We start from the raw sequence: 54,433 nt of genomic DNA, 5'->3' as shown, positions 1-54,433 counted from the left end.
AATTCGGGCTCACCGCGAGCACCGAATTCACCGATCGCGCGCCGACCCGCAATCCGTGGAATCCTGAGTACTCGGCGGGCGCCTCCTCGGGCGGTTCGGCGGCACTCGTGGCGGCCGGGGTGGTGCCGATCGCGCATGCCAACGACGGTGGCGGCTCAATCCGCATTCCCGCCGCGGCCAACGGTCTCGTCGGCCTGAAAACCACCCGCAACCGCCTGCTCGACCAGCCCGGCGCCCGCAAACTGCCGGTGCATCTGGTCGCCGAGGGCGTGGTCACCCGCTCGGTCCGCGATACCGCGCACTACCTGGCCGCCGTGGAACGATTCGGCGCGAATCCGGCGCTGCCGCCGGTGGGTCTGGTCGAGGGGCCGAGTGCGCGACGGCTGCGGATCGGCCTGATCACCGCCGATGTCCTCGGCCGGCCGGTGCACGCCGACAACGGCGCGGTCCTGGCCTCGGCGGCGAAGGTACTCGAGGGTCTCGGTCACGAGATCGTCGAGATGCGGCTGGATGTGGATCCGCGCTTCGTCGAGGACTTCAAGCAGTACTGGGCGGTGATGGCCGCGGCGATGGCGCTGTCGTTCCGGCTGGGCCACCGCGGATACTTCGATGCGCGCAAACTCGACCCGTTCACCACCGGTCTGATCGGGCTGGCCAAGCGCAATCCGCTCGCGGTGGCCGCGTCGACGTGGCGGTTGCGCGGGGGAGTCGCGGCCTATGACCGGCATTTCGCCGAGGTCGACGTGCTACTCACCCCGGTGCTCTCGCATCCCGCGCCGCGCATCGGCGAGCTCGCGCCCGGCCAGCCGTTCGACGCGCTGTTCGCCAAGCTCGCCGACTACGTCGGCTTCACTCCGCTCAACAACGTCGGTGGGGGACCCGGCATTTCGCTGCCGCACGGCCTGGTGCCCAGCGGTCTGCCCGGATCGATCCAGCTGGCCGCGCGCCGTGGTGACGAGCGGACGCTGCTCGACCTGGCCTACCAGCTGGAAGCGGCGAGCCCGTTCCCGCGGATCATCGATCGGGCTGCTGCCGCGGGTGCCGCCTGATCATGTGGTGCGCACCGCGCTGATCAGGCGCTCGTCACCGCGTTGATCAGTTGTTGCGCGCCGCGACATTGATCGGGCGCAGCCGGCCCGGGCTGTCGGTGCCCGCGTCGAACGCCCAGTGCTCGCCGTCCCAGCCGGGGTAGTCGGCGCGCCAGCGATCCACGAGGCGGGCGTCCTCGAGCGAGGCGACCACGCCGGCCGAACCGGTGTACTGCAGCCGCTCGTACTTGTGCCGAGTGACGGTGTCGACGGTGTGAACGGTGACCAGGGCTGACATTGACCCTCCGGGATCGAGACGAACGGTGACGTGACGAGTGCGCTACCCGGACCGTCGGCCCGGGTGCTGCGGTGGCGCGTCACCGCTCGATCCGAGAGTATGCCGCTCGCCGTGACACCGCGCAGGTTTTGAAAATCCAGTTCTTCGGATTGTTGGGTACCCGTTATGCACATCGTCGGTTTGCAAGATTTGGTTACGGCGGTGGTGGCGGTTCACCAGCTCGGGCGGACTCGCCCCGGGGTGACGACGCGACCCAGCGCCTTGCTGACCTGGGTGAGGGTGGTCGCGCCGAGGGTGTCCGACCAGGTCTGGGTGAACTCGGCCATGGCGGCGTCGGCGGCTCGCGTGCATGCCCAGCCGCGTTCGGTGAGGGTGATCAGGCGGGCGCGCGCATCGCGCGGGTGTGGATTGCGATCGGCATAGCCCTTGGTGACCAGCTCGTCGACCAGCTGACTGGCTGCCTGTTTGGTGACGCCGAGGTGGTCGGCGATCTCTCCGACCGTCGCGCCGTCGGGCGCCATGCGGACGAACGCGAAGCCGTGCGTCGGCCGGATGTCGGTGAATCCCGCCGCGGCGACCCTGGCGTGCACCGCCTCGGTCACCTCGGCCGCTGCCGCGAGCAACAGGAGGGGGAGGTCTGCGTTCACGGGCACGACAGTCATTCTGGCACTTGACACAATAGTCAATCTACTTGACTATATAGACAAGTTGCTTGACCTTATGGAGGTTTCGAATGCCGGTGATCCGTTCCGCAGACGCGCAGGTGCACGAGGTGCACAACGCCCGCTTCACGTCCCTCGTCCGACCCGGCACCGGCAGTGCCGAGCTGTGCGTCTGGCAGACCGAGGTTCGGGCCGATTCGGTCGGCGTGCCCCATCGCATCCTGGGCGAGGAGGCGTTCGTTGTGCTGTCGGGCGAGGTGACCATGACGATCGACGGCGAATCCGCGCCGATGAAACCCGGTGACGCGGCGGTCGCGCCCGCCGGTTCGATGATCGCCCTCGCGAACTCGGCCGACGAGATCGCCAGGCTGCTGGTGACTGTGCGGGTCGGCTTCGCGGCCGAGCTCCCCGACGGCTCTACCTTCACCCCGCCCTGGGCATCCTGAGCCGTCCTCGCGACTGTTTCTAGCCCTGAACTTGAAAGTTCGGCTACCCGAACAATATAATTCTGGAATGAGGGTTGGGTTCTACCGTTCGCCGGCGCGCCGCCGGGTGCTTGCGGCATGTGTTCTGAGTGTCATGGCGTTCGCGCTCACTGCCTGCGGTGGGATCACCTCCGATGACGACGGGAAGAAGGTGGTTCTCACCACCTTCACGGTCCTGGCCGACATGGCGCGGAATGTGGCAGGCGAGCATCTGCGGGTCGAATCGATTACCAAGGTGGGGGCAGAGATCCATGGGTACGAGCCGACGCCGGGCGATATCAAGAAGGCCGCCAAGGCTGATCTGATCCTGGACAACGGGCTGAACCTCGAGGCCTGGTTCACCCAGTTCGTCGCCGACCTCGATGTGCCGCACGCCGTGGTCAGCGAGGGGGTGGCGCCGATGGACATCAGCGAGGACGCCTACCGGGGCAAGCCCAATCCGCACGCCTGGATGTCGCCGGTGAACGCGCAGATCTACGTCGGCAACATGGTCCGCGCGTTCACCGATCTCGACCCCGAACACGCCGACGCCTACCGTGCCAACGGCGATGCCTACAAGACGCAGCTCGGCGCCGTGCGCGACGATCTCGTCGCCGCGGTGAACACCCTGCCCGCCGACCAGCGCGCCCTGGTCACCTGCGAGGGCGCGTTCTCCTACCTGGCTCGCGACGCGGGGCTGACCGAGAAGTACATCTGGCCGGTCAACGCCGAACAGCAGGCCACCCCGCAGCAGATCGGCTCGACCATCGACTTCGTTCGCCAGCGCGGCGTGCCCGCCGTGTTCTGTGAATCGACGGTGTCGGACGCGCCGATGCAACGCGTGGTCGAGGCGTCCGGTTCACGGTTCGGCGGCGTGCTCTATGTCGACTCGCTCTCCGAGGCCGACGGACCGGTCCCGACCTACTTGGACCTGATCCGCCACGACGCGAAGACCATCGCGACCGCACTCGCCGGAGTCTCGAAATGACCGCACCGGTAGTCGAAATCCAGGACGTGACAGTCCACTACGGCGATGTGCTCGCGCTCGACACTGTCGAACTGACCCTGAAATCGGGCCGGGTGTGCGGGCTGATCGGTATGAACGGCTCGGGCAAGTCGACGCTGTTCAAGACCGTGATGGGGCTGGTCACGCCCGATCGAGGCCGGGTGCTGATCAACGGCCGCCCCCCGGCCGCCGCGCGCAAGGCGGGCAGTCTCGGTTACGTGCCGCAGTCCGAGGACGTGGACTGGAGTTTCCCGCTGTCGGTGCGCGATGTGGTGATGACCGGGCGCTACGGGAAAATGGGTCTCACCCGCCGGGCGAGCAAGGCCGACCGTGCCGCCGTCGACGCCGCGCTGGCCCGCGTCGAACTCACCGACCTGGCCGACCGGCAGATCGGGCAGCTGTCGGGTGGTCAGAAGAAGCGCACGTTCGTGGCTCGGGGCATCGCCCAGGAGGCCACGATCCTGCTGCTCGACGAGCCGTTCGCCGGTGTCGACAAGCGCTCCGAGGCGACCATCACCGCGCTGTTGCGTGAGCTCGCCGCCGACGGGGCCACCATCCTGGTGTCCACCCATGATCTGCACGCGCTGCCCCAATTGGCCGACGAGGCAGTGCTGTTGAACCGCCGGGTGCTCGAGCACGGCGACCCCGATGTGGTGTTGCGCCCGGAGAACCTGGCCAAGGCCTTCGGCCTGGATGTGGACGGAGACCGATGAGCCTCGAGGAATTCTTCATCGACCCGCTGCGCTACGAATTCATGGTGCGCGCGCTGGCCACCACGGTCACGGCCGCCGTGGTCTGTGCGGTGCTGTCGTGCTGGCTGGTGCTGATCGGCTGGTCGCTGATGGGTGACGCGGTGTCGCACGCGGTGCTGCCCGGTGTGGTGCTGGCCTACATCGTCGGCTGGCCGTTCGCTGTCGGCGCGGTGATCTTCGGGTTCCTCGCGGTGGCGTTGATCGGCGTGGTCCGCGATACGAGCCGGGTGAAGGAAGACGCCGCCATCGGCATCGTGTTCACCACCCTGTTCGCGTTCGGCTTGGTGCTGGTGTCGGTGACGCCGAGCCAGACCGACCTGAACCACATCGTCTTCGGCAACCTGCTCGGCGTGAGCCGCGGCGAGATGATCCAGATCATGATCCTGGCCGCCATCGTCCTGGTCGCCCTGGTCCTCAAACGCCGCGACTTCACCCTCTACGCCTTCGACGCCACCCACGCCCACGCCATCGGCCTCAACCCCCGCGTGCTCGGCACCGCCCTGCTGGCCCTGCTGGCCCTGACCTCGGTGGTCGCGTTGCAAGCGGTCGGCGTGGTGCTGGTGGTGGCCATGCTGATCATCCCCGGCGCCACCGCCTATCTCCTGACCGACCGCTTCTCCCGCATGCTCGTCATCGCCCCCACCATCTCGGTGCTGTGCGCGGTGACCGGCCTCTACATCAGCTACCACCTCGACACCGCCGCCGGCGGCATGGTCGTGGTGACCCAGGGCGTCGCCTTCACCTTCGTCTACCTCTTCGCCCCCCGCCACGGCGTGATCGGCCGCCGGATCACCGCCTCCCGCGCCAGGAAAACCGTCGCCACCCTCGGTGCCGTCGACTAGCGGTCCCGGTCCCGCGGCGATGGATCCGATCGTGTCGGTGTGTGGTGTCAGGATGTGGGCATGAATGTCACCGGGGAGGACGTCCGCGCCTTCGTGCTGTCGCTGCCGCAGACGACAGAGCATTTCGCCTGGGGCATGCCGATTTTCAAGGTCGCGGGCAAGCTGTTCCTCACCCTGCCCGAGGACGAGACCTCGATGGCGGTCCGCTGCCCGATTCTCGATCGCGACGAACTGGTCCTCGCCGAACCCGGCAAATTCTGGATCGCCTCGCACGAGTCCGGTAACCCCTGGGTCCGCGTCCGCCTGGCGTCACTCGACGATCGCGAGGAACTGGAAGCCATCGTCACCGACTCGTGGTGTCAGGCCGCCCCGCGGGCCTTGCTGGATGCGGATCAGTGAGCGCGAGACAACTCGTCGGCCGCGAGGTCGTTACAGCACCGGCGTGATCGTGGCCTCGATCGTCTGGATGGAGTCCACCGGGATGACGAAGGTCTCGGTGATCTCCACGGTGGTCAGGCGGATGTCGGCCACTCCGGCGTCGAGGAGGTAGTGGGTGGTGACCGTGTCGCCGGATTCGGACATGGTGAGGTCGCGAATGCCCTGGATCACGCGGTACTGGAGGCCGTTCTCCAAGTCGGCGCTCAGCTGGGGGCCCGAGTAGCCGGTTCGGATGCCGACCTCGACGCGGGTGGCGTCGGGGGCGAAGGGGACCGCGCTCGCGTCGTGGGACACCAGGGCGTCGAGGTAGGCGCGGGCAATGGCCTGACGGGGTGAGTCGGCCGCATTCGGTGCTGCCGCAACGGTTGCCGTGCCGAGTGCGAGGAAAACGGCGGCCAGAGCCGAAACGTGAGTGATTCTCATGTACAGATGCTGGCGGTCCGGACCGGTCAGCGCAACCGGGAGTGCGCGAGTAGTCGACGTCGCGGCCCGGTAGGGTCGGAGCTCCTATGGCACTCAGCGCAACACTGCACAACTTCGCCGTTCAGCTCGCCGATGTGGATCGGGGGGTGTACGAGGATCTCGAGTTGCGGGTTGCCCGGCACCCGTCGGAGACGGCCGAGTACATGATCACCCGGATCCTCGCGTACTGCTTGCAGTACGAGGAGGGGATCGTGTTCAGCGACGGCGGGATCTCGGCCACCGATGAGCCCGCGGTGCAGGTTCGGGATATGACAGGCCGGACGACCGCGTGGATCGAGGTCGGCGCGCCCGACGCGGACCGTATTCACCGCGGGAGCAAACTCGCTGGTCGGGCCGTGGTCTATACCCACCGCGACCCGGCGAAGGTGCTCGCGCAGTACGCGGGCAAGAAGATTCACAACGCGGCGCAGATTCCGCTGATCAGTTTCGATCGCGCGTTCATCGATGAGGCCGCGGGACTGGTCGACCGTCGCAATACCGCCACCCTCTCGGTCACCGAGGGCGTGCTCTATCTGGACCTCAACGGCACCAGCTTGCGCACCGATATCACCGAGCAGCCCCTCGGCTGAGGCCGGCACGGAGTAGCTTGGCTGGCACCGGTGACGCTCGGCCCGAGCGCTGTGGACCGCACCGGTCTCGTCGTCGAGTGGAGGTCGCGGTGCCCGGTGTGATGAGTCGGTTCGTGATTCCGGGATTCCTGCGGGTCACCCGGCGCAACCGGAATTACGTCGATGCCGAGCTGGCCGCTGCGCACGTGCGCGAGCGCGCGCTGCGGCCCCTCGCCTACGGTCCGCCGCGCACACTCCGCGGTGTCGAGATCTCGGTGGAGCACGACCGTGGCTGGCCGATCTACACGCTGACCCCGTCGGACGGGATCTCCCGCGGTGGCCTCGTGTACGCGCACGGTGGCGGCTGGGTGGGCGAAATCGCTTCGCAACATTGGCAACTCGCGGCCAGGATCGCCGCTCGGACGCATCTCGTCGTGACGGTCCCGATCTATCCGCTGATTCCGTTCGGCACCGCGGCGGAGGTGATTCCCCGCGTCGCCGAACTGGTCACCGCGGCCGACGAGCGCTACGGTCCGACCTTCCTCGCCGGCGACTCCGCGGGCGGTCAGATCGCGCTGTCCACCGCGCTGCACCTGCGCGACGCGGGTCATATCGTTCCCCGCACGCTGCTGATCTCTCCTGCGCTCGACCTCACTCTCGAGAACCCCGAGATCGACGCGGTTCTGCTGCGTGACCCGTGGCTGGGTCGCGACGGTGGGCTGGTGTTCGGCCGGATGTGGAGCGGCGAACTCTCGATGAAGGATCCCCTGGTCAGCCCCCTGTTCGGCGACTTCGGCGGGCTGGGCCCGATCACCGTGTTCACCGGCACCGACGACATCCTGAACCCCGACGCCCGCCTGCTGGCGGCGAAGGCACGCGCGGCGGGCGTCGACCTCGACTATCAGGAAGAATCCGGACTCGTGCACGTCTACCCGTTGACGCCCAGCCCCGAAGGGGCGGCGGCCCGTCGCCGGATCATCGCCACCCTGCGCGCCGAACTCGATGCGGCACACAGCATCTCGTGAGACGGCTCACCGTTCGGTCAGGTGCACCTTGAACAGGATCGTCAGCTGAGTGACCGCCTGGTCGAACGGATGTGCGGACTTGAGCGCGCGGCTGTGCACGATCGTGCCCTCGATGGTGGTGAGCAGGAACCCGGCCAGCGACACCGCGGTCGATCGCTCGATCCCGGTGGCGACGATCCCGTCGGCGAGCCGGGCGGTCCATTCGGCGAACGCCTGGCCCGCGATGGACTGGACGGCGGGGTCGAGTTCGTCGAGAGCGGCCGCCATCATGAACGAGCCCGCGGTGTAGTCGGATTTCTCCAGCGGGGCGCGCCAGAAGGCGAGCAGGTCGGTGAGCCACTGCTGGGCCGACGGCGCGGTCTGCAGGGCGTCGGCCATGGCGCTCACATGTGAGTACACCAGGCGTGCCACGATCCGTGCCGCTGTCTGCACCAATTCGCCCTTTCCGGACGGGAAGTGCTGGTACAGCGAGTTGCGTGAGGTCCTGCTGCGCTCGAGTAGTTCGCTGAGGGAGGACGCGTGCACGCCGTGTTCCTGGACGGTGCTGATCGTGTGCTCGATGAGTCGGGCGCGTGGTCCGGCGGCCATCCGATCTTCTCCTACCCCTTGATTGAACCGATCGGTTCATGTTAGACCTATTCCTACGTGAACCGATCGGTTCATATGGAGAGGATGTCATGCCCACCCCCATTGCCACCGCGGTTCCGGTCACCCACGCGGGAATTCTCGGCCTCGGCGTGTACCGCCCGCGCCGTGTTGTGCCCAACTCCGAGATCGTCGACGCGATCGAGTCCTCGGACGAGTGGATCAAGACCCGTTCCGGGATCGCTGCCCGACACTGGGCCGAGCCCGACGAGACGATCGTCTCGATGAGTGTCGCGGCTGCTCGGGACGCGCTCACGGCGTCGGGGGTGAGCGCCGAGCAGATCGACGCGGTGGTGCTGGCGACGTCGTCGCAGATGGTGCTCGGTCCGTCGGCGGGCGCTGTGGTGGCGACCGAACTCGGCATGCACGACACCGCCGCGTTCGACATCTCCGCGGGCTGCGCGGGCTTCTGCTACGCGTTGGCCGATGCGGCGAATCTGGTGCGCTCGGGTCAGGCGCGGCAGGTGCTGGTGATCGGTGTGGAGCGATTGTCGGATCTGCTCGACACCACCGATCGCGGGTGCGCGTTCATCTTCGCCGACGGTGCCGGTGCGGTCGTCGTCGGGCCGGCCGAGCAGGAGGGGATCGGCCCGGTCGCGTGGGGGTCGGATGGCGCGCGCACCTCGGCGATCAAGCAGGACAAGGACTTTCTGGAGTACTTCGCCGAAGTCGCCGCGGCGGAGGCCAGCGGTGGCACGTCGCAACGTCCCTACATCCGGATGAACGGCACCGAGGTCTTCCGCTGGGCCGTCACGTTTCTGGAGAAGGCGTGTCGTGACGCGCTCGACCTCGCGGGCCTCACGGCTCACGACCTCGACGCGTTCGTTCCGCACCAGGCCAATATCCGCATCACCGACGCGCTGGTCCGCACCCTCGGCCTGCCCGAAACTGTCGCCGTCGCGCGCGACATCATCGAAACCGGCAACACCAGCGCCGCCTCCATTCCGATGGCCATGGAACAGCTGGTGCGCTCCGGCGCCGCCGACCCCGGCGACACCGCGCTGCTACTCGGCTTCGGCGCCGGTCTGGCCTACGCGGGCCAGGTCGTTCACCTGCCACCGATCGCCTAGTTCTTCAGCGCACGCAGATATTGGCGGTAGACGCGTTGTGCGACAAAGGAATTCTCTGCTCAGGTCGTCACGCGTTCGCCTTCTCGCGCAGCGACCGCTGGGTCACCGGTACCGCGTAGGCCGCGCCGTCGCGGATGCCGAATTCGAAGCGGCAGGGGAACAGCGAGGGTAGGCCGGTGGCGCGTAGGTCGAAGTTCGCGGCGAGGGTTTGCATGGCCCAGTTCTGCAGCGAATCCGGGAGCTGCAGGGTGGTGCCGTCGACGCAGCACACATAGGCGTGGGCCTGTTCGCCGTCGACGGGGAGGGGGTTGCGCAGACCGACCGCGCCGATTTCCAGAATTCGTCCGGCGTTGTGGGAAGTCGCGACGCTCGGCAAATCCAACTCGATGTCGTCCATGCGGAAAACCGTAGCGCAGCAACTATTCAGGGAACATCGAAATCGCGTGGTCTTGACGAACTTCGCCGATGTCGCAAAAGTGGGAAAGTGCGAGGTCTGTTCGCCGCGCCACGGCGGAGCTCGGCGCACTGCGCGCCGGGCCCTGCCGCCGCGACGTCAGCCGATCGCGAAGCGCAGCAACGCCTGGCGATCGCCCTGCTTGATCTTGCCCTTGCGGTCGAGGACCTCCAGCTGCCACACCGGACCGTTGCGGAAGGTCCGCGCGATCGCGTTGGCGTTCTCCGCGCCGAGCAGTGACGGCCAGATATCGGCGACAGGCTGGGTATCGCCCCCGGTCGCGTCGTAGATCTTGAACGAGACGTTGTTCGCCTTCTCGAAGGAACTGCCCTTCTTGAACGCGACGGCCACGAAGACGATGGAGTCGATCGCGGGGGGAACAGTGGCGAACGTGACGTGCACGGTCTCGTCGTCGCCCGCGGCCGCACCGGTCTGCTCGTCGCCGGTGTGCAGCACCGATCCGTTGCCGAGCGGATCGAGTGAATCCAGGCCGGCGAATCGCACCGGCTCAGCACCCTGGAACAGCACGGCGATCAGATCGAGGTCGACACCGCGCTTGCGCCGGGCCATTCCGAGAATTCCACCGCTGGAACCCGCCGACGGATCCCAGCTCACCCCCACGCTCATTTTGGTGATACCGGCGAGATCGGCCGCGCCGTCTTCCTTCTTGAGAGTAATCACGATTTTCAGGCTACGGACTTCGCTCGCCGCGTGCATGGCGACGGAATGCGCTCGTCAGCCGGAGTGGGTCGCGAGGTAGACGAGGGCCGTGACCGCCAGCGCGATCGCGCCGAGGATGCCGCCCGCGATCGTGTCGGCGCGGTTGGTGGCCACACCGTTCTCGATCCGATCCCAGCCGATGAACGCGGCGGCCACGGCACCGATACCGGCTGGGGCGGCGACGAACTCGCTGACGACGGGAATGAACGAGACCGCGCAGGCGATGATGCCGAGCACCAACGACGCGAGGCCGACACCGTTGCGTGGCGGCGGAAGGGTCTCTGGACCGGGCATCGCCTGAGCGTAGTCCCGCCGCGGGGTGGGTGCTGGTCGCGCCCGGTCACAAGCCCCTCGGTCACAGCTTCGTCATGGTTGATCGAGCAGGGGCCGGGTACTCCATGGAAATGGCAGCCCTGCAGGGATTCATTTCAGCGTCCCGGTTTCCGGGCTGTGGAGTTCGAGGAGGGATAAGGTTTGTCGATTTCAGCTGACGAATCGAAAAGTCGAAACCCGAACAAAGGTTATGTGGCCCTGCTGGGCTGGAGTCTGAATGCGGTCGAGGCGGTTGACCGGTTCGACCGCCGCTATATCGTAGTTGCGCCCGAATGGGCGGAAAGTTATTGCACGGAGCACGGCATACCCTATATCCCCTGGGATTTCGAGCGGCTCAACGATCGTTCGATGGAGATCGCCGAGACCCTGAAGAAAAAGGGAGTCGACGTCGCCATTCCGATCTTCGAGGAGACGGTGGAATGGGCCGGAGCGATCAACTCCGTCCTGCTCGACAATCCTCGCCTGCTCGGGCAGTCGATGCTCCTGCGTGACAAGTCGTTGATGAAGCGGCGCGCGCAGCTCGGCGGTATCCGGGTCGGAATCTTCGAAGAGGCGCACGAACGCGACGACGTGATCCGATTCCTGAAGCGGGTCAATCAAACCCTGCTGAAACTCGACGGTGATCCCAACGATCCGATTCACCTCAAGGCGTTCGACAAGGCGGGCTGCCTCGGTCACCGGATCATCCGGACCCCCGACGAGGTGGACTTCATCCCCGACGACGAGTTCCCGATGCTGATGGAATCGCACCTGGACGGCTGGGAGTTCGCGGTCGAGGCCTGGGTCCACAACGGCCGCATCTGCTTCCTGAACATCTCGGAGTACGTGACGCTCGGATACTCGGTGTTCGTGCCCGCGACGCCGGAACTCGAGAAATATCGGCCAGAGATCACCCGGCAGGTCGAAAAACTGATCAAGACCTTCGACATCGAATTCGGCTTCATCCATCCCGAGTACTTCGTCACCAGCGACGGGGAAATGTATTTCGGCGAGGTCGCCTACCGGCCACCGGGTTTCAAGGTGTTCGAACTGCTGGAACGGACCTATGGTTTCAACGCCTACCACGCGCTGGTACTGGCGTTCGACCCGAAGTCCACCGACGAGGAGATCGACGCGTTCTTCCCGAAGGAAGTAGTGGATGCCACCGGCCACGCCGGATGCTTCGGCGTGTATCCGCGTCGACGTGTGGTCAGTCGGCTGTCGGTGCCGCCCGAGACCGAGGATCATGATTACTTCGAGACGCACGAGCTCACCGCGCCGCAGGCCGAAAAGGTCACCAAACGCACCGCATTCGGTAATCATTGGGGTCTGCTCTATTTCTTCGGCGAGGACCCGTACACTCTGCGGGATCTGTTGAAGCGACAAGAAGAGCTCGACTTCTATATTTGATCCGTTGCCAGGGGCAGCGGAGTGCGAAGGGATCGGCGATTGAGTCCGGACGGCCACGACCCGGCGAGCTTGGACCGGCGTCTCGCCACGGTGGACCACGCCATACAGTCCCTCGCGGACGCGGGCGATTTCGGTAAGCAGGTCAAGCTGCCCAGGGTGATGGACTCGCTGCGGCGGGTGCTGCTGCTGCCCGGTGGTTGCGCGGCGGTGCGTGAACGGGCCGAAAAGCTGGAGACCGCAGGCCTTTTCCTCGGGACCGACTGGGCGCAGCCGCAGATCCTCATCCCGGCGCTGAGTACCGGCTCCTTGCGCAGCGCCAACGCCGACACCATGGTGTTGGAGGCGGTGAGTGATCTGCGATTGCTCGCGGTCGCCAAGGGCGAATATCAGCATGCGCTGGTGTCGGCCGAAGAGGCCGAGGATCACCTGTCGCAGGTGCTCGCGGTGAATCTGTCGCTGCTGTTCTCCCCGCCCACCGAGGCAGAGCGGGAACAGCAGGGGCGGATGGCGCAGGTCTCGCGCGAGCTGCTGCACTACCTCGTCGCCGAGGTCGGGTACGAGAAGGTGCTGGAGAACCTGGTCGACGAGATCTGGCGCATTCTGCGGCAGCGGCCCATCCAGGTCGACGGGGTCAAACGGATGATCACCCAGATCGCCGTCGCCCGGGCGAATCCCGACGTGGATCTCGGCGCCAGCGGCCTCGGCGCCGACCGGCTGATCAGTAGTCTCTACGGAACCACCGAGGGGTGCAGGGAAGACCCCGGGGTCGAGATCTACCGCACGCGGCTGGAATCGATGGACGACAGTGCGTTGCAGTACGAGGCAACGGGATTCGCGCGGTCCATGCACGACACCGGGCTGGTGTCGCCGTATCACGCTGTGCTGCTGCGCTTTCTGCTCACCAAGGGTGAGTATCTGCTCGGCGAGGCGATGGGCTTGTCCAGCACCGGCCGCGACAGCCTGCTCTGTTATCACGAACTCGTCCACAGTCTCATCGAGCAGGCCGTGCACGTAGAAACGGCGCAGTGCGTGTACGGGCTGACCTTGCTGCTCGAACGCGGCATCCTCTATCAGCCGCCGGTCGCGCCCGCGCTGTGGCGCCAACTGGCACTGCGGCTTTCACCGCACTCGCGCCGGCGGCTGACCCAGGTGTTCGGGCCGACGCCGGAGCCGCGGGCGTGGCTGCTGTCGGGGATGCTGTCGGTTCTCGGCCTGCCGCTGGGAATCGGGCAGGGCGACAACCCCACCTGCCAATCGGCGCGAGCACTGTCGATGTGGGCCTACAACGACCCCGACTATCTGCTGCAGACGCTGGTGTGGGCCGCGCGCGACGACGAGATCGTGATGCACTTCGAAGGGCAGCCGATCTCCTCGCGCGAGACCGAGGACACGGAATCGACCGCGCTGCAACTGGATCTGGACCCGGTCTCGCTGCTGGTGGTACCGCACCTGGACCGGATCTACGCGCAGATGGGACGGCGCTGTATCGGCCGCGACGGCGACCCGCACCGCTGGATCAACCCGGAATTCCACGGCTGGTGGTCCGGCCGCGGCTTCCGGATCAATGTCGATGTCGCCACCGGCTTGCTGACCGACCTCGACGAATTCCTGCGCCACTTCTACGCGGGTTATCACCCCTTCTACAACGGCAACCAGCCGGTGATCCACCCGCAGCCCGCCGGTATCGCCGTCACCGACAGCGCGGCCCGCTTCGTCGGCTGGCACGCGATCACCGTGCTGCGCGTCAGCCTCGACCCGCAGGACGTGATGCGGGTGTACTTCTACAACCCGAACAACGACAGCGGCCAGGACTGGGGCGACGGGGTCGTCGTCGGAACAGCCGGGCACGGTGAGCGTTTCGGCGAAGCGTCGCTGCCCTTCGAGCAATTCGCCTCGCGGCTCTACATCTTCCATTTCGACCCGCTCGAGCCCGGTGAGCTGGCCGCCGTCGAGCGCGCGGAGCTGGACCGGGTGATCGGCTATCTCCGGCGCAGTTGGGGCGCCGACCGCATGCCCGTGGAAACAGGTGCGGCCGAACAGGATTGATCACAGCAAACGTTCAGAGTCGAACGTTAGGGTGTGGTCGTCGGCGCGCTTCGTGCCGCGATGAGCAAGGGGATTCGATATGGGTGTCAGCTTGTCCAAGGGCGGCAATGTCTCACTGACCAAGGCGGCGCCGAACCTCACCGCCGTCGCGGTCGGCCTCGGCTGGGATCTGCGGACCACCACGGGCACGGACTTCGACCTCGACGCCAGCGCCATCGGCCTCGGCGCCGACAAGAAGGTGGTGTCGAGCGGGCACTTCGTCTTCTTCAACAACCTGAAGTCGCCCGAGGGCGCGATCGAGCACGCGGGCGACAACACCACCGGCGCCGGCGACGGTGACGACGAGACGATCAACGTCGACCTGGCCAACACCCCGGCCACGATCGACTCCATCGTGTTCCCGGTCTCGATCTACGACGCCGCCACCCGCAACCAGTCCTTCGGCCAGGTGCGCAACGCCTACATCCGCGTCCTCGACCGCAGCAACGGCGAGGAACTGGCGCGCTACGACCTCTCCGAGGACGCGTCCACCGAAACCGCCATGGTCTTCGGCGAGCTGTACCGCAACGGCGCCGAGTGGAAGTTCCGCGCTACCGGCCAGGGCTACGCCTCCGGCCTGGAAGGCATCGCCCGCGACTTCGGCGTCAACCTGTAGTGGTGCCGGTCAGCTGCGGAACTTCTCGAAAGCCGGGAAGGCACGCAGCTGACCACCCCAGCTTTTCAGCAGCCGGATCCCACGGAGCGGCCCAATTCACCCGCGGTGGGTGAGGCGGTGTGTACCGCGGGCACCGAGCATCGGGTGGACGGGTCGACCGAGCTGAGGAGCTGATTTGCGATGGCATTGGACTACGACGATCGCACCGATTTCGAGAATGCTGATCGCGGGTTCATCAAGACCCTGACGCCCATGCGGATCACCAAGGCTGACGGCACGGTCGTTTTCGACACCAGCGGATACGGGTTCCTCGACGGGCCGTGTCCGGAAACGATCAACCCGAGTCTGTTCCGGCAGGCCCAGCTGTGTGTGAAGAACGGGCTGTACGAGGTCGTGGACGGCATCTATCAGATCCGTGGTTTCGACATCTCCAATATGACGATCGTCGAGGGCGATACGGGCATCATCGTGATCGATCCGCTCATCTCGGCCGAGTGCGCGGCGGCCGGGTTGGCGTTGTATCGCGAGGAGCGCGGCGACCGGCCCGTCACCGGTGTCATCTATACCCACTCCCACGGGGACCACTTCGGCGGTGTCGACGGCGTGCTGCCCGACGGCCGTGGTGACGTGCCGATTCTCGCGCCGGCCGGTTTCATGGCGGAGGCCGTCTCGGAGAACGTCTACGCGGGTGTCGCGATGACGCGGCGCGGCACCTACATGTACGGCATGGGGATGACGCCCGGACCCGAAGGCCAGTGCAGCACCGGGCTGGGCATCCAGGCCTCCCATGGCACGTTCGGCCTGATCCCGCCCACCGTCGACATCACTCGTACCGGCCAGCAGGAGACCGTCGACGGCGTGCCGATCGTCTTCCAGATGACCCCGGGCACCGAGGCTCCCGCGGAGATGAACTTCTATTTTCCCCGCCACCGCGCCCTCTGTCTCGCCGAGAATGCGACCCACAATCTGCACAACCTGCTGACCCTGCGCGGCGCGCAGGTGCGCGATCCGCGGATCTGGTCGCGCTACATCGACGAGGCGATCGAGATGTTCGCCGTCGACGCCGATGTCGCGTTCGCCTCGCACCACTGGCCCACCTGGGGTGCCGAGAACATCATGGGATTCCTGTCGGTGCAGCGCGACCTGTACATGTACCTGCACGACCAGACACTGCGGATGATGAACGAGGGACTCAACGGCCCGGAGATCGCCGAACAGTTCGAGTTGTCGCCGAACCTGGCCGACGCGTGGAGCGCCCGTGGCTATTACGGGTCGGTGAGCCACAACGTCAAGGCGGTCTACCAGCGCTATCTCGGCTGGTTCGACGGGAACCCGACCTCGCTCTGGGAGCACCCGCGTACGGCGAAAGCGGTCCGGTACGTCGAGACCATCGGCGGCATCGACGCGGTGATCGAGAAGGGCCGTGCCTACGCCGACTCGGGCGATCTGCGTTTCGCCGCTGAGCTGCTCACCCATGCCGTGTTCGCCGAGCCGGACAACAAAGCCGCGAAAGACGCACTCGCCCAGACCTATCGAACACTCGGCTTCGGGGCCGAGAACGCCACCTGGCGCTGCTTCTACCTCACCGGCGACAACGAACTGCGGCACGGAATCCAACGGACCGAGCTCGACCTCGGCGGCGGGATGGCCGCGGCACTGTCGGTGGACCAGCTGTTCGACTCGATCGCCATCCGGGTGAACGGTCCACGCGCGGCGAAGGATTCGTTCCGGATCGAATGGCATTTCACCGACCAGGACTCCGTCGTGCGTCTCACCCTGTCCAACGGCGTCCTCATCCAGACGCCCGACCCACGGTCCAAGGCCGATATCGACCTCACCGTCACTCTCACCAAGCCACAACTACTCGGCATCCTCGCGGGCAAGGGCTTGGCCGGGATCGACCACACCGGCGACCCCGGCGTCCTCCAGCGACTGTTCGGTCTCCTGGACACCCCCGACCCGAATTTCGCGGTCGTGACACCGTAACCGTGCGTCGATGCGGCCGCCGCCGAAGCTGGGCGCGGCCGCATCGCCGGTCAGGGCCGCGGGCAGCGCGTTCCATTCGTCCAAGACCGCCGACCGCGCCCAGTCTTAGCGTTGCCGCATGGCAACAACACGAACTTCTTCCGGTCGCACGGTCGATGACCAACTCCTGGCCGTTCTGGACGAGTGGCAGGTGGCGATCGTCGCCAACGATGCGGACCGGATCGGCTCCTATATGGCCGACGAGTGGATCATGGTCTCCGAGAACGGCATGACCACCGCCGAACAGTTCCTGGCCTTCGTCCGATCGGGTGACCTCACACACTCGGCGATGGAGCGCGTCGGTGAGCCCAGAATCCGCTACCACGGCGAACTCGCCCTGCTGACGACCAGGGTCACCAATACCGCTCACTACCAGGGCATTCGATTCGACGCCGACGAATGGACCACCGACGCCTTCCGCTACACCGACGGCCGATGGCGCTGCGTGTTGACCCAGATCACCGCTACGAAGACGTAGCCATCTCGGACACGGGGACCACCTGCACGCTCAGACTCGGTCGGGGGTTCCAGGTGGAGATGGCCCAGATGACGACGAGGTCGATGCCGATGATGATCACCGACCACCACGGGCAGTACGGCAGGGACAGGAAATTGGCGATGATCGAGAGGGCAGCCAGACAGTAGGCGGCGATGCGGGCCCAGGATGCGGTCAGAATCATCCCGACGGCGACGGCTACGAGGAGTACACCCAGCGCCAGGTGGATCCAGCCCCAGGCGCTGACGTCGAGCTGGTAGCTGTATTCGCTCGGGATCAGGAACATCTCGTCCTCGGTGACGTCGGCGATACCGCGCAGGATGCTCAGTGTGCCCGCTACCAGGAGCATGATCACCGCGAGCATGGTGATGCCCGCCGCGAGACCCTGGCGGACGGGATGCGAGGTGATCGTCATGGATTCGACGGTAGGGGCTGTCGGGGACGATCCGGATCCCCCGTTACGGGTGAGGTCGAGCGGTGCGGACGGATTCACCCGATTCGGATGATGTGTGCGGGCAGGGGCTTCGCGACGATGGCGGCAAGGGTTGAACCGTAACCGCCGCCCGGTGGTCACGCATCACAGAAGTGAGGTCGAATCATGTCGTCGGTGTGGGACGTTCTCTGGGTCATCATTGTGAGCTTCTGCTTTGTCGCCTACCTGATGTTGATGTTCTACCTGCTCACCGATCTTTTCCGCGACCGGTCCACCTCGGGCTGGGTGAAAGCGGTGTGGGTGGTGTGTCTGATCCTGTTCCCGCTGCTCACCGGACTGGTGTATCTGATCTTCCGCGGTAGCGGCATGGCGGAACGGACCGCCGAAGCGCAGAAGCAGGCACGCACGGAGACCGACGATTACATCAGGCAGGCCGCGGGCACCAATTCCGCAGCCCAGATCGCCGACGGGAAGAAGCTGCTCGACGCCGGCGCCATCACCGAGGCGGAATTCCAGCAACTCAAGGCCAAGGCTCTCTCCTGAAATCCGCGAACGACTGCGCGATCCGGCGTCGCTCACAGACAGGAACACCATCTGATGACCAGTCAGCAGGATGCCTCGGCCAGCGTCGAAGCCAACAACGAGACGTTGCTGCGCACGCTACCGTTCGATGACAACCAGGATTTCGCCGATGCCGAGCGTGGGTTCGTCGCGGCGCTGACGCCGGGGGTGGTGAAGAACGCCGCGGGCAAGGTGGTGTGGGACATCGACGCCTACTCGTTCCTCGACGGCGAGTGCCCGCCCACCGTGAATCCGAGTCTGTGGCGGCAGTCGCAACTGTGTGTGAAGCAAGGCCTGTACGAGGTCACCGACGGCATCTTCCAGATCCGCGGATTCGATCTGTCCAACATGACGCTGGTCGAAGGCGACGCCGGCGTGATCGTGATCGATCCGCTGATCTCGGAGGAGACCGCCGCCGCTGGGCTCGCGCTGTACCGCGAGCATCGCGGCGACCGCCCGGTGACCGGGGTGATCTATTCGCATTCCCATATCGACCATTTCGGCGGTGTGAAGGGGGTGACCACCGAAGAAGAGGTGGCGGCCGGGCATTGCCCGATCATCGCGCCGGTCGGTTTCACCGAACACGCGGTCGAGGAGAACGTGTACGCGGGCACCGCGATGGCGCGCCGGGCGGCCTATATGTACGGCGCCGCACTTCCCCGCGGACCGAAGGGGTCGGTCGGTGCCGGCCTCGGGCCGACGAATTCGCTCGGTACCCCGACCTTGATCTCGCCGACGGTCTACATCGACCACACCGGGCAGACCGTGACAGTAGACGGGGTGAGTATCGAATTCCAGATGACGCCGGGCACCGAGGCGCCATCGGAGATGAACTTCTACTTCCCCGACCGGCGGGCGCTGTGCATGGCCGAGAACGCCACCCACACCCTGCACAATCTGCTGACATTGCGCGGTGCGCTGGTTCGCGATCCGCACGTGTGGTCGAGTTACCTCACGCAGGCGATCAACCGATACGCCGCCCGCACCGATGTCGTGTTCGCCTCGCACCATTGGCCGACCTGGGGAACCGATCGGCTGACCGAATTCCTTTCGGTACAGCGCGATCTCTACGGCTATCTCCACGACCAGACTCTGCGGGCATTGAACAAGGGCTCCACCGGCATCGAGATCGCCGAGGACCTGCCCTTGCCGCCCGCCGTCGTGAACTCGTGGTCGACCCACGGCTATTACGGGTCGGTGAGCCACAATGTCAAAGCGATCTACCAGCGATACATGGGCTGGTTCGACGGCAATCCCGCCACGCTGTGGCAGCACCCGCCGGTCGCGAACGCCCGGCGCCATGTGGATTTCATGGGCGGTGCCGACGAAGCCATCGCCAAGGCGCGAAAGTCCTACGACGAGGGCGACTTCCGCTGGGTGGCCCAGGTGCTCAACTACGTCATCTTTGCCGACCCCGATAATGCCGAGGCGAAAGCGTTACAGGCCGACACACTCGAACAGCTCGGCTTCGGCGCGGAGAACGGCACCTGGCGCAACTTCTTCCTGATGGGCGCCTACGAATTGCGCAATGGCAATGTCGGTACTCCGCTGGCGACGTCGTCGGCCGATATTTCCGCCGCCCTCTCCGTGGAGCAGCTGTTCGACGCGATCGCGCTGCGCGTCGACGGCCCGCGCGCGTGGGACGCGAGGATCGTCATCGATTGGCGCATCACCGATTCCGGCACGGTGCACCGCACCGAGCTGCGCAACGGACTGCTCGTGCACTTCGACGTCGAAGGCGAGCCCCCGCCCGCCCAGACGACGTTCACGCTCACCGAAGCGGACCTACGCGCGGCACTGCTCGGTGGCCAGGATCTGGGGAAGATGATCGGCGACGGTCGCGTCACCGCCGAGGGTGATCCCACCAAGCTGGCCGAACTGGTCGGCTACCTCGACGCCCCCGACCCGGATTTCGCGATCGTCACCCCCTGATCCACCGGCACCGTGCCGGGGGAGTCGTTCGCTGAGAACTCAGCTGAGCAGTTTGGCTTTTGCGGCGGCGAATTCGGCGTCCGACAGTGCGCCCGCGGAATGCAGTTCGGCCAAGGTGCTGAGCTGGGCGACGGTGTCGTTGCCCGCGCTCGGCGCGGCGGGCGGCGGGGGAGCCTGTTGCTGCGGCGGAGGCGGTGCCTGCTGTTGGGCGTAGGCCTGTTGTTCGGCGGCCCGCTGCGCGCCCCGCCGGTTCACCGCGTTCGAGGTGGCGGTCGCGGTACCCGCGACGACCGCGGTTCTGGCGATGGTGCCGATCAATCCCGGTCGCCCGACGCGACCCCGGCGAAGTGGCATATCGATTCCTTCCTAGGCGAGGGCGAGCGCGGCGTCGACGGCATCGCGCGGTACTTGCACGTGCAGCGCGACCTCACCGTCGGCCGCGCGCACCGCGCCTGCCAGGCGCAGCGCCCACGTTTCCTCGAAAACGATGACGACGGCGGTCGTTCCCGGTTCCATCGACGCCCGGACTACGTCGAGGTCGTCGTCGCTGACGAGGTCGATGTCGGCCGCCGTCAGACCCGTCAGACCCACCGCGGAGATGTCGTCGTCGATCTCGCGTTCGGTGATGGCGCCGGCGTCGTCCATGGACAGCACGATCAGATCGAGCAGCGTGACCGTGCCTTTCGCGACGATCTCGGCCAGTGCCGCGGACACGGATTCGTCGATCTCGGTGCCGGGAAAGGTGAGCACAAGGAATTCGACCGGTCCGAGTGTTGCTGGTGATCCCATGGGCAGATCGTGCCCCCGGCGAGTGCTGGGCCGCTTCACCCGATTCGGATGAAACAGCGAGCGCGCAGTTCACCCGGAAAGTGTGAGGCGTGCCGGGATCGGCCCGCTTAGCGTCGTGGCATGGGCTCAGTAATCGGCGGTCTCCTGCCACTGGCGGTGGGTGTGGCGGTCTCGCCGATCCCGATCATCGCCGCCATTCTGATGATCCTGTCGAAGAACGCGGGCGGTGCCGCGAAGGGCTTCGCGGTGGGGTGGGTGGCCGGCATCCTCGTCGTGACCGGCGTGATGACCATGCTCGCCGGGACACTGGGCGGCACGGACAGCGAACCGTCGACCGGCGCCTCGATCGTGAAGATCATTCTCGGCGTCGCGCTGGTGGTCCTGGCGGTGATCCAGTGGCAGGAACGGTCGCAGACCGAGGTGCCCGGCTGGATGAAGGCGATCGACACGCTCACGCCGGTGAAGGCGCTGGGGCTGGGAGCGCTGCTGTCGGGCGTCAATCCGAAGAATCTGCTGCTGTGTGTGTCGGCGGGTGTCGCGATCGGGGCAGGCGGTCTGAGCGCGGGGGGCGACCTGGTCGCGATCGTGGTGTTCACCTTGCTCGCCTCGGTCACCGTGCTGGCCGTGGTCGTGGGATACATGCTCGCGGCCGACAAGCTCGGTCCGATGCTCGACAGCCTGCGGGAGTGGTTGCAGCTCAACAACCATGCGGTGATGGCGATCGTGCTGTTGATCATGGGCGCTGTGGTCGTCGGCAAGGGCATCGGCGGGCTGTAGCAGTGTCGATACCGGTGTTCGAGTCACTGCACGGCTATCGGCGGGCGTGGCTGCGGCCGGATGTGATCGCCGGTCTCACTGTGTGGGCGGTGCTCGTGCCCGAAGCGCTGGCCTACGCATCGATCGCCGGGGTGCCGCCGGTGGTCGGCCTGTACGCGGCGGTGCCGTCGCTGGTGCTCTACGCGCTGGCAGGCAGTTCGCGGCACCTGGTGGTCGGGCCGATGTCGGCGACCGCGGCACTGTCGGCGGCGATCATCGCCCCGCTCGCGGGCGCCGACAACGGCCGCTACATCGCGCTGACGGCCGCACTCGCCATCGCGACCGGCCTGGTAGGTCTGCTCGCCGGTCTCATCCGGCTCGGCTTCATCGCCGCGTTCATCTCCGAACCGGTGCTCAAGGGCTTCATCGTCGGACTCGCCCTGGTCATCATCATCGGGCAGGTGCCCAAGTTGCTCGGCGTCGACAAACACGACGGCAACTTCTTCCGGCAGGCGTGGGGCATCATCACCGAGCTGGGCCATGCCCAGTGGCGCACCGTGACGGTCGGCCTGATCAGCCTCGCGCTGGTGCTCGCACTGCGCCGCTGGCTGCCGTTCGTTCCGGGCGCGTTGGTGGCGGTGGGGTTCGGCATCGTCGTCGTGACCTTGTTCGGACTCGACGACAAGGGTGTCTCGATTGTCGGTCATATCGAATCGGGACTGCCGACGCTCGGCCTGCCGTCGGGAGTGTCGTTCGGTGACTACCTCGATCTGCTCGGACCCGCCGTGGGGGTGTTGCTGATCGGCTTCGCCGAGGGCCTCGGCGCCGCGAAAACCTATGCGGCCAAGGCGGGTTACCCCATCGACGCGAATCGGGAGCTGCTCGGCCTCGGCGCCGCCAATCTCGGCTCGGGGCTGAGTTCGGGGATGGTCGTCAACGGCAGCTTGTCGAAGACGGCGGTCAACGGTGGCGCCGGGGCGAAGACCCAGCTCAGCGGGCTTGTCGTGGCCGGGCTCACCGTCGTCACGCTGCTGTTCCTGACCGGGTTGTTCGAGAAGCTGCCGGAGGCCACCTTGGCGGCGGTCGTGATCGCGGCCGTCATCGAGCTGGTCGACATCGCCGCCCTGCGCCGCCTCTACCGGGTCTGGACCCACATGCTCGCCAGCATCTACGGCAAGGCGGCGCGCGCCGACTTCCTGGCCGCGATGGCCGCGATGCTGGGCGTGCTGATCTTCGATACGCTGCCCGGCCTGCTCATCGGTATCGGCGTGTCGATGCTGCTGCTGGTGTACCGGGCCTCGCAACCGCATGTGGCCGAGCTCGGTAAGGAAGGGTCGTTGTGGGTCGCCGCCGTCCGGCACCCGGACGCGGCGACGCGCCCCGATCTGCTGGTCGTCCGGGTCGAGTCGGGGCTGTTCTTCGCCAACTCCGGTTATGTGAAGGACCAGATCGAGGGGCTGTGCACCGACCGCACCCGGATGGTCGTCCTCGACGCCGAGACCTCGCCCTCGGTCGACGTGACCGCCGCGGCGATGCTGCTCGCCCTGCGTGACACGCTGGCCGCCCGGCGCATCGGGTTCGCGATCGCGCGACCGGTCGCCCAGTTCGGTGACGCCCTCGGCTCGGCCGAGCACGGTGACGTCCCGGTCCCGATCTATCCCACCGTCGCCGCCGCGGCCGCGGCACTGTCCGGCTCATGAACATGCTCGCCTGCCGAAAGGAACGCAGATGAACGGCATTCTGGTCGCTCTCGTCGGAGCGCTGTTGTGCTTCTACGGAATTCGCTCGGTCCACCTGGGCTTGCTCGCCATCGGGTTCGGTCTCGGCTGGCTGATCGCGGACCTGTTCAACGCGAGCTTCTGGTGGCTGTTGCTGGCCGCGCTGATCGGCGCGGTGTCGGTCTGGGTGGTCACCTCGCTGGTGTTCCGTTTCGCCTCCTATTTCATCGGCGGTCTGACCGGCGTGATGATCGGCACCAAACTGGCGACGGTGTTGCAGCCCGGCGACAAGAACGTCGCCCTGAGCATGATCGTCGCGCTCGCGGTGGGCGTGTCAGGCGCGTTCCTGGCACAGAAGTTCCGGGCCCGGGCACTGCTGTGGTTGACCTCGATCGGCGGCGCGAGCATGATCTGCAGCGGTGTCGCGCTGTTCAGCGACTCGCTGTCGTTCCTGCGCGACCCCGAGCCCGGCTGGCAGCAGGTCACCGCCACCCTGGCCTGGGTGGGTCTGTCGATCCTCGGCTGGATCACCCAGCGCCACCTGTTCGCCGAGAAGCTCGGCATCCAGCACCTGGTCGGTGACGACGACGAGCCGGACATGAGCGACCGCAACGGCGGCTGGCCCACGAGGTGACCAGCAGGCGGGAGGCACCGCCGGCTGGTCGAACCCGGATCAGTGGGCGGTGCCGCCCGTGGCCGGGGTGCGGCCGTGCTTCATCACCAGGGCGAGGGTGAGGGCGACGGCCGAGGCCGCCGCGCAGACCCAGAAGCCCAGTTGGTAGCCACGATCACCGAACAGGTCGGGCAGCGGGGTGGCCGGTTGGGCCTGTCCGCCGACGCTCACCAGGGCGCTCATGCCGTTGCTGTGCAGGAAGGCGGTGACGATCGCGAGACCGATCGCGACACCCATGGACTGCATCACGCCGAGCATGCCCATGCTGACGCCCTGCTGTTCCTGCGGAACCGCCTCCACCAGCAGGATCGGCATACAGGCGTAGTACATACCGAAGCCGATGCTGAAGATCGAGTTCACGATCAGGAAGTTGGTGGCGGTCAGCGGCAGGACCGCGAACGCTACGGCCGCTGCGGCGAAGATGACCAGTGCCGCGACGAGCGGCAGCCGGGCACCGACCCGCCTGGCCAGCAGGCCTGCGACCGCGCCGAAGATCATCGTGACCACCGAACCGAGCAGCGCGATCCGGACGGCGAACTCGAGCAGGGTGTATCCACTGCCGTAGGTATAGCCGGGATCGAGGGTTACCTGCACGGCCTCGATCGGCAGCGCCTGACCCGTCAGCTGCTGGATCTGGGCCAGGGTGCCCTGCGCGACACCGTCGACGACGGTCGACTCCGGCGGGGTCTGGGACATGTAGGCGATGGCGTAGGACACGATGCCGATCTGCAGGGACGCGAAGAGCGCACCGGCGAGGACCAGCGCCACGCGCGGATGGAACAGCAGCTGCATGTCCATGATCGGTGTGGTGGCCCGCTTTTCGACGAGGACGAACAGCACGAGCAGCACGAGGCCCGCGATCAGCCAGGCCAGCGTGGTCGGCTTCGACCAACCCCAGTCGTGGCCCTTGTCGACGTAGATCAGGGTGAGTGCGGCACCACCGGCGAGCAGTGCGGCGCCGACGATGTCGATGCGCTCGGTGACCCGCAGCTTGGACTCGGGCACGATGAACCACACCAGCGGCAGCATCACCACAGTGAATGCCCCCAGTACCCAGAAGATGGCACGCCAGCTGTGGTTGTCGACGAGGTAGCCGCCCAGCAGCGGGCCCGCGATGGAGGCGACGCCGAAGCCGGTCGCGGTGAGACCCAGCGCGAGCGGAACCATCTTGCGCGGCATCAGATCCCGGATGAGGCCGTAGGCGATCACCGCGGTCGCAATGGCGGTGGCTTGCAGGCAGCGGCCGAACAGGAACACACCCCAGTTCGAGGTGGTCGCGTCTAGTACGCAGCCGATCACGAACAGGGCGCCGCAGACGAGGAACATCCGCTTCTTGCCCCATACATCACTCATCTTGCCGATCAACGGAGACGCGGCCGCGCCGATCAATCCGAAAACGATTATGGCCCAGTTGATGTTGGCGCCGACGCCGGGAAAGCTCGGGGCGATCTTCTGTAGTGCCGCCGCGACGATCGTGTACTGCATCGGGGCGATCTCGGAGAAGAGCACGATCACGGCTAGGACCGTGAAAATTCTTGCGCGCGAAGCGCCTTCGAGCCTTCCGGTGTCATTGGTGTCGTCTGGCTTGATGGTACTGGTGGACATGGCCACGCTCCATTGTTCGAGCTGATAGAAATTTCGAGCTAGTAGATGTAGGCGGTGTGGGGAAGGTCGGTGACGGAGGTTCCGGCCCGAACGATGAATTCGCCGGGTTCGCTCTCCCAGCCGCTCGTGCCCCAGTGCTGGAAGGCGCGAGCGGGCAGGTCGATCGACACCGTGTGAGTCTCGCCGGGGGCGAGGCTGATGGTGGTGAAACCGGCGAGCCAGCGAACCGGACGGTCGATTGCGCTGTCCGGGCGCGAGAGATACACCTGGACAACCTGTTTGCCGGTTCGCTCACCGGTATTGGTCACCGTCAGCGCGACGGTGCGGCCCTCGACGGTGAGATCGCTGGTCTCCCAAGTGGTGTAGCCCAGACCGTGACCGAACGGGTAGGCCGGTTCGATGTCTGCCTTCAGCCACGCGCGGTAGCCGATGTGGATGCCCTCGGCGTAGTCGAGCACGCCGTCGACGGGGGTGGTGTCGAGCACGGGGACGTCGGCCATGGTCTTCGGCCACGTGGTCGGCAGCCGGCCGCCGGGTTCGGCGGTGCCGGTGAGGACATCGGCCAGCGCCGCGCCGAACTCCTGGCCGGGGAACCAGGCGAGCAGCACGGCGGCGACATCGTCGCGCCACGGCATCTCCACCGGCGCACCGGAGTTCACCACGACCACCGTGCGGGGGTTCACGGCGGCGATCGCCGAGACCAGCTCGTCCTGACGGCCGGGCAGCCGCAGCGAGGTGCGGTCGACGCCTTCGCTCTCGATCTGCTCGGTGGTGCCGACCACGACAACGGCCACCTCGGCGGCCGCTGCCTGTGTGACCGCGGCCGCGAACTCCTCGTCGTCGGCGCGCTGGGGACGGCGGATACCGAGCGTCGCGCCGAGGATGATGCCGAGGCCGGGCATCGCTTCCTCGATACTGGTCACCACCCGGACATCGACCTCCTCGCCGACGGCGAGCGCGCGCGTGACGTGGCGTTGCGGCGGGTTGAGCAGTGCGGCGGCCGGGTCGCCACTGTCGAGCACCATGTTCTCGTCGAGCACGGTCTCGCCGTCGAGGTCGAGCCGGATATGACCGACCCCGCCGAAACCGATCTGCCATTCTCCGGCCATGTCGGCGCGCAGGCGCGTGTGCAGCTCGATCGTGTTCGACTTCGCCGCGAGCTCATCGCCGAGTAGCACGAGTCGGCTCGTGGTCCGGTGTTGGGTGCCGAGCTCGGTCTCGTCCTTGAAATAGCGGGCCGACAAGCCGGGCTCGCCGGATTCGGGGTCGGTGATGAGGGCGAGCGGGGCGGGGATCAGCGCCTCGGACAGGTGGACGCCCGCGGTGTGTGTCAGCGGTCGTCGGCCGGTGAGACCTTCGACGGGCGTCGTCGTGTGGCCCGGGATGACGGTGGCGCTACCGCCGCCGAGGAACCGGGGTTCCCCCGCCGACGGGCCGAGCAGGGCGACACCGGTTTCCGGTGCGAGCGGCAGGATTCCGTCGTTGCGCACCAGGACCATCGCCTCGGCGGCGACCCGGCGAACCAGGTCCTGTGCCTGCTCGTCACTGAAAACTGGTGTGGGCTGGGGTGTTCCGTCGAGCGCGCCGACGCGGTGTGCGAATCGCAGGATGCGGCGGACTTTGTCGTCGATCACGGATTCGGCGATCTCGCCTGAGCGAACCTTCGCGGCCAGCGGCTCACCCCACAGGTACCAGGGCCCCGGCATGCACAGGTCGGTGCCGTTGGCCGCGCTCTCGGTGCTGCGGACCGCGGTCCAGTCCGAGACGACGACACCGTCGAATCGCCACGCGCCCTTGAGTGGTTCGTCGAGCAGCGGGTTCTCGGTCATGGTCGTGCCGTTGACCGAGTTGTAGGCGTCCATGAGCATCCACGCGCCCGCTTCCACGGTGCGTTCGAAGGGGTAGAGGTACAGCTCGTGCAGCGCGCGGTCGCCGACCCGCACGTCGACGGTGAAGCGGTCGGTCTCGGAGTCGTTGGCCACGTAGTGCTTCGGGCACGCGCTGACCCCGTGCGCCTGCACCGATCGCACGTAGGCGCCGGCCATCTCGGCGGTGAGCAGCGGATCCTCGGAAAAGCATTCGAAGTGCCTGCCGCCCAACGGCGAACGATGCAGGTTCATCGTCGGGCCGAGGACCGCGTAGACGTCCTTGCGGCGCGCTTCGGCGGCGATGAGGGCCCCGATCTCGGTGAGGAGTTCGGGATCCCAGGTCGCGGCGACCGCGGTGCCGGAAGGCAGGCTGACCGAGGGATCGCGTTCGTCCCAGTTCTCGCCACGCACCCCGGAGGGGCCGTCGGACACCGGCATCTCGGCGAGTCCGATCGCGGGGTCACCGGCCATCCGGAACAGGCCTGCGCCGGAGATCAGCCGGAGCTTGCCCTCCAGATCCAGCTCGGCGAGTAGCTCCTTGATGCGGTCTTCCATGAAGAGGCAGCCTTTCTTCGATCAGCGGGTGAGGGTGCTGGCCTGCTCGGACCAGTACGGGTTGTGCAGGAATTCGCCGGTGCCCGCGACGAATGCGCCACGGGCGGCCGGATCGTCGCGCAATTGGCCACAGAACCACGCTGCTGAGTAGCCGAGATAGCGATATACGCCTTCGGTGCAGCTGTAGTTGGTGCAGTCGGGCCGGCCCTGGATGTCGTTGTGCTGGGCGCCGACCAGCGCGGCGCGGGCCTTGGGCACCTGCGCGGGCAGGGCGTCGTAGTACGCCTGCATGGACTGCTCGCCGATCAGCTCGGGTGGCAGCTGCTGGGTCCCCGGCGAGACGCCGTCGGCCGAACCGTTGACCAGCAGCACCGAGCCCGAAGTGATCGCACTGGTGTCGACACAGGCGCTCTGGCCGTCGACCGTCGGCAGTGACGAACACACCGCGGCCAACGGCATCTCGAGCGTCACGGCGGTGTCGACCAGGCCGGACCCACGCGCGAGCGCGTTCAGCGCACCGAGACCGCCTTGGGAGTGACCCGCCGCTCCCACCGCATCGAGATCGATCTTGCCGTGGAAGACGCTGCTCGAGTCGTTGTTCTGCTCGGCGAGATAGCGCACGGCGTCGAGCATCTGCACGCCGGTTCCGGTGTCGGTCCGGTCGGCAGCGATCACGACGAATCCCCACGACGCGAGGTGTGCGAGCAGGTACGCGTATTCGCGTGGGTGCGCCATCGTGCCGTTGCCCCACGTGATGACCGGGTGGGCGCCCGCGCCGAGATTCGCCGGGTACCAGATGTCGTAGGTATCGCCGGTCGAGGTGCAGCAGTCGGCACCGGATCGCTGGGCCACCGACCATGGCCCCGGGCCGTAGTAGATCGCCTCGACCGGCGCGGCCGGCTGGTAGGACGGCGCGGCCGAGACCGGTGCCGTCGACACGGCCGCGGTCAGCGCGACGGCGGTCAGGGCGATGCGGGCGCCTCGATGCACCCGCTCGACAGTTCTGTTGCTCACGATCTCCGACGTTAAGCAGGTGAACAGGCATATAGGGCCCGCCACGTCGTCTTGCAGACATGTTGCAGACACCCGCGCGCGGGGCTCCCCGCGACGTATTCTCGGACTGATGAACGAGTCGACCCGCACCGGTGCGGACCTCGGATGACCGAGGTAGGTTCTGCGCTGCGCGCGGCACGAACGGCGGCGGGAATCAGTCTGCAGGGCATGTCCGCGCGCACGAACTATTCGAAGCCGTACCTGGGCCAGCTCGAGACCGGCGCCAGGATGGTGCGCGCCGAGCACGTGGCCGCGTACGCGTCGGCGCTGCACACTCCGCTGGATCATCTGCGCGACCGGCTCACCGTCGATTCGGTCAGCGAACTCGACGATTTGCCCACGCAGCTTTCGTCGCTGCTGCTGCCGCCCGTCGCGCACTCGCGCGGCGATCACCCCACCTTCGCCGCGACGGAGCTGTTGGACGCCGAGCAACTCGCCACCTGGGCGCGCGCCCGGCAGTGGGACGACGGACCGGCGCCGCGCCGCGCGGTGACGGCCTGGCTGACGGTGAATCTGCCGCGTTTGCAGCAGCTCTCGGCCGCGGGCGGGCATGGCCGCGCCTTCCGGGCCGGTGCCGAGCTGGCCGATATCGCGGCCGCCATGAGCTGGGACATGGAGGACGTCGTCGCCGGTCGCCGGTACTCGGTCGCCGCGGCACGGCTGTCGCATGCCGCGGGCGAGGAGGTGCTCACCGCCGCGATCCTCGCCGAAGCATCCTGGCAGCTCCTCGACAGCGGTAGGCCGGCCGAGGGGCTCGAGGTGGCCCAGCTCGCCCAGTATCTGGCGCGGCGTACCGCGACACCCCTGCTCCGGGTCGCACTCGCCGAGTTGGAGGCATACGCGCACGGCATTCTCGGTGATCATGCCGCGTTCCAGCGTGCGATTGTCATCGCGGCGGAATGCCGTTGCGAAGCCGCCGGGACAGTGGCCGGTGACAGCATTGCCGACCGGAGCCTCACCGCGGCCACCGTCGGCATGATTCTCGGACCGCGCCGGAATTGGCCGGGGCCCGGGCAGCAGTGGCGGCTGCTCGGCAACAGCTACCGTCACCTCATCGCTACCCGACCCGATTTGGCTCGCATCGGCTTCGGCGAGATGCACACGCCGCTGTCGCAGGATCTTGTGACACCGGAGACGGCCGCGATCTCCTCGGCACGCCTACAGCTGATGCTCGGCGAGCCTGAGCTGGCTGTCGACCACGTAGGTCTCGCCCTGTCGCTGTGCGGTCGACGACCGACGGGCCGTACCGCTGCCCGGCTGTCGGATTTCCTGCACGAGTCGACCGAGTTCGCCGAGGTCTCGAGGGTCGGCGAGGTCCGCACCAGCATTCGCGAGCTGGTCGCACGCTGAGTTCGCGTTCGACCGTCGGCAGGTACTCGGCCCCTAGCCGTTACCCGCGCTGGGACATCAGCAGGCCGATGATCCCGGACTCCTGGCTCTGTGTGCTGATCATGTCGCGGGCCGCCTGTTCGACCGGCCCACCGGTGGATATTCCGTCGAACGTCTGCGTCATGGCGATGCCGCCCTGGTGATGGCGGTACATCAGACGCAGGAACATCGTCTCCGCGTCGGCGCCGTGTGCCTCCGCGAGCGCGTCGAGGTCGGCGCGAGTGGCCATGCCGGGCATGGTCATCGACGAGGACGCGGCGGTGTGGTGACCGGTGGGCATCCACGACATCGGGTGCGGGTTGGTCGGGGTCGCCGCGGCCAACCGGAGCCAGCCGAGCATCATGCCGATCTCGAGGCGCTGGGCATCGGCGATCTGGTCGGCCAGCCGCCGCACGGTGGGATCGACATCGACGGCCAGGCGCTCGACCATGATGAGCGCCTGCTGATGGTGACCCGTCATGTCCTGCACGAAGCCGATCTCGGTAGGCGTCAATACCGGTGTGACGGTGGCGGTCTCGGAGAAGCAGAGCGGTCGGATGGCCGCGCCGACCACCAGCAGCAGCAGTACCGTCGCCGCACCCGCGGCGCCGAGCAGCACCCGCCGGGTCATGAGCCGACCGTCGACCGCTGATCGGTGGGCGGGGTGTACACCTCGGGCGACAGCTCCAAGGTGAGCAACCCGTTGTCGGCGCAGGCGGCCCAGAGCTGGTTGCCGCGCCACTCGGGAGCGGAGAAGCACCAGTCGGTGGAGAGGTCACCGAAGGCCACGTCACCGGTGCGCGAACTCCGCGCCTGCTCGGGATCGAGAACGCCCGCGTCGACGGCCTGCATCACCGATTGCGCGCTGAGCAGCGGCACTCCGATGATCGAGGCGAGCGCGTGCGGGGAGTTCCACAGTTCGCTGTTCTGACCGGTGCGCGCGGGCGGGTTGTAGTAGGCGATCTCGCGTACCCGGAGCGGGTCGCGGACGTCGAAAACCCGGATGCCGGAGGCGATCCAGCCACATGCGAGCGCGGTGGGGTTCACCGGGCGATCGGCGGAGCAGTAGTGGGCGTCGTAGGTGAAGATCGACCCACCCATCCCGGAGGCGAGCGCGCTGTCGCGATGTTGTTGCAGGTTGATCTCCAGCTTGATGGAGTTCACGATGCGTGGGTTGGTGTCGTCGGAGATGTCGATGAGTTTGACGCCGCCGGATCCGGCCTCGTCGGCGGTGAACAGGTAGGGCACGCCGTTGTAGGTGACGGGCACGTTCTGCTGCGTCGCCCAGCCATCGGTCCAGGTCAGCTGGGAGATGATCGGCACCTGCGGGTCGGGGTCGCGCCGCTGCACCGCACTGGTGTCGAGGACGGTGAGCCCGCCCATGTTGTTGGCCAGGTAGAGGCGGTTGCCGTCGGCGCGCAGGCCCATGCCGTGCATGGACTGCCCCGGCATGCCCTGCCAGATCACGCGGGGGTCGGCCGGATCGGTCAGGTCGACAGCGCTGACGATGCCGGGGACGACCCCTGATGCCCAGTAGGTGCGGCCGTCGGGGGAGAAGCCGCCCTCGTGCGCCGTGATCGGGACCGGCAGGCTCACGTCGGTGCCGGGTCCAGGGTTGAGCAGGCGCGGGTGCGCGCAGTCGGAGATGTCGTAGATCGAGATCAGTCCCGCTCCGGTGAACGCGGGAGCTCCGGTGCCGACGAGCAGCTTTCGCGCGGCGTTGACCTTGAGGCTCTCCCAGGTACCCGCCAGCATCGCGGGTTCGGTGAGCGTGGCGGTGAGCACCGGGTTCGCCGGATCGGCGACGTCGATCACCTGCACGCCTTGCGCGGGACCGAGCAGGTTGCCGGGGAAGAAGCTGCCGAGGTAGACGCAGTGATCGAACTGCGTCGAGGTGATGCCGGCGCCGCGGCCCGCGTAGCCGCCGATGCGGCTGATGTTGCAGCGGTAGCCCTGGGTGCTGCGGCCGCTGTCGCGTTCGGCGGCGGGTACGTCGCCCTGGAGGCCCGGTTCGGGGATCGCGTCGCCCGCACAGCTCGCGCGGGCGACGGCGGTATCGGCGAGGCCGCGGTCCTCCTGAACGACGGCAGGCGAGTCCGGTTGTGCGGTGCCGACGGCGTTGGGCACCACGAGCACGGCCGCGACTCCGATCAGCAAACAGTAACGCATTCTCATGGCTGACTCTCGTGCTCGGTGGCCAGGGTGACCAGTGCCGCCGCGGTCTGACGGCAGAAGCGCTCGCCGTCTTCGTCACCGCGGGTGAGCGCGCGCAAGAGGGTTGCGCCGCGCAGGAATTCGAAGATCAGGTCGGGATCGCAGGCAGGTTTGACCTGTCCGTTCACGATCGCCGCGTCGATGGTCGCGCGGATGGCGACCCTGGCCAGGCCTTCGCCGCGTTCCCGCAGGCGCTGGTAGCTCTGTTCGTCGTCGTGGTAGGCCGACAGCAGGCCGGGGATACCGGAGCGGGCCGCGGGATGGGTGGCCGCGGCGAAGAACAGTCGTGTCCAGGCCAGCAGGTCAGCGGCGATATCGCCGGTCGGCTGCGGGACGGCGCCGGTGTCGAGGGCGAAGATCGCGTCCTCGACGAGGTGGATCTTGTTGGGCCACCGACGGTAGATCGAGGTGGCGACCACCCCGGCTCGGCGCGCCACGCCCTGGATGGTCGTGGCCTGGAAACCCTGCTCCACCAACAACTCCTGAGTGGCTCGCAGCACCTGCTCGTCCAGCTGTGGGTCGCGCGGTCGGCCGGGTCCCTGTCGGGCCTCGCTCTTGTCGGTCACCGGTTGGTTCCTCCTTCGACGTGGGCTGAGCGTAGCCGAGGTCGAGCGTTTTTCAAAAACGCTTCATGGTGTATTCGAATTAGCTAATTTGAAACGTGTTCTACACGCTCTCTCGAAGGAAAATTCCATGCTGACTCCCCAGGACGAACTGCTCTGCCACCAACTGCCGACGACCTTCGACCACGTCGCCCAGAGCGATCTGCGCTGGACCGAACGCGTCGTGCTCTACGGCTTCGACACCACCGGCCGGGTCAGCGTCATGACCGGCATGGCGCGCTACCCCAACCGCAATGTGATGGACGCCTACGCGATGGTCACCATCGACGGCACGGCGCACGTGGCGCGGTTCTCGCGCGAGATCAGCGGCAAGTACGACGACCTGGGCGCCTGGCAGATCGGCCCCTACCGCTACGAGATCACCGAGCCGCTGCGCGGCGTGCGCGCGACCCTCGGCGACAACGACCACGGCCTGCGCCTGGAACTGAACTTCGCCGGCCAGTTCCCCGCCTATGAGCAGGAACCCGCCTTCTTCCGCACCCGTGGCCGGGTCCGTGAGGACGCCCGCCGCTATTACCAGAACGGTGAGATCTCCGGGTGGCTCGAGGTCGACGGCGAACGCATCGAGATCGATCCCGGCACGTGGTGGTTCGGCCGTGACCACTCGTGGGGCACCCGTCACGGCGGCGGTGGCGGCAGCCTCGGTGAGGGCGGCGGCTTGCAGCCTTCGGAGATTCCCGACGGCGTGCTGTACTTCATGGGCATCTTCCAGTTCGACGACGAGCTGGTGCATTTCGCGCAGCGCGAGACCGCCGACGGGCAGCGCTGGCACTTCGAGGGGTCGATCCAGCGCCCGATCGAGGCGGAAGTACCGACCGTGCCGATCGTCAGCGTGACCCATGACCTGAAGTTCCGTGACGACTTCCGGATCGTGTCGGAGGGCTCGTTCACCACCGACGCCGCCGACGGCAGCGTGCGTACCTTCGCCGTCACCGCACTGCACGATTTCTGGCCCGGTCTGGCCGGCTACGACATGTATCGTGGCTACGCGTCGGGGATCTGGAAGGGCGAGTCCTACAGCGACGGCTACACCGTAGATCTCTCCGATACCGCCGAACTGCGCCCGGTGAGCATGCTCACCGAGACTTTCGTCGAGGTCGAGTCCAGCGACGGCAAGGTGGGCTACGGCCTGGTCGAGATGGTGTTCATGGGCCGCAATGCCCGGTACGGGTACGAGGGCTACTGATGACTACTCGCCCCACCGCCGAGGACCTGCCGAGCGCTGTCGTTCCCGTGTTGCGCCACGGTTTTCCCGACGCCGAGTCCGCGCGGGTGACGAACTGGTCCGCCAGCCCGCGTGGTCTCGCCACCGAGACCTTCCTGTTCGACCTCGAACGGGAGGACACCGAGCCGGTCTCGCTGGTGCTGCGCCGCCCGCCCGAGGTGGCGCTGTTCCCCGACTACGACCTGTTGCGTCAGGTCCTGGTCATGCGCCGCCTGGCCGATACTCCGATCGCCGTTCCGGCGGTGCGGTGGCTCGAACGCGACGACACGACGCTGGGTAGCCCGTATTTCGTCATGGACCGCATCGATGGCTCGGCCCCGGGCGACCTGCCGTCCTACCACTCGGCGGGTCTGTACTTCGACGCCGAACCCGCCGATCGCGCCAAGATGTGGTGGGGCTGCGTCGACACTATCGCCGAGATCCACCAACTCGACTGGCGCACGCTGAACTTGGACTTCCTGTCCTTCCCGAAGTTCGGCGCGGCACCGCTGGAGCAGATGATCGGCTACGTCGATTCGGCGTTGGCCTGGGCGACCACCACCGAGCCGCCCGCGCTGCGGCGGGCCGTCGAATGGCTGCGCGCCAACCTCTACGAACCCGAACACGTCACCCTCTGCTGGGGCGACGCGCGTGTGTCGAACATCCTCTACGACAAAGAATTCCGCGTCGCGGGCGTGCTCGACTGGGAGATCGCCTACATCGGCGACCACGAGGCGGACCTCGCCTGGATGCTGTTCCTGGACTGGGCCTGCTCGGAATTCCAGGGAACCGAACGACTTCCGGGTACTCCCACCCGCGAGGAGTCGATCACCCGCTACGAGGAACGCAGCGGCATGAAGGTCCGCAACCTGCGCTACAACGAGGTGCTGGCCGCCGTCCTGCTCAGTATTCCGTTGCTGCGCATGGCCCATCGCCTGAACTTGGCGCCGGACATCGACATCACCGCATTCTGCACACAGCGGGTAGCGGAGTTGCTCGGCGACGAGTAGAAACGGTGCCGACTCGAACACGGGTCCGCGCGATTCGTGTTCGAGCGGCGGTCAGGTGAGCACGCGTTGGTGGCGGTCCTGGTCGAAGGTGGGCAGGGGGGCGCCGGTGCGCAGCACGCGGGCGATCGCGGGCTCGGCGAGATGCAGGCGGCCGATCGCCACCAGGTCGAATTCGCCGTCGGCGAGCCGTCGGTAGAGGCCGTCGAGCCCGGCCGGTTCGGGAATGCCCTGCTCGTGCAACGACGTGCTCAGTCCGACGCTGCCGACAGCCATGCTGTACGCGCCGGTCAGCTTCTTCGCCCAGCCCGCCAAGGTCAGGTCGCTGCCGTCGAAGGCCGGTCGGTCGAAGAACCTGCTGCTGGCGTCGAATACATCCACACCGGCCTCCGCCAAGGCGGTGAGGATCTGTTCCAGTTCGTCGGGATTCTCGGCGATGCGTGCGCCGTAGTCCTGTTGTTTGTGCTGGGAGAAGCGGTAGAAGATCGGCAGTCGCGGACCTATTTCCCGGCGGATCGCGCGCACGACCTCGACCGGAAAATTAACGCGTCTTGCCAGATCGCCGCCCCAGTGGTCGGTGCGTTGATTGGTGGCCTCCCAGAGGAACGCGTCGAGGAGATAGCCGTGGCCCGCGTGGACGGCGATGCCGTCGAAACCGACCGCCACCGCGTTGCGGGCCGAGCGTACGTAGGCGGCGATCACATCCTCGATGTCGTGTTCGGTCATGGGGGCGGTCGGTGCGCTCACCGTCGACAGGTAGCGCTGGGAGTACGTCGTGCGCCCGACCCGGCCCCACAGTCCCGAGGGGCGCAGGGGGGTGATCGCCGGGTCCACACGAGCCATCGCGCCCCACAGCGGGCCGACGTGCCACAGCTGCGGCACGATCTTGCCGCCTGCGCCGTGGACGCCGTCGACCACGCGACGCCACCCGGACAGGGCTGATTCGCCGTGTAGCCGAGGCACTTTCGTGCTGTCGACCGCTGTCGGATGATCGATCGCGACGCCTTCGGTGATGATCAGCCCGGTGCCGCCCTCGGCGCGCCTGCGGTAGTAGGCGGCGACGTCGTCACCGGGTGTGCCGCCGGGGGAGTGCTGCCGGGTCATCGGCGACATGACGATGCGGTTCGGCACTGTCAACGGCCCGATTCGCAGGGGAGTGAACAGGGCGTCGGCGGCGGTCATGCACCCACGCTCTCAGTGTTGGCAGCCCCGGGCAATCGGCAAGCCCGCTGAGCGGCATCCACGTGAATTATGTAACAGGTTACTATGTAATGATGCCCTCGGAAATCTCGCCCCGCCCCGGCAGGCCCCGCGACGCCGACAAGGATCTCGCGGTACTCATCGCCGCCAGGCAGTTGCTCGCCGAGGTCGGCTACGCGCAGGCGACGGTCGTCGCGATCGCCAAGCGCGCCGGGGTCAACACCCCCGCCATCTATCGCCGGTGGCCGACTCGTCAAGCGCTGCTCGAAGAGGCTGTTCACGGCCCCGGTGGGCACACGCTGCCAGAGCCGACCGGCGATCTCCGGGCCGATCTGGCGACCTGGGTGCGCGTCTTCCTGGCTCGCGCCGACAGTCCCGCCGCCCGTGCGGGCGTGCCGGGCCTGCTCGCCGATTCGCAGACCGAGGAGGCTCGCCGCAGGTTGCTCGCCATCGGCACTCCCGTGCGTAAGGCCTTCGCCGAGTTGCTGGGTAGCGCGGTCGACGACGGCCGGATCGCCCTCGGCGCCGATGTGGACCTGATCTTCGAGATCCTCTCGGGTACCACGACATTCCATGCGCTGCTGCGTGACGCCGAGGAGGGTGAAGACTTCGTCGCGCGCCTGGCCGACGCGTTGTATGTCCTGGCGTCCGCGGGGCGCTGAGGCGGCTGATCACCATGACTCAGGCGACGTTCCCTGCACCTGCTCAGCGGTGGCCGGTTCCGCCTCGGGCTCGGTTCGCAGACCCGCGCGCACATCGAAAAGCGGTACGGCGGTGAGTGGTCGCGCCCGGCCGCGCGCATGCGGGACGTGGTGCTCGCCATCAAAGCCGTGCTCGGGTCCTGGCAGGAGGGCACCCCGCTGCGTTTCGACGGCGAGTTCACCCGGCGATGCCACCGACCTTCGATCCCGGCCCGAATCCCTGTGGGCTGCCGCAGATCTGCCTCGGCGCGCTCGGCCCGATCATGACCAGGACCGCGGCCGAAGTGGCTGACGGGCTGCTGGTCATGCCGTTCAACAGCGCCCGGCATTTCACCGAACACACCATGCCCGCCATCGAGGAGGGGCTCGACCGCGCCGGGCGCGATGCCGCCGATCTGCACATCTATCCACAGGTGATCGTCGCGATGGGTCGCACGCCGGGTGAGCTGGCGGCCGCGGCCGTCGGTGCGCGCCGGCTGCTCGGCATCTACGGGTCGCGCCCCGCGTACCGCGCGGTCCTCGACGCCGAGGGCTGGGGTGAGCTGCAACCGGAATTGAACGCGCTGTCCAAGCGCGGCGAGGTCGCGGCGATGACCGACCTCATCGATCAGACGATGCTCGACACCTTGGCTGTGCACGGGACACCGGAGCAGTGCGCCGCGGCGATCATCGAACGCTTCGGTGCGTATGCCGACCGGATCTGTTGCTATTTCCCGGGTTACGACGTGTCCGACGAGTACATCGAGGACCTCGTCACCGCATTGCAGGTGCCGTGAGCATCCGGATCGAGGTCACCGACGGTGTCGCGGTGCTGACGCTGGATCGGCCCGAACGCCGCAACGCCTTCACGGGCGCGATGGGCCGGGCGATCGGCACGGCCTACCGCGAACTGGACGCCGACGACGCGGTGCGCGTCATCGTGCTCATCGGCGCGCCCCCGGCATTCTGCGTCGGCGCGGACATCGGTGGGGGTGACAGAACCTTCGACAAGCCCGACAGCGCGACGTTTTCCGCGTCTCCCGTCGACCCGCCCGCCTTCGCCCTGCGCAAACCGGTGATCGCCGCGGTGAACGGGCACGCGATCGGCATCGGCCTGACCATCGCCATGCAGGCCGACATTCGCATCGTCGCCGAGGACGCGCGCTACGCCATTCCCCAAGTGCGGCTGGGTGTTCTGCCCGACGCGATGGCACATTGGACGGTGGCCAAGAAGTGTCATGGGTGGACCCGATGCGGGCGAGGGCATGCGTGCCCGCGCCGACCGGTCTGGTCGGCGCGGTTGTCGCGCGATTGGCGGGGATTCCGACCACCGATGTGATGGCTGCCTTCGCCCGTGAATGTCGCGCGGCGGGCGCTGAGCCTGTTTCGCGAGTCGGTCGACTGCGGTTGCGCCGCAATCGGTTTCAGCGCCGGGTGTCGGCCTCGCGTTGCCGCCACTGGCGGGGGCTGACCCCGTACTTCGCACTGAACCACCGCGAGAAGTTGCTCACCGACGAAAAGCCGAGCAGGTCACCTACTTCGGTGAGGGAGTGGCGGCGGTTGGCCACCATCCGCTCGGCCAGTGCCCCGCGGATCTCGTCGACCATCGAGGTGAATGTCGTGCCGTCCTGGGCGAGCTTGCGGTGAACCGTGCGCCGGTCGACCCCGAGGCTGCGCGCCACCTGTTCGACGGTGCACCGGCCTGTCGGCAACAGCAGTTCGACGAGTTCGCGGACCCGGTCGGCGACCGTGGCCTCCCGCGAGGGCGCCATCGCGCCGAGCAACTGCTGCGTGTAGGCGTGCAGCAGCGGGTCGGCCATCGCGTTCTCCGCGTCGAGATCGCTGCTGTAGGTGAGGATTCCGTCGAAATCCTGATCGAACTCGACATGCGGGCCGAACATCTTGAGGTAGGTGGTGCTCTCGCGCGGGGCGGGGTGGGAGAAGCACACCTGCATCGGCCGCCAGGTGGGTCCGACGAAACCGCGGAGCAATCCGTGCAGCACCCCGGTGGTGAGTTCGACGGCCTGCCGCACGGGCACCGCTCGGCCGACGTCCACGCGCACCCGAATGGTGGCCATGCCGTTCGCCTCGATGACCTCGGTGTGCAGCGCCTCGTTGTACATGTGCTCGTGGCGCGACAGCAACCGCAGCGCGCTGCGCACGTCCGGTTCCTCGCGGATGACCAGGCTCAACGGGCCGAGGTTGGAGAAGCGGCGCAGCTGCGCCAATCGCACACCGAAGTCCTCGCGGCCGGATTCGGCGGCCGAGCGTTCCAGTAGCTCGGCGACGGCTGCGGCCGGAATCCAGCGGTCCTGCGTGCCGAAACCGGCCGGGTCGAGTCCGCAATCGCGGATCAGCCGGGCCGGTTCGAGCCCGAGCGAGCGCGCCAGTTCGACGTAGTCGTTCAGTGACGCGTACCTGGACAACGGCTTCATCCGACACCTCCTCGCTGTCCCGAAATGAATAGTTTTCTGTCCCGTGAGGGCAAATATTTCGGTGTGACCCACCCTACAGTTAGCTGCATCACACAGGAGGAGATGGCAGTGGCACACGCAATTCGATTCGCTGAAACCGGTGGTCCCGACGTGATGCGGTGGGAGTCCACCGAGGTCGGTGAGCCGGGGCCGGGCCAGGTCCGGATCCGGCACGAGGCGGTCGGTCTCAACTTCGCCGACACGTATTTCCGCACCGGTCTGTACCCGGCGGCGTTGCCTGCGGGCCTCGGCGTGGAGGGGGCGGGCGTCATCGAAGCCGCCGGCCCCGGCGTCGATTTCGCGCCCGGTGACCGCGTCACCTACACCGGCAGCCCGCTCGGCGCGTACAGCACCGAACGGATCATGCCCGCCGAGCACCTGATCGCCCTGCCCGACGCGATCGCGTTCGACACCGCGGCCGCGACCACCATGCGCGGCCTGACCACCGCCTACCTGTTGCGCCGCATCCATCCGCTGCGTGCGGGCGACACGGTGCTCCTGCACGCGGCGGCGGGTGGGGTCGGTCAGCTGTTCACCCAGTGGGCGAAACTGCTCGGGGTCAGTGTGATCGGCACCGTCTCCAGCGAGGAGAAGGCGGCGGTCGCCCGCGCCAACGGCTGCGACCACGTGGTGATCTACACCCGCGAGGACGTCGCGACCCGGGTCCGTGAAATCACCGACGGCGCGGGCGTTCCCGTGGTCTACGACAGCATCGGCAAGACCACCTACCAGTCCTCGATCGACTCCCTCGCCCGGCGCGGGCTGCTGGTGTGCTTCGGCACCGCCTCGGGTCCGGTGCCGCCGATCGAGCCGATGCAGCTGGCCGTGAAGGGCTCGCTGTTCGTCACCCGGCCCGCGCTCGCGGACTACATCGCCGACCCGGCCGAACGCGCCGAACTGGCCGGTGAACTGCACGACCACCTCACCGCGGGGCGCCTGCGGGTCGAGATCAATCAGCGCTACGAACTCCCGAACGCCGTCCAGGCCCATCGCGACCTCGAAGCGGGCCGCAGCGTCGGCGCGTCGGTCTTCGCGATCTGACGCGCCCACCGGAAAGGAACAAGCCAATGACCGTTCGAACCGCGATCCACGCGGTGCCGCTGACCGCGACCATCGGCGCGCAACTGCACGGGGTGAGCCTCGCCGAGGTCGCCGTCGACGACGCCCTGTTCGCCGAACTGCGCACCCTGCTGCTGCGCCACAAGGTGCTCTTCGTCCGCGACCAGGACATCACCCGCGCCGAACACGTCGCCCTCGCTGAACGTTTCGGCCCGCTCGAGGACCACCCGGCCCTCGGCAGCGATCCCGACCACCCTGGTCTCGTCCGCATCTACAAGGACCTCGACAGTGCGCCCGAGCACTACGAGAACGCCTACCACTGCGATGCCACCTGGCGGGTCAATCCGCCGATGGGCGCCGTGCTGCGCTGCGTGGAAACGCCGCCCGTCGGCGGCGACACCATCTGGGTGAACATGGTCGAGGCGTACAAGCGGCTGCCGCAGTCGGTGAAATCCCAGATCGCGCATCTGCGGGCCCGGCACAGTATCGAGGCGAGTTTCGGCGCCGCGCTCACGGAGGAGAAGCGGCTCGCCCTGCACGAGCGTTTCCCCGATGCCGAACATCCGGTGGTGCGCACTCACCCGGACACCGGCGAGGACATTCTGTTCGTCAATTCCTTCACGACGCATCTGGTCAACTACCACACGCCGGAGAACATCCGATTCGGCGCCGACTACGCGCCGGGCGCGAGCGAACTGCTCAATTACCTGATGCGCCAGGCGAGTATCCCCGAATACCAGGTGCGCTGGCGCTGGGCCGAGAACAGCTTCGCGATCTGGGACAACCGGTGCACCCAGCACTACGCGGTCCAGGACTACTGGCCCGCCGTCCGCAAGATGGAACGTGCCGGGATCGTCGGCGACCGTCCCTTCTGACATTCCCTTTTTCGATAACCCCCGCAATTCCGATCGGAGTACCCCCATGCATTTTCACGACGACGCACTGTTCCCGGAGAACCAGGAAAAGCTGGTCATCACCGTCGCACCGTACGGCCCGGAATGGGAACTCGACGACTTCCGCGACGACCTGCCGCTGACCATGGACGAGCACGTCCAGGCGGCTGTGGACTGCTACGAAGCCGGCGCCACCGTGCTGCACATCCATGTGCGTGAACTCGATGGCAAGGGCTCCAAGCGCCTGTCGAAGTTCAACGAGCTGCTCGGCCGCCTGCGCGAGGCCGTGCCGGACATGATCCTGCAGGTGGGCGGCTCGATCTCGTTCTCGCCCGAAGGTGAAGGCGCCGACGCGAAATGGCTCACCGACGATGCCCGGCACATGCTGGCCGAGCTCGATCCCAAGCCCGATCAGGTCACCATCGCGATCAACACCAGTCAGATGAACATCGTCGAGCTGATGACCCAGGACGACATCGCGGGCACCTCCTTCGAGCGGCCCGAGGTGTACGAGGCCTATCGCGAGATGTTCGTCCCGGCGGGTCCGACCTGGGTCGCCGAACACCTGAAGCGACTGCAGGCCAACGGCATTCAGCCACACTTCCAGCTGTCGAGCATCCCGCAGCTCGAGACCGTGGAGCGGCTGATCCGGCGCGGCGTCTACACCGGCCCGCTCATGCTCACCTGGGTCGGCATCGGCGGCGGCTTCGACGGGCCGAACCCCTACAACATGATGGAGTTCATCCGTCGCACCCCCGACGGCGCCGTGCTCACCCTGGAGACGCTGATGCGCAGCGTGCTGCCGGTGAACACGATGGCCATCGCCATGGGTCTGCACGCGCGCTGCGGCAACGAGGACACCCTGTGGGGTCGCAAGGGCGAGAAGATGACCTCGGTCCAGCAGGTCCAGCAGCTGGTCCGGATCGCCGGAGAGCTCGGCCGTGAGGTCGCCACCGGCAAGGAAGCGCGCGAGATCTACAAACTCGACGAGCACTACGCCGACGCCGACGAGACGCTCGCCAAGCTCGGGTTCGCCCCGAATCGCCAGCCGGGCCAGGTCGGGTTCACCCACCACGCCTGACCCTTCCCCTTCTCGACAACCCGGTGGACGTCAGCGACGACGTCCACCGGTTCGCAGGAGCACCCATGGACCTCACCACCACCGCCGCGAAGCCCGCGCCGGCGCCGAGCCGTTCCTCGACCATTCGCCGCAACTATCCCTGGCTGGTGTTCGCACTGGCTTTCGGCCTGCTACTGGCCGACTACATGTCCCGACAAGTGTTGAGCGCGGTCTTTCCGTTCCTGAAAACCGAATGGACGCTGTCGGATTCGCAGTTGGCGTCGCTGAGCAGTGTGGTCGCGCTGATGGTCGGGTTGCTCACCCTGCCGCTGTCGGTGCTGGCCGACCGGTGGGGCCGGGTCAAGAGCCTGGTGCTGATGGCCGTGGTGTGGAGTATCGCGACGCTGGTGTGCGCACTGGCCGACAACTATCCGCAGATGCTGGCCGCGCGTTTCTTCGTCGGCGTCGGGGAGGCCGCGTACGGCAGCGTCGGCATCGCGCTGGTGCTCAGTGTGTTCGCCGCGCGGCGGCATGCCGCGCTGAGCGGCGCGTTCATGGCCGGTGGTTCGTTCGGATCGGTGCTCGGTGTCGCCGCGGGCGGCGTGATCGCCGTGCACCTGGGGTGGCGGTGGTCGTTCGCGACGATGGCGGTGTTCGGGCTCGTGCTGGCCGTGGCGTTCTGGGTGGTGGTCAAGGAGCAGCGCAACGCCGAACACGCGGCCGAACCCACTCCCGAAGTCGCCTTCCGTGCGCCGATTTCGACGCTGTTCACCAATCCGGCGGTGCTGTGCGCCTATGTGGGCAGTGGGTTGCAGATGTTCACCGCCGCGGTGCTGCTGTCGTGGATGCCCAGCTTCTTCAACCGCTACTACGGGCTGGCCCCGGACCGAGCCGCGGGTCTGGCGGCCGTGATCGTGACACTCGTCGGCACCGGCATGGTGGTGTGCGGGGTGATCACCGACCGGGTCGGGCGTTCGGAGATGGCCCGCAAGTGGACCACCGCGATCGTGTTCTGCCTGACCTCGCTCGTCACCCTCGGCATCGGATTCAACCTGAGTACCGGTGCGCCGCAACTGATTCTGCTCGGCATCGGCGCGTTCTTCGCCGGCGGCTCGGCCGGTCCCACCGTCGCCATGGTCGCCAACCTCACCCACCCTTCGGTTCGCGCTTCGGCGTTCGGCACCCTCACCCTCGCCAACAGTCTGCTCGGACTGGCGCTCGGCCCGTTCGTCGTCGGCGTGCTCGCCGATCATCTCGGGCTGCGGGACGCGCTGCGCATCACCCCGGTCGTGTCGGTGCTCGCCATCGCCGCCCTGCTCCTCGGCCGCCGGATGTACCCGATCGGTCTGCGCAAGCTCGCCTCCGTCCATGCGTCGGCTCCGCACTGATCCCGTCGAAAAGGATTACCGCACACATGAATTCCCTCCCCGAACCCACCGTCGTGATCGTGCCCGGTCTGCGCGACCATGTCGCTGGCCACTGGCAGACGCTGCTCGCCGACACCCTCGACAAGGTGGCGATCGTGCCGCCGCTCGAGCGCGACGGGCTGAGCCTGGCCGCGCGGGTCGCCGCACTCGAGGCAGTGCTCGCCGAGATCGACGGCCCTGTCGTCCTGGTCGCGCACAGCGCGGGCGTGATGATCACCGTCCACTGGGCTCAGCAGTCCGACCGGCCGGTGCGCGGCGCGCTGCTCGCGACACCGCCCGACTTCGAAACCCCGCTGCCACCGGGCTATCCGACCGCCGAGGAACTGGCGGCCAACGGCTGGACACCGATCCCGCGGCGGCAGTTGCCGTTCCCGAGCATCGTGGCCGCGAGCAGCACCGATCCCTTGGCCACGACGCGTCGCGTCGCGGGCCTGGCCGAGGTGTGGGGGAGCAGGCTGGTCGACCTCGGCGACGTCGGCCATCTGAATCCGGCGGCGGGCTACGGTCCGTGGCCGCGCGCCCAGGAACTGCTCGACGAACTCCTCGACCTCACCGGGGAGCTCACCCGATGACAACCGTGTTCGCCACGGCCGCCGCGGCGGTCGCCGATATCAGGTCCGGATCTTCGCTCGCCGTCGGCGGTTTCGGGGTGTGCGGCATTCCCGACGCACTCGTCGCCGCACTGGCGGCGGGTACGGCCGACGAGCTGGAGATCTTCTCGAACAACTGCGGCACCGACAGTCATGGGCTGGGGATCTTGCTGGCGCAGAAGCGTATCCGTCGGATCACCGCGTCCTATGTCGGGGAGAACGCCGAGTTCGCGCGCCAGTATCTGTCCGGTGAACTGGAAGTCGAACTGACACCGCAGGGCACCCTCGCCGAGAAACTGCGCGCGGGCGGGACCGGGATTCCGGCCTTCTTCACCGGGGCGGGTGTCGGGACGCCGGTATCCGACGGGGGATTGCCGTGGCGGTACCGGTCCGACGGGTCCGTCGCGATCGCCTCGCCCGCCAAAGAGGTCCGCACCTTCCATGGTCGCCGGTTCGTGCTCGAGGAATCCATCACCGCCGACTACGCGCTCGTGCACGCCCTGATCGGCGACACCGACGGAAATCTGGTGTTCAACAAGGCCGCCCGCAATTTCAACCCGCTCGCCGCGATGGCGGGCACGGTGTGTATCGCCCAGGTCGAGACGCTGGTGCCCGCCGGTTCCCTCGACCCGGCGCAGGTGCATCTGCCCGGCGTGTTCGTCGACCGGATCGTGGACACCGGGCCGCAGACCAAACTCATCGAAAGGCGGACCGTGTCATGACCGCATCGACGGTGGCGCTCGGCTGGACGCGCACCGAGATGGCCGCCCGCGCCGCGCGGGAACTACGGTCCGGCGAGTACGTCAACCTCGGTATCGGGCTGCCGACCCTGATCCCCAACTTCCTGCCCGAGGGTGTGGCGGTGACGCTGCATTCGGAGAACGGGATCCTCGGCACCGGTCCCTACCCCCGCGACGACGACGTCGACGCCGACCTGATCAACGCGGGCAAGGAAACCGTCACCGTCGCCGACGGCGCCTCGTTCTTCGATTCGTCGCTCAGTTTCGGCATGATCCGTGGTGGCCACATCGACACCGCGGTCCTCGGCGGCATGCAGGTCTCGGCCGCGGGCGACCTCGCCAACTGGATGGTGCCGGGTCAGCTGGTCAAAGGGATGGGTGGGGCGATGGACCTGGTCCACGGCGCCCGCCGCGTGATCGTGGTGATGACGCACACCGACAAGGCGGGTACCCCGAAAATCGTGCCGACCTGTACCTTGCCGCTCACCGGGGCGGGCGTCGTGCATCGGATCATCACCGACTTGGCTGTCATCGACGTCGAGCCGACGGGTCTGGTCCTGCGCGAATGCGCACCGGGCGTGCGCGAGGAACACGTCCGCGCCGTGACCGCGGCACCGCTCACGTCGGGCTGATCACCTTCTTGCGCTGGTGCCCGTAGACCACCGAGGTGCGGACGTTGGCGAGTTCCGGACGCGTCGTCAGCTTGTCCAGGACCACCCCGTGCAGATGGTCGGTGTCGCGGACGGCCACGTGCACGAGGAAATCGTCGTTGCCGGTGAGCACGAACAGCGAGATCACCTCGGGCATCTGCTCCAGGAACGCCTGGAAGCCCTCGATCACCGCGCGGGTCGGCGGGTGGACGCGCACGGCGATCACGGCCTGCAACCCGCGCCCGATCGCCGCGAGGTCGGCCTCCGCGTGGAACCCCGTCAGGATGCCGCGTTCGCGCAGCGATCTGATCCGCTCCAGACAGGTCGAGGGGGCGATGTCGAGCGCTTGGGCCATGTCGCGATTGGTGCGCCGACCATCCTGTTGGAGCATCCGTACCAACGCCGAATCTAGTTCGTCCACGCTCGCCTCTCTCCATCAATTTCCGAATCTAGTTCGGAGTGTACGTATAGCTGCTGACTATGTTGCTAGCGTCTCGCCGGTCAGCTGATTTTCGTTCGGCTGCGATACTTCGGAAAGGGGTGCCTTCCGGTGCGTGAACGAGGGCCGAGCGTGGGGGCGGTGGGCGCGGTAGTGACGGCCGCGCTGTTGTGGAGCAGTTCCTACGCGGTGACGAAAGTGCTGTTGGCCGACCTCGGTCCGCTCAGTATCGGGGCCGTTCGATTCACCATGGCGGCGTTGCTGCTCGCCGCGATGGTGCGACTGGACCGCCACCGCGGCGACCGGCCGGATGCCGGGCAGCGGCGCCTGCTCTACCTGTGCGGATTGCTCGGCATCACCGTCTATTTCGTCCTCGAGAACGTCGGCGTGGATCTGTCCACAGCCTCCGACGCGGCTCTCATCGTGGCGACGTACCCGCTGATGACGATGCTGCTGGAGCTGGCCGTCCTGCGCGTCCGGCTGCCGCCGCTGCGGGTGACGGGCGTGCTGCTGGCCACCGCCGGTGCCGTTCTCGTGGTCCACGACGGTGCCCGGATCGGCGGCAGCGCACGGTGGCTGGGCGACATCATCCTGCTGCTCGGCGGACTGGCCTGGGCGGGCTACAACGTGCTCGGCAAGCGGGCGAGTGCCGGGCACGGCGCCCTGACCGTCACCTACTACCAGACCATGGCGGGGGCGGGCGGATTCCTCCTGATCGCGCTCCTGGAAGCCGACAGCTGGCGCATGCCCGACGTGACCACGTCGTCGCTGCTCGTCTACCTGGCCGTGGCGTGCTCGGTCGGCGGGTTCCTGCTCTACAACTACGGCCTGCGCAGGATGGCGCCGAGCGTCGCGGTGAACATCCTCAACCTGGTCCCGGTCTTCGGCGTGCTCAGCGCCGTGATCATCAACGGCGAACCGTTCCGGCTCGCCCAGGTGGCGGGCGGCGCGGTCATCGTCGCCGGTGTCGCACTGGGTTTGATCGAACGGCAATCGTGCGCCCCGGCCGAGCGGCCGAGCGACGTCCTGGTTCGCCCCTGAGCTGGTGAAATTCCGGTCAGCGGAGGTCGTCGGGGTGCGGGCCGGTGCCGAACGGGTTCGGCTCGTCCTCGGCGAGGATGCCCACGAAAGGTTCGCCCTCGTCGGCGAAGGTGTACGCGCCGCCTTCGATGCGGTCGATCAGGCCGTGCGTCCAGGCTGCTTCGCTGTCGGCGGAGTGCACCCACATGTTCATGATCTCGCCGATGTGTCCGAGCTGCCCCGGACCCTGCTCCGGCGTGTAGTACTCGGTGACCGAGGCACGCCACTGTTCGAGGCCGATCATTCGTTGCTTCAGGAGCGCGACGGCCTCGGCGCGCGGTAGGTCGACGATGAAACCGATGGCGGCCGAGATCATGTCCATCTGCTGGTCGTACGAGGTCAGAGCCTCGCGGAGCAGTGTGAGGAACTCCTCGGTGCCCTTGTCGGTGACCTCGTACTCGACGCGGGGCGGACCGCCGGCGGTGCTCGGGGCGACCTCGTGCGCGAGGAGCAGTCCCTGCTTGGCCATCTGCTTGAGCGCGTGGTAGATCGAGCCGGGCTTGGCGTTGGACCATTCGTGCGCGCCCCAGAATTCCAGGTCGTTGCGCACCTGATAACCGTGCGCTCGGCCGTGCTGACGGACCGCGCCGAGGACCAGCAACCGGATCGCTGACATGGACGTCTCCCTTCCGAGCGAGTGCGATCAAAATAGCAGTATTCAAGTTTGACTAACCGAACCGGCCCCGGTACCTTGGCCATCTAGTCAAATTTGATCACTGGTGATGGAGGGTGTTTTGACTGACCACGATCTCTCGATCGTCGTCGAAGGCCTGCGCAAGAAGTACGGGGCGAAGCAGGCCCTCGACGGACTCGATCTCGCTGTTCGGGCCGGTACCGTGCACGCGGTACTCGGCCCGAACGGCGCGGGAAAGACCACGGCCGTGCGCATCATGTCCACGTTGCTCCGGCCGGAGGAAGGGCGGGTCGAGGTGGCGGGCATCGACGTGCGCACGCGAGCCGACGAGGTGCGTTCACGCATCGGCCTGCTCGGCCAGAGCGCGGCTGTCGACGAGGAACTCAGCGGTCGGCAGAACCTGGAGATGTTCGGGCGTCTCTACCACCTGGGCGCGCGGCGCGCGGGTGTCAGGGCCGACGAACTCCTCGCGCGATTCGGTCTCGCGGACACCGGCAAGAAAGCGGTCAAGCAGTACAGCGGCGGTATGCGCCGGCGGCTCGACCTCGCGGCGTCGCTCATCTCCGCACCGCAGGTGCTGTTCCTGGACGAACCCACGACCGGGCTCGATCCCCGCGGTCGCGCCGAGGTGTGGAGTTCGGTGCGCTCCCTGGTCGACGGCGGCACCACCGTGCTGTTGACCACGCAATACCTGGAGGAGGCCGATCAATTGGCCGATCAGATCTCGGTGATCGACCACGGGAAGGTCATCGCGGCGGGCACCGCCGACCAGCTGAAATCCAAGACCGGCGGCGACCGCATCGACGTAGTCCTGCACGACTCCACCCAACTGGCCCTCGCGGCCGCGCTCATCCCCGGCGAGGCGGTGGTGGACGAGGACCGGCGGATGGTCAGTGCCGCGGTCGGCGACCGGATGGCGGCGCTCACCGAGACGGTCCGGGCGCTGGAGTCCAACGGCATCGAAGCCGAGGACATCGCGATCAGACGGCCGACGCTCGACGAAGTCTTCATGCAGCTGACCAAGGAGGACGCGGCGTGAGCGCGACATATTCGACGAACCGGACCCTGAGCACGGCGCTCACCGATTCCTGGACGATGACCAGACGCGAGCTGGCGCACTGGGCCCGTCAGCCCGTCCAGGTGGTCGTCGGGCTGGTGTTCCCGGTGATGCTTTTGCTGATGTTCAGCTACCTGATCGGCGGCGGGCGCGGCATCGACGGTGACTTCAAGGATTATCTGGTCCCCGGAATCCTCACCATGACAATGGCCTTCGGTCTCGAGGCGACCATGCTCGCGGTGACCCAGGACCTCGGCAAGGGGGTCATCGATCGATTCCGCTCGATGCCGATGAACTCGGCCGCGGTCCTGGTGGGTCGCAGCGTCGCCGACATGCTGCAGTCGGCGGTCGGGCTGATCGTGATGATCGCGGTCGGGTACGCGATCGGCTGGCGCTGGCACGATGGTGCCGCCTCGTTCCTGGCGGCGGTAGGGCTGTTGTTGCTGTTCCGCTTCGCGATGTTGTGGATCGGCATCTACCTGGCGATGGTCGCGGGCAAGCCCGAGCTGGTGCAGGCGGTGCAGATCCTGGTCTGGCCGATCAGCTTCCTCTCCAATGCCATCGCCTCGCCCGAGTCGATGCCGTCCTGGCTGGGTGCGGTCGTCGAGTGGAACCCGATGTCGGCGACGGCTACGGCGGTGCGCGGTCTGCTGGGCAATCCGGGTGCGGTCGGCGACTCCTGGGCCGGGGCACACGCCGAAATGCTGGCGGTGGCATGGCCGCTCGGTTTGATCGCGGTGTTCTTCCCGCTGGCAGTGAAGCGGTTCCGGGATCTGAGTCGCTAGCTCAGCGCGGCATCTCGGTGGTCCTGCTCCGCGCGAGCCGGGTAGCCCCATTCTCGGCACGCCGTCCTCAGCGCGTCCGGGATCGTCTCGTCGGCGGGCAGTGGCCGGGCAGGCTGGATGGCGCCGGAGCGGATGGTGTCGCTCCAGTCGCCGATGCCGCGAATGTAGCTGCCGTGGTCGAAACGGCCGTAGTCCAGCATCGAGGGCTGCCACTCGACGTCGAGGAACCGGCACAGGCCGCGCACGGTTTCCTCGGGGCGGTGGGTCAGGTCCTCGTAGCGGATCTCGTGGCCGTCCAGCGTCGCCCTGGCCTCGTTCATCGCCGCGACGAACTCCAGCGTCCGCCGCACCGGGTCGATCTCACGGCGATCCGCCCACGCGCGGCCCAGCGAGTCGGCGATCTGGACCGGGTGGCGCAACAGGAACACGTAGCGGGCGCCGGGCCAGCACGCGGCGATCCGTCGCCAGGTCAGCACGCTGCTCGTCGTCTTGTTGACCATCCGGTCCTTCCCGCTGCGTTCCAGCTCGTGGTGCAGCAGGCGGTCCCAGAGGAGATGTTCGAGCTCACGGATAGTCAGGCCGAGCGCGTCCAGCGAGATACTCGCGTAGCGCTCGGTGATGTCGTCGGCGGCCCACTCCAGTTCCTGGACGGTCAGCAGGTTCAGGTGGAGTTCGTGTGGGGCGTGGATGCGTGCGTGGCTGTCGAGGACCGACCGCAGCAGGGTCGACCCGGATCGGGGCGCGGACAGGATGAAGATCGGCGCGGGCACGAGGCGGTTCGCGGTCGTCTGCTTCACGGGCGTGGGCTCGGTAGCACAGCGGTGATCAGGCCCCGGCGGATCAGGAGATCGAGGACGTGATCGGCGGATTCGGCGACCGGCTCGGCGGTGGTGTCTATCCGCAGAGCGGGCAACAGCGGTTCCTCGTAGGCCGCGTCGACCCCGGTGAGCTGGGTGAGCTCGCCTCTGGATCGGCGCCCGTACAGGCCCTTGACGTCGCGTTGTGTGCAGGTGGAAAGCGCTGTCGCGACGTGGACTTCGGCGAAGTCGAGGCCGGCGTCGTCGTGGCGCACCCGCATCAGCGTGCGATCGGCGGCGTACGGCGCGATGGCTGCCACGAGAACGAGCACGCCGTGCCCGGCCAGCATCAGCGCGAGGGTGGTGATCCGGCCGAGATTCTGTGTGCGGTCGTCGGGGGAGAGGCCGAGTTCGGGCCACAGCCGCCCGCGCACATCGTCGCCGTCGAGTACCTCGACCCGATGCCCGGCGGCCGCCACCCGCTGCCGGGTGGCGGCTGCGATGGTGGATTTTCCCGAACTGGGCAGCCCGGTCAGCAGAACTGTCCCGCCCGGTCTGCAGGGCCCGTCATTCATCAGACATTTCTGACAGGGCGAAATTATGTGGGGGTATCGATTGTGCGATCGACGCGTAAACGCCTGCTGCCCAATAGAATTCGTCCTGGCACGATAAGGGAAACGGTGCCACTGATAATGATTCGGCGCATCTCTGGCCTAGTTTCCGAAGACGAGACTGCGCAGAACCAGGAACCGCAGACCGCCGACCGCGGCCATGACGGCGATCACCGCACCCGCCTGCGCGACCTCCCCGAGATCCGGCGCCAGGAAATCCAGCCCGGCCAGCGCCGCCGTGCTGATGCCGAGGCCGAGCAGCGCCAGTCCGCCGCCCTCCCACTGCGCGGTGAATCCGCCGACCCTGCCTCCTGCCCGGAAGGTGAGCTGGCGGTGCAATTCGTTGGCGATCACGGTGCTCACCATCGACCCGGCGACATTGGCGACCAGTGGGCCGCTGTCGTGCATGGCCATGAACAACAGCACATAGGCGATGTTGCTGGCACCGCCGACCAGAGCGAACCGGATCAGCTGAGCGAGGGCGTGGTCGCCGCGCAGGAATCGCAGCACACGGATGGGGTCGACGTGCGACGCAGAGCCGACCCACGGTGCGTAGGTGCTGGTGGGCAGCATTCCGGGGCGGGTGATCTGCGAGGCGGTCATGTTCGTTCCGATCGAGCGTGCGGACCCGGCGGTGCTGCCGGACAACGCTTGTGACTATACGTAGAAGTATACGTATAAACAAGTGTCGCGGCGGTACGGCAACCGTGATCGGCAAGATCGGCATTGGCACCCGCGGCGCAGTCGGCGGACACTGGAGGAATGGTTGACAGGGAGCAACGCACACCCTTCTACGGGGTGGTGCTGATTCTCGCAGCGTTGGGCGCGTCGATGGCGGTCAGTTACTACGGGCCGACCTGGTTTCGCGTCACCGTCTACATCCTCACGGCGGTGGTAGTCCTGGTCGGCGGTGTCATGACCTTCCGCGACTACTCGCACTGACGCAGCGAAACTCGCGCGTCGCACCCTGGCCTGTCAGGGGGCGCGATGGGTTGTGCTGGTGCAGTATGGGTCCCGGCCAGCTCGCCGGGCTGCACCCGGCCGTACCCGCTGAGGAGTTCGCCGTGGCTTACATCGTGGATTTCGAGACCGTTTCGACCCGGGGATTGGAGTCGTCGCCGGTCGCCGACGCGCTCGCGGGATTGCGGGCGAACGAGGCCAGGTATTTCAAGAACAAATACGATCATGTCTTCACAGTGGAGCCCGCGAGCGAGGCGAAATCGGCTGTCGACCGGGTGAGCCGGATACTCGCCGAAGAACGTGACATCGTCATCGCCTCGCGCCCGCTCGAAGCTACCGCTTTCCAGGTCGAGAACATTCGTATGGCCTATGTCTTCTACGAAAGCGGCCTGTCGATCAACGTGATGTACTCGATCGACGATGCGAAGAAGCGGGCGGTCGGGTTCAAGCTCAGCGACGGAATGGAAGTACCCGCCGAGCTCGACTCGTTCAAGTTCGCCCGGCAGAAGTCGAAGCTCGCAGGCACCATTCGCGGTTCCTACTTCGTCATCAAGGGCGAGTACTGACCGGTCCGGCGCTGGATTCATCGTGCGGCAAACCCTGTTGGGAGTGCGGCTGCGGCGAGGACCCTGTGGTGGTTCGAGTATTCCCGCCTCGCTGCCGCAAGGAGACTCTCATGACCGTCGAAGCCAGTACCCGACTCAACAACGTGGATATCGACGCCGTCGGTGGTCTCGTGGCGGCTGTTCGAGCCGATCCGGCCAAGGGGCAGACCACCTGGGCGGCGCATGTCGGGTGGAAGGGCGGGTTCGCCTCGGAGGCGCGCGTCCGCAAGTTCGCGCCGATCCCGTCGGACGAGCCGTCGGCGCTCGGCGGCGCCGACACCGCCCCCAACCCCGTCGAACAACTGCTCGCGGCCCTCGGCAACTGCCTGGCGGTCGGCTACGCGGCCAACGCCACGATCGCCGGCATCCGCATCGACGATCTGCGCATCGACGTGAAGGGCGACCTCGACCTGCACGTTTTCCTCGGGCTCGCCCAGGGACACGCGGGCTTCGAGTCCATCACCGCGACAGTGTCGATCGATTCGGACGCCTCCCGGGAGCAGCTCGAGGACCTGCACACGAAGGTGCTGTCCAGCTCGCCGGTGGGGCACACAGTGCGCACCGCGGTGCCCGTCGACATCACCCTCGCCTAGGCGGGGGCCTCCCCGCCACGCGCGGCTCCGTCGTTCGAATTCGTTGCACTGCCGAGAATTTCGGCCGTAAACAGAACAGTCCCCGGTAGTCTCCATCGAAACCATGAGCTCAGTCGTCGCTGACAACTCCGGTATTCGATTGGCTTGCCGGGGGCTTAGCCAGATCCTGAAATGTCGTCACTACCGTCGGCGAACGTCTTCGTCGGCAGTGCGGCTCATTCCGGTATTCCGGTGTATATCCAGTCTTCTCCGGATCTGCTCGATGTCAATACCTTCGCGCTGTCGAATATTGCCTGATTTCGAACGTCGTGACGACGGCCGTCGCATTGTGTGGACGGTCTTTTCGGAGGACAGTGGATAT

The 54,433-nt window shown here is 67.1% G+C and carries 59 protein-coding genes and 2 pseudogenes (1 of these 61 running past the window's edge); 38 read left to right on the top strand and 23 right to left on the bottom strand.

The genetic code is table 11. From position 1 onward, the window contains the following. Positions 1-1,049 carry the 3' portion of an amidase gene (locus ACWFRF_RS30550; RefSeq protein ID WP_378994719.1) on the top strand. It extends 376 nt beyond the left edge of the window, so 1,049 of the gene's 1,425 nt are visible here — the last part of the coding sequence; the start codon falls outside the window, past its left edge; the stop codon is at positions 1,047-1,049. A 46-nt stretch (positions 1,050-1,095) separates the two neighbouring features. Here the strand turns inward: ACWFRF_RS30550 and ACWFRF_RS30545 are convergent, their stop codons facing one another. Beyond that, positions 1,096-1,326, bottom strand: a complete 231-nt coding sequence (locus tag ACWFRF_RS30545) for a hypothetical protein (RefSeq protein WP_378994717.1) — start codon at positions 1,324-1,326, stop codon at positions 1,096-1,098. A gap of 212 nt (positions 1,327-1,538) precedes the next feature. Then, positions 1,539-1,979 (bottom strand): MarR family winged helix-turn-helix transcriptional regulator, encoded by a 441-nt coding sequence (locus ACWFRF_RS30540; RefSeq protein WP_379315229.1) that lies wholly within the window; start codon positions 1,977-1,979, stop codon positions 1,539-1,541. 80 nt (positions 1,980-2,059) lie between these two features. On the opposite strand from ACWFRF_RS30540, the gene ACWFRF_RS30535 reads away from it, so the two are divergent. The 5 genes from ACWFRF_RS30535 (at position 2,060) to ACWFRF_RS30515 (ending at position 5,451) form a co-directional block, all read left to right on the top strand. After that, positions 2,060-2,434 (top strand): cupin domain-containing protein, encoded by a 375-nt coding sequence (locus tag ACWFRF_RS30535; protein WP_378994713.1) that lies wholly within the window; start codon positions 2,060-2,062, stop codon positions 2,432-2,434. A gap of 133 nt (positions 2,435-2,567) precedes the next feature. Further along, the gene (locus tag ACWFRF_RS30530; RefSeq protein ID WP_379317876.1) at positions 2,568-3,440 is read left to right on the top strand and encodes a metal ABC transporter substrate-binding protein; all 873 of its coding nucleotides are present in this window, start codon (positions 2,568-2,570) and stop codon (positions 3,438-3,440) included. Then, entirely contained in the window at positions 3,437-4,171 is a 735-nt protein-coding gene (locus ACWFRF_RS30525) for a metal ABC transporter ATP-binding protein (protein ID WP_452453580.1), read from the top strand. Before ACWFRF_RS30530 ends, ACWFRF_RS30525 begins: the two co-directional genes overlap by 4 nt. Next, positions 4,168-5,052 (top strand): metal ABC transporter permease, encoded by an 885-nt coding sequence (locus ACWFRF_RS30520; RefSeq protein WP_378994708.1) that lies wholly within the window; start codon positions 4,168-4,170, stop codon positions 5,050-5,052. Before ACWFRF_RS30525 ends, ACWFRF_RS30520 begins: the two co-directional genes overlap by 4 nt. 60 nt (positions 5,053-5,112) lie before the next feature. After that, positions 5,113-5,451 (top strand): MmcQ/YjbR family DNA-binding protein, encoded by a 339-nt coding sequence (locus ACWFRF_RS30515; protein WP_378994706.1) that lies wholly within the window; start codon positions 5,113-5,115, stop codon positions 5,449-5,451. A 30-nt stretch (positions 5,452-5,481) separates the two neighbouring features. On the opposite strand, the gene ACWFRF_RS30510 is transcribed toward ACWFRF_RS30515, so the two are convergent. Further along, positions 5,482-5,913, bottom strand: coding sequence for a hypothetical protein (locus ACWFRF_RS30510; RefSeq protein WP_379314683.1), 432 nt, complete (start codon positions 5,911-5,913; stop codon positions 5,482-5,484). Positions 5,914-5,999: 86 nt separating this feature from the next. On the opposite strand from ACWFRF_RS30510, the gene ACWFRF_RS30505 reads away from it, so the two are divergent. Both ACWFRF_RS30505 and ACWFRF_RS30500 read left to right on the top strand, forming a co-directional pair. Further along, positions 6,000-6,542 carry a YaeQ family protein gene (locus ACWFRF_RS30505; RefSeq protein WP_449969899.1) on the top strand — a complete coding sequence of 181 codons (543 nt, stop codon included), beginning with the start codon at positions 6,000-6,002 and terminating at the stop codon, positions 6,540-6,542. A 101-nt stretch (positions 6,543-6,643) separates the two neighbouring features. Then, positions 6,644-7,546, top strand: a complete 903-nt coding sequence (locus ACWFRF_RS30500) for an alpha/beta hydrolase fold domain-containing protein (protein WP_379314682.1) — start codon at positions 6,644-6,646, stop codon at positions 7,544-7,546. A gap of 6 nt (positions 7,547-7,552) precedes the next feature. On the opposite strand, the gene ACWFRF_RS30495 is transcribed toward ACWFRF_RS30500, so the two are convergent. Continuing rightward, on the bottom strand, positions 7,553-8,134 hold the full coding sequence (locus ACWFRF_RS30495; protein WP_378663813.1) for a TetR/AcrR family transcriptional regulator: 582 nt from the start codon (positions 8,132-8,134) through the stop codon (positions 7,553-7,555). 89 nt (positions 8,135-8,223) lie between these two features. On the opposite strand from ACWFRF_RS30495, the gene ACWFRF_RS30490 reads away from it, so the two are divergent. Then, positions 8,224-9,261, top strand: a complete 1,038-nt coding sequence (locus ACWFRF_RS30490) for a beta-ketoacyl-ACP synthase III (RefSeq protein ID WP_378994695.1) — start codon at positions 8,224-8,226, stop codon at positions 9,259-9,261. 67 nt (positions 9,262-9,328) lie between these two features. Here ACWFRF_RS30490 and ACWFRF_RS30485 read toward each other — a convergent pair whose 3' ends face one another. The 3 genes from ACWFRF_RS30485 to ACWFRF_RS30475 form a co-directional block, all read right to left on the bottom strand. Then, on the bottom strand, positions 9,329-9,658 hold the full coding sequence (locus ACWFRF_RS30485) for a hypothetical protein (protein ID WP_378994692.1): 330 nt from the start codon (positions 9,656-9,658) through the stop codon (positions 9,329-9,331). Between the two features lie 156 nt (positions 9,659-9,814). Beyond that, positions 9,815-10,396 (bottom strand): TerD family protein, encoded by a 582-nt coding sequence (locus ACWFRF_RS30480; protein WP_101464103.1) that lies wholly within the window; start codon positions 10,394-10,396, stop codon positions 9,815-9,817. 54 nt (positions 10,397-10,450) lie between these two features. Then, positions 10,451-10,729 (bottom strand): hypothetical protein, encoded by a 279-nt coding sequence (locus ACWFRF_RS30475; RefSeq protein ID WP_378994690.1) that lies wholly within the window; start codon positions 10,727-10,729, stop codon positions 10,451-10,453. Between the two features lie 387 nt (positions 10,730-11,116). On the opposite strand from ACWFRF_RS30475, the gene ACWFRF_RS30470 reads away from it, so the two are divergent. The 5 genes from ACWFRF_RS30470 (at position 11,117) to ACWFRF_RS30450 (ending at position 17,361) form a co-directional block, all read left to right on the top strand. Next, positions 11,117-12,157: an ATP-grasp domain-containing protein gene (locus tag ACWFRF_RS30470; protein ID WP_378994688.1), complete on the top strand. Its 1,041-nt coding sequence runs from the start codon at positions 11,117-11,119 to the stop codon at positions 12,155-12,157. 39 nt (positions 12,158-12,196) lie between these two features. After that, a complete protein-coding gene (locus ACWFRF_RS30465) occupies positions 12,197-14,203 on the top strand; it encodes a hypothetical protein (protein WP_378994686.1) in 2,007 nt (668 codons plus the stop codon). Positions 14,204-14,282: 79 nt separating this feature from the next. Further along, positions 14,283-14,858 carry a TerD family protein gene (locus ACWFRF_RS30460; RefSeq protein WP_067457219.1) on the top strand — a complete coding sequence of 192 codons (576 nt, stop codon included), beginning with the start codon at positions 14,283-14,285 and terminating at the stop codon, positions 14,856-14,858. A gap of 180 nt (positions 14,859-15,038) precedes the next feature. After that, positions 15,039-16,844, top strand: a complete 1,806-nt coding sequence (locus ACWFRF_RS30455; RefSeq protein WP_452453574.1) for an alkyl/aryl-sulfatase — start codon at positions 15,039-15,041, stop codon at positions 16,842-16,844. A 118-nt stretch (positions 16,845-16,962) separates the two neighbouring features. Beyond that, the gene (locus tag ACWFRF_RS30450; RefSeq protein WP_452453571.1) at positions 16,963-17,361 is read left to right on the top strand and encodes a nuclear transport factor 2 family protein; all 399 of its coding nucleotides are present in this window, start codon (positions 16,963-16,965) and stop codon (positions 17,359-17,361) included. On the opposite strand, the gene ACWFRF_RS30445 is transcribed toward ACWFRF_RS30450, so the two are convergent. Then, a complete protein-coding gene (locus ACWFRF_RS30445) occupies positions 17,348-17,794 on the bottom strand; it encodes a DUF7144 family membrane protein (protein ID WP_379315454.1) in 447 nt (148 codons plus the stop codon). The genes ACWFRF_RS30450 and ACWFRF_RS30445 overlap by 14 nt on opposite strands. A 183-nt stretch (positions 17,795-17,977) precedes the next feature. Here ACWFRF_RS30445 and ACWFRF_RS30440 point away from each other — a divergent pair, with 183 nt between their 5' ends. After that, positions 17,978-18,355 carry an SHOCT domain-containing protein gene (locus ACWFRF_RS30440; protein ID WP_379315456.1) on the top strand — a complete coding sequence of 126 codons (378 nt, stop codon included), beginning with the start codon at positions 17,978-17,980 and terminating at the stop codon, positions 18,353-18,355. Between the two features lie 54 nt (positions 18,356-18,409). Further along, a complete protein-coding gene (locus tag ACWFRF_RS30435; protein ID WP_452453569.1) occupies positions 18,410-20,305 on the top strand; it encodes an alkyl/aryl-sulfatase in 1,896 nt (631 codons plus the stop codon). Positions 20,306-20,344: 39 nt separating this feature from the next. Here the strand turns inward: ACWFRF_RS30435 and ACWFRF_RS30430 are convergent, their stop codons facing one another. Then, positions 20,345-20,659, bottom strand: a complete 315-nt coding sequence (locus ACWFRF_RS30430) for an SHOCT domain-containing protein (protein ID WP_452453567.1) — start codon at positions 20,657-20,659, stop codon at positions 20,345-20,347. Between the two features lie 12 nt (positions 20,660-20,671). Further along, positions 20,672-21,094: a DUF6325 family protein gene (locus ACWFRF_RS30425; RefSeq protein WP_378994659.1), complete on the bottom strand. Its 423-nt coding sequence runs from the start codon at positions 21,092-21,094 to the stop codon at positions 20,672-20,674. Positions 21,095-21,214: 120 nt separating this feature from the next. On the opposite strand from ACWFRF_RS30425, the gene ACWFRF_RS30420 reads away from it, so the two are divergent. From ACWFRF_RS30420 to ACWFRF_RS30410, 3 genes are read left to right on the top strand one after another with little or no spacing between them, the layout of a single operon-like run. Beyond that, a complete protein-coding gene (locus ACWFRF_RS30420; RefSeq protein WP_378994656.1) occupies positions 21,215-21,871 on the top strand; it encodes a GAP family protein in 657 nt (218 codons plus the stop codon). A gap of 14 nt (positions 21,872-21,885) precedes the next feature. Then, positions 21,886-23,550: a SulP family inorganic anion transporter gene (locus ACWFRF_RS30415; RefSeq protein WP_452453565.1), complete on the top strand. Its 1,665-nt coding sequence runs from the start codon at positions 21,886-21,888 to the stop codon at positions 23,548-23,550. A 28-nt stretch (positions 23,551-23,578) separates the two neighbouring features. Next, positions 23,579-24,202 (top strand): DUF4203 domain-containing protein, encoded by a 624-nt coding sequence (locus tag ACWFRF_RS30410; RefSeq protein WP_378994651.1) that lies wholly within the window; start codon positions 23,579-23,581, stop codon positions 24,200-24,202. A 39-nt stretch (positions 24,203-24,241) separates the two neighbouring features. Here the strand turns inward: ACWFRF_RS30410 and ACWFRF_RS30405 are convergent, their stop codons facing one another. From ACWFRF_RS30405 to ACWFRF_RS30395, 3 genes are read right to left on the bottom strand one after another with little or no spacing between them, the layout of a single operon-like run. Beyond that, positions 24,242-25,846 (bottom strand): MFS transporter, encoded by a 1,605-nt coding sequence (locus ACWFRF_RS30405; protein ID WP_452453563.1) that lies wholly within the window; start codon positions 25,844-25,846, stop codon positions 24,242-24,244. 38 nt (positions 25,847-25,884) lie between these two features. Continuing rightward, positions 25,885-28,269, bottom strand: coding sequence for a beta-glucosidase (locus tag ACWFRF_RS30400; RefSeq protein ID WP_452453561.1), 2,385 nt, complete (start codon positions 28,267-28,269; stop codon positions 25,885-25,887). A gap of 21 nt (positions 28,270-28,290) precedes the next feature. After that, the gene (locus ACWFRF_RS30395) at positions 28,291-29,283 is read right to left on the bottom strand and encodes a poly(ethylene terephthalate) hydrolase family protein (RefSeq protein ID WP_379314279.1); all 993 of its coding nucleotides are present in this window, start codon (positions 29,281-29,283) and stop codon (positions 28,291-28,293) included. 144 nt (positions 29,284-29,427) lie between these two features. Here ACWFRF_RS30395 and ACWFRF_RS30390 point away from each other — a divergent pair, with 144 nt between their 5' ends. Next, a complete protein-coding gene (locus ACWFRF_RS30390) occupies positions 29,428-30,672 on the top strand; it encodes a helix-turn-helix domain-containing protein (protein WP_452453559.1) in 1,245 nt (414 codons plus the stop codon). A 40-nt stretch (positions 30,673-30,712) separates the two neighbouring features. Here ACWFRF_RS30390 and ACWFRF_RS30385 read toward each other — a convergent pair whose 3' ends face one another. From ACWFRF_RS30385 to ACWFRF_RS30375, 3 genes are read right to left on the bottom strand one after another with little or no spacing between them, the layout of a single operon-like run. After that, positions 30,713-31,321: a DUF305 domain-containing protein gene (locus tag ACWFRF_RS30385; protein WP_379318016.1), complete on the bottom strand. Its 609-nt coding sequence runs from the start codon at positions 31,319-31,321 to the stop codon at positions 30,713-30,715. Beyond that, a complete protein-coding gene (locus ACWFRF_RS30380; RefSeq protein ID WP_452453557.1) occupies positions 31,318-32,865 on the bottom strand; it encodes an LVIVD repeat-containing protein in 1,548 nt (515 codons plus the stop codon). The genes ACWFRF_RS30385 and ACWFRF_RS30380 overlap by 4 nt, the downstream gene beginning before the upstream one ends. Continuing rightward, positions 32,862-33,470: a TetR/AcrR family transcriptional regulator gene (locus ACWFRF_RS30375; RefSeq protein WP_452453555.1), complete on the bottom strand. Its 609-nt coding sequence runs from the start codon at positions 33,468-33,470 to the stop codon at positions 32,862-32,864. Before ACWFRF_RS30375 ends, ACWFRF_RS30380 begins: the two co-directional genes overlap by 4 nt. A 127-nt stretch (positions 33,471-33,597) precedes the next feature. Between ACWFRF_RS30375 and ACWFRF_RS30370 the strand changes: the two genes are divergently transcribed. Next, positions 33,598-34,713: a hypothetical protein gene (locus ACWFRF_RS30370; RefSeq protein WP_379318220.1), complete on the top strand. Its 1,116-nt coding sequence runs from the start codon at positions 33,598-33,600 to the stop codon at positions 34,711-34,713. Continuing rightward, complete coding sequence (locus ACWFRF_RS30365) at positions 34,713-35,741, top strand: phosphotransferase family protein (protein ID WP_452453553.1); 1,029 nt, start codon at positions 34,713-34,715, stop codon at positions 35,739-35,741. The genes ACWFRF_RS30370 and ACWFRF_RS30365 overlap by 1 nt, the downstream gene beginning before the upstream one ends. A 51-nt stretch (positions 35,742-35,792) precedes the next feature. On the opposite strand, the gene ACWFRF_RS30360 is transcribed toward ACWFRF_RS30365, so the two are convergent. Next, positions 35,793-36,920, bottom strand: a complete 1,128-nt coding sequence (locus tag ACWFRF_RS30360) for an NADH:flavin oxidoreductase (RefSeq protein WP_452453551.1) — start codon at positions 36,918-36,920, stop codon at positions 35,793-35,795. A 92-nt stretch (positions 36,921-37,012) separates the two neighbouring features. Here ACWFRF_RS30360 and ACWFRF_RS30355 point away from each other — a divergent pair, with 92 nt between their 5' ends. From ACWFRF_RS30355 to ACWFRF_RS30345, 3 genes and pseudogenes are all read left to right on the top strand, one after another. Further along, complete coding sequence (locus tag ACWFRF_RS30355; protein ID WP_452453550.1) at positions 37,013-37,600, top strand: TetR/AcrR family transcriptional regulator; 588 nt, start codon at positions 37,013-37,015, stop codon at positions 37,598-37,600. Between the two features lie 33 nt (positions 37,601-37,633). Then, a pseudogene (locus ACWFRF_RS30350) lies at positions 37,634-38,415 on the top strand (TIGR03617 family F420-dependent LLM class oxidoreductase); the annotation flags it as partial. Further along, a pseudogene (locus tag ACWFRF_RS30345) lies at positions 38,412-38,843 on the top strand (enoyl-CoA hydratase/isomerase family protein); the annotation flags it as partial. The pseudogenes ACWFRF_RS30350 and ACWFRF_RS30345, both read left to right, overlap by 4 nt. A 199-nt stretch (positions 38,844-39,042) precedes the next feature. On the opposite strand, the gene ACWFRF_RS30340 reads toward ACWFRF_RS30345, so the two are convergent. Next, positions 39,043-40,053 (bottom strand): AraC family transcriptional regulator, encoded by a 1,011-nt coding sequence (locus tag ACWFRF_RS30340; RefSeq protein WP_452453548.1) that lies wholly within the window; start codon positions 40,051-40,053, stop codon positions 39,043-39,045. Positions 40,054-40,161: 108 nt separating this feature from the next. On the opposite strand from ACWFRF_RS30340, the gene ACWFRF_RS30335 reads away from it, so the two are divergent. The 7 genes from ACWFRF_RS30335 (at position 40,162) to ACWFRF_RS30305 (ending at position 46,493) form a co-directional block, all read left to right on the top strand. Beyond that, entirely contained in the window at positions 40,162-41,133 is a 972-nt protein-coding gene (locus tag ACWFRF_RS30335; RefSeq protein ID WP_452453546.1) for a quinone oxidoreductase family protein, read from the top strand. 26 nt (positions 41,134-41,159) lie between these two features. Then, positions 41,160-42,026, top strand: coding sequence for a TauD/TfdA dioxygenase family protein (locus tag ACWFRF_RS30330; RefSeq protein ID WP_452453544.1), 867 nt, complete (start codon positions 41,160-41,162; stop codon positions 42,024-42,026). Between the two features lie 46 nt (positions 42,027-42,072). After that, a complete protein-coding gene (locus ACWFRF_RS30325) occupies positions 42,073-43,125 on the top strand; it encodes a 3-keto-5-aminohexanoate cleavage protein (protein ID WP_452453542.1) in 1,053 nt (350 codons plus the stop codon). A gap of 65 nt (positions 43,126-43,190) precedes the next feature. After that, positions 43,191-44,492 (top strand): MFS transporter, encoded by a 1,302-nt coding sequence (locus ACWFRF_RS30320; protein ID WP_452453540.1) that lies wholly within the window; start codon positions 43,191-43,193, stop codon positions 44,490-44,492. Between the two features lie 26 nt (positions 44,493-44,518). After that, the gene (locus ACWFRF_RS30315) at positions 44,519-45,103 is read left to right on the top strand and encodes an RBBP9/YdeN family alpha/beta hydrolase (RefSeq protein ID WP_452453538.1); all 585 of its coding nucleotides are present in this window, start codon (positions 44,519-44,521) and stop codon (positions 45,101-45,103) included. Beyond that, positions 45,100-45,843 (top strand): CoA transferase subunit A, encoded by a 744-nt coding sequence (locus tag ACWFRF_RS30310; RefSeq protein ID WP_452453536.1) that lies wholly within the window; start codon positions 45,100-45,102, stop codon positions 45,841-45,843. Before ACWFRF_RS30315 ends, ACWFRF_RS30310 begins: the two co-directional genes overlap by 4 nt. Beyond that, positions 45,840-46,493: a CoA transferase subunit B gene (locus ACWFRF_RS30305; protein WP_452453534.1), complete on the top strand. Its 654-nt coding sequence runs from the start codon at positions 45,840-45,842 to the stop codon at positions 46,491-46,493. Before ACWFRF_RS30310 ends, ACWFRF_RS30305 begins: the two co-directional genes overlap by 4 nt. On the opposite strand, the gene ACWFRF_RS30300 is transcribed toward ACWFRF_RS30305, so the two are convergent. Further along, a complete protein-coding gene (locus ACWFRF_RS30300) occupies positions 46,480-46,932 on the bottom strand; it encodes an Lrp/AsnC family transcriptional regulator (protein WP_378994618.1) in 453 nt (150 codons plus the stop codon). The genes ACWFRF_RS30305 and ACWFRF_RS30300 overlap by 14 nt on opposite strands. Positions 46,933-47,061: 129 nt before the next feature. Here ACWFRF_RS30300 and ACWFRF_RS30295 point away from each other — a divergent pair, with 129 nt between their 5' ends. Further along, positions 47,062-47,991, top strand: a complete 930-nt coding sequence (locus tag ACWFRF_RS30295; RefSeq protein ID WP_452453531.1) for a DMT family transporter — start codon at positions 47,062-47,064, stop codon at positions 47,989-47,991. A gap of 16 nt (positions 47,992-48,007) precedes the next feature. On the opposite strand, the gene ACWFRF_RS30290 is transcribed toward ACWFRF_RS30295, so the two are convergent. Next, positions 48,008-48,646 carry a PadR family transcriptional regulator gene (locus ACWFRF_RS30290; RefSeq protein ID WP_379312540.1) on the bottom strand — a complete coding sequence of 213 codons (639 nt, stop codon included), beginning with the start codon at positions 48,644-48,646 and terminating at the stop codon, positions 48,008-48,010. Between the two features lie 118 nt (positions 48,647-48,764). Between ACWFRF_RS30290 and ACWFRF_RS30285 the strand changes: the two genes are divergently transcribed. Together ACWFRF_RS30285 and ACWFRF_RS30280 are read left to right on the top strand one after the other, a co-directional pair. Further along, on the top strand, positions 48,765-49,703 hold the full coding sequence (locus ACWFRF_RS30285; RefSeq protein ID WP_379312541.1) for an ATP-binding cassette domain-containing protein: 939 nt from the start codon (positions 48,765-48,767) through the stop codon (positions 49,701-49,703). Then, positions 49,700-50,506: an ABC transporter permease gene (locus ACWFRF_RS30280; protein ID WP_387445293.1), complete on the top strand. Its 807-nt coding sequence runs from the start codon at positions 49,700-49,702 to the stop codon at positions 50,504-50,506. Before ACWFRF_RS30285 ends, ACWFRF_RS30280 begins: the two co-directional genes overlap by 4 nt. Here ACWFRF_RS30280 and ACWFRF_RS30275 read toward each other — a convergent pair. The 3 genes from ACWFRF_RS30275 to ACWFRF_RS30265 form a co-directional block, all read right to left on the bottom strand. Continuing rightward, positions 50,503-51,303: a sulfotransferase family protein gene (locus ACWFRF_RS30275; RefSeq protein ID WP_452453529.1), complete on the bottom strand. Its 801-nt coding sequence runs from the start codon at positions 51,301-51,303 to the stop codon at positions 50,503-50,505. The two genes, ACWFRF_RS30280 and ACWFRF_RS30275, sit on opposite strands and share 4 nt — an antisense overlap. Further along, positions 51,300-51,878, bottom strand: coding sequence for an adenylyl-sulfate kinase (cysC, locus tag ACWFRF_RS30270; protein ID WP_452453527.1), 579 nt, complete (start codon positions 51,876-51,878; stop codon positions 51,300-51,302). The genes ACWFRF_RS30275 and cysC overlap by 4 nt, the downstream gene beginning before the upstream one ends. Before the next feature lie 138 nt (positions 51,879-52,016). Next, positions 52,017-52,517, bottom strand: a complete 501-nt coding sequence (locus tag ACWFRF_RS30265) for a GtrA family protein (RefSeq protein WP_452453525.1) — start codon at positions 52,515-52,517, stop codon at positions 52,017-52,019. A 159-nt stretch (positions 52,518-52,676) separates the two neighbouring features. Here ACWFRF_RS30265 and ACWFRF_RS30260 point away from each other — a divergent pair, with 159 nt between their 5' ends. The 3 genes from ACWFRF_RS30260 (at position 52,677) to ACWFRF_RS30250 (ending at position 54,072) form a co-directional block, all read left to right on the top strand. Beyond that, on the top strand, positions 52,677-52,856 hold the full coding sequence (locus tag ACWFRF_RS30260; RefSeq protein WP_358068566.1) for a hypothetical protein: 180 nt from the start codon (positions 52,677-52,679) through the stop codon (positions 52,854-52,856). A 122-nt stretch (positions 52,857-52,978) separates the two neighbouring features. Then, a complete protein-coding gene (locus ACWFRF_RS30255; RefSeq protein ID WP_452453522.1) occupies positions 52,979-53,440 on the top strand; it encodes a phage tail protein in 462 nt (153 codons plus the stop codon). 110 nt (positions 53,441-53,550) lie between these two features. Further along, a complete protein-coding gene (locus tag ACWFRF_RS30250; protein ID WP_378994593.1) occupies positions 53,551-54,072 on the top strand; it encodes an OsmC family protein in 522 nt (173 codons plus the stop codon). Positions 54,073-54,433: the final 361 nt, after the last annotated feature.

It is taken from the genome of Nocardia sp. NPDC055165, from assembly GCF_053606985.1.
The sequence above is the reverse complement of the archived record's forward strand: the minus strand, read 5'-3'. Positions and strand labels throughout refer to the sequence as shown.

Coding starts and splice junctions, on each gene's coding strand:
- ACWFRF_RS30545 (WP_378994717.1), bottom strand. CDS start 1,326: ATGTCAGCCCTGGTCACCGTTCACACCGTCGACACCGTCACTCGGCAC.
- ACWFRF_RS30535 (WP_378994713.1), top strand. CDS start 2,060: ATGCCGGTGATCCGTTCCGCAGACGCGCAGGTGCACGAGGTGCACAAC.
- ACWFRF_RS30530 (WP_379317876.1), top strand. CDS start 2,568: ATGGCGTTCGCGCTCACTGCCTGCGGTGGGATCACCTCCGATGACGAC.
- ACWFRF_RS30525 (WP_452453580.1), top strand. CDS start 3,437: ATGACCGCACCGGTAGTCGAAATCCAGGACGTGACAGTCCACTACGGC.
- ACWFRF_RS30520 (WP_378994708.1), top strand. CDS start 4,168: ATGAGCCTCGAGGAATTCTTCATCGACCCGCTGCGCTACGAATTCATG.
- ACWFRF_RS30515 (WP_378994706.1), top strand. CDS start 5,113: ATGAATGTCACCGGGGAGGACGTCCGCGCCTTCGTGCTGTCGCTGCCG.
- ACWFRF_RS30510 (WP_379314683.1), bottom strand. CDS start 5,913: ATGAGAATCACTCACGTTTCGGCTCTGGCCGCCGTTTTCCTCGCACTC.
- ACWFRF_RS30505 (WP_449969899.1), top strand. CDS start 6,000: ATGGCACTCAGCGCAACACTGCACAACTTCGCCGTTCAGCTCGCCGAT.
- ACWFRF_RS30500 (WP_379314682.1), top strand. CDS start 6,644: ATGAGTCGGTTCGTGATTCCGGGATTCCTGCGGGTCACCCGGCGCAAC.
- ACWFRF_RS30495 (WP_378663813.1), bottom strand. CDS start 8,134: ATGGCCGCCGGACCACGCGCCCGACTCATCGAGCACACGATCAGCACC.
- ACWFRF_RS30490 (WP_378994695.1), top strand. CDS start 8,224: ATGCCCACCCCCATTGCCACCGCGGTTCCGGTCACCCACGCGGGAATT.
- ACWFRF_RS30485 (WP_378994692.1), bottom strand. CDS start 9,658: ATGGACGACATCGAGTTGGATTTGCCGAGCGTCGCGACTTCCCACAAC.
- ACWFRF_RS30475 (WP_378994690.1), bottom strand. CDS start 10,729: ATGCCCGGTCCAGAGACCCTTCCGCCGCCACGCAACGGTGTCGGCCTC.
- ACWFRF_RS30470 (WP_378994688.1), top strand. CDS start 11,117: ATGGAGATCGCCGAGACCCTGAAGAAAAAGGGAGTCGACGTCGCCATT.
- ACWFRF_RS30460 (WP_067457219.1), top strand. CDS start 14,283: ATGGGTGTCAGCTTGTCCAAGGGCGGCAATGTCTCACTGACCAAGGCG.
- ACWFRF_RS30455 (WP_452453574.1), top strand. CDS start 15,039: ATGGCATTGGACTACGACGATCGCACCGATTTCGAGAATGCTGATCGC.
- ACWFRF_RS30450 (WP_452453571.1), top strand. CDS start 16,963: ATGGCAACAACACGAACTTCTTCCGGTCGCACGGTCGATGACCAACTC.
- ACWFRF_RS30445 (WP_379315454.1), bottom strand. CDS start 17,794: ATGACGATCACCTCGCATCCCGTCCGCCAGGGTCTCGCGGCGGGCATC.
- ACWFRF_RS30440 (WP_379315456.1), top strand. CDS start 17,978: ATGTCGTCGGTGTGGGACGTTCTCTGGGTCATCATTGTGAGCTTCTGC.
- ACWFRF_RS30435 (WP_452453569.1), top strand. CDS start 18,410: ATGACCAGTCAGCAGGATGCCTCGGCCAGCGTCGAAGCCAACAACGAG.
- ACWFRF_RS30430 (WP_452453567.1), bottom strand. CDS start 20,659: ATGCCACTTCGCCGGGGTCGCGTCGGGCGACCGGGATTGATCGGCACC.
- ACWFRF_RS30425 (WP_378994659.1), bottom strand. CDS start 21,094: ATGGGATCACCAGCAACACTCGGACCGGTCGAATTCCTTGTGCTCACC.
- ACWFRF_RS30420 (WP_378994656.1), top strand. CDS start 21,215: ATGGGCTCAGTAATCGGCGGTCTCCTGCCACTGGCGGTGGGTGTGGCG.
- ACWFRF_RS30410 (WP_378994651.1), top strand. CDS start 23,579: ATGAACGGCATTCTGGTCGCTCTCGTCGGAGCGCTGTTGTGCTTCTAC.
- ACWFRF_RS30405 (WP_452453563.1), bottom strand. CDS start 25,846: ATGTCCACCAGTACCATCAAGCCAGACGACACCAATGACACCGGAAGG.
- ACWFRF_RS30400 (WP_452453561.1), bottom strand. CDS start 28,269: ATGGAAGACCGCATCAAGGAGCTACTCGCCGAGCTGGATCTGGAGGGC.
- ACWFRF_RS30390 (WP_452453559.1), top strand. CDS start 29,428: ATGACCGAGGTAGGTTCTGCGCTGCGCGCGGCACGAACGGCGGCGGGA.
- ACWFRF_RS30385 (WP_379318016.1), bottom strand. CDS start 31,321: ATGACCCGGCGGGTGCTGCTCGGCGCCGCGGGTGCGGCGACGGTACTG.
- ACWFRF_RS30380 (WP_452453557.1), bottom strand. CDS start 32,865: ATGAGAATGCGTTACTGTTTGCTGATCGGAGTCGCGGCCGTGCTCGTG.
- ACWFRF_RS30370 (WP_379318220.1), top strand. CDS start 33,598: ATGCTGACTCCCCAGGACGAACTGCTCTGCCACCAACTGCCGACGACC.
- ACWFRF_RS30365 (WP_452453553.1), top strand. CDS start 34,713: ATGACTACTCGCCCCACCGCCGAGGACCTGCCGAGCGCTGTCGTTCCC.
- ACWFRF_RS30360 (WP_452453551.1), bottom strand. CDS start 36,920: ATGACCGCCGCCGACGCCCTGTTCACTCCCCTGCGAATCGGGCCGTTG.
- ACWFRF_RS30355 (WP_452453550.1), top strand. CDS start 37,013: ATGCCCTCGGAAATCTCGCCCCGCCCCGGCAGGCCCCGCGACGCCGAC.
- ACWFRF_RS30340 (WP_452453548.1), bottom strand. CDS start 40,053: ATGAAGCCGTTGTCCAGGTACGCGTCACTGAACGACTACGTCGAACTG.
- ACWFRF_RS30330 (WP_452453544.1), top strand. CDS start 41,160: ATGACCGTTCGAACCGCGATCCACGCGGTGCCGCTGACCGCGACCATC.
- ACWFRF_RS30325 (WP_452453542.1), top strand. CDS start 42,073: ATGCATTTTCACGACGACGCACTGTTCCCGGAGAACCAGGAAAAGCTG.
- ACWFRF_RS30320 (WP_452453540.1), top strand. CDS start 43,191: ATGGACCTCACCACCACCGCCGCGAAGCCCGCGCCGGCGCCGAGCCGT.
- ACWFRF_RS30315 (WP_452453538.1), top strand. CDS start 44,519: ATGAATTCCCTCCCCGAACCCACCGTCGTGATCGTGCCCGGTCTGCGC.
- ACWFRF_RS30310 (WP_452453536.1), top strand. CDS start 45,100: ATGACAACCGTGTTCGCCACGGCCGCCGCGGCGGTCGCCGATATCAGG.
- ACWFRF_RS30305 (WP_452453534.1), top strand. CDS start 45,840: ATGACCGCATCGACGGTGGCGCTCGGCTGGACGCGCACCGAGATGGCC.
- ACWFRF_RS30290 (WP_379312540.1), bottom strand. CDS start 48,646: ATGTCAGCGATCCGGTTGCTGGTCCTCGGCGCGGTCCGTCAGCACGGC.
- cysC (WP_452453527.1), bottom strand. CDS start 51,878: ATGAATGACGGGCCCTGCAGACCGGGCGGGACAGTTCTGCTGACCGGG.
- ACWFRF_RS30265 (WP_452453525.1), bottom strand. CDS start 52,517: ATGACCGCCTCGCAGATCACCCGCCCCGGAATGCTGCCCACCAGCACC.
- ACWFRF_RS30260 (WP_358068566.1), top strand. CDS start 52,677: ATGGTTGACAGGGAGCAACGCACACCCTTCTACGGGGTGGTGCTGATT.
- ACWFRF_RS30250 (WP_378994593.1), top strand. CDS start 53,551: ATGACCGTCGAAGCCAGTACCCGACTCAACAACGTGGATATCGACGCC.